This window comes from Pseudomonas sp. 18-147 (assembly GCF_051048045.1).
Taxonomy (GTDB): domain Bacteria; phylum Pseudomonadota; class Gammaproteobacteria; order Pseudomonadales; family Pseudomonadaceae; genus Pseudomonas; species Pseudomonas aeruginosa.
The window spans coordinates 4,025,260-4,080,017 of sequence record NZ_CP182296.1; the positions used below are offsets into that span (position 1 = coordinate 4,025,260).

Below are 54,758 nucleotides of genomic sequence, written 5' to 3' on the forward strand. Positions count from 1 at the left end.
GGCAGACTCCGCCGACCGGGTGCCCGGTCAGCTCGACCACGTCCTCGGCGCCGAGCATCTTCGCCTTGCCGCCGAAGGCGGCCTTGATCTTGCGGTTGTCCAGCCGCGCGTCGCCGCGCGCCACTACCAGTACGGTGCGCTCGCCGACCCGCAGCGACAGGGTCTTGGCGATGCGCCCCGGCTCCACGCCATGGGCCTCGGCGGCCAGGGCGACGGTGGCGGTGCTGGTTTCCAGCTCGATGATGCGCAGGTCCGGGGCTTTCTCGGCGAAGAACCGCCGGACGGATTCGAGGCTCATGGGGTGGGCTCCTTGGCGAAAACCCACGAACTTATGCAAGCGCGCCGAGGCTGTCCAGCACCGCGCGCTCAGGCGAAGCGCACGCAGTAGATAGGCGGCAGGTTGGCGGAGAGCTGCTGCCAGTCCTCCCCGCCGTTCTCGCTGAGCCACAGGCCGCCGGTGGTCGAGCCCATGGCCAGGCGCTCGCCGCTGGGGGCGATGTCCAGGCCGTGGCGGTAGACCAGGTCGTAGGCCGGGCCATCGGGCAGGCCGCGCTCGAGGGTCTCGAAGCTGTGGCCACCGTCGCGGGTGCGGGTGACCACGAAACGGGCGTCCCTGGGAATGCGGCATTCGTCCTTGGTCGCCGGGACGAACCAGGCCGTGTCCGGCTGCCGCGGATGCACGGCGACGGCGAAGCCGAAGCTGGACGGCTCGGCGACCACGCCCTGCCAATGCAGGCCGCCGTCGCGGGAACGGAAGATGCCGTTGTGGTGCTGCACCCAGAGGAACTCCGGGCGCGCCTGGCACTGCACCAGGCGGTGCGGGTCCTGGATCGCCGCTTCCTCGCTCTGCTCCGGCGGCATGTAGTCGGCGCGCATGCCTCTGGTGGTGCAGGTCCAGCTGCGGCCGTCGTCGTGGCTCTGCCAGACGCCGCCGCAAGACACCGCGACGGTGAGGTGGCGACTGTCGCGTGGGTCGACGCAGATGGAATGGATGCCGGGATGGTCGTAGCCGCCGCCGAACCACTGGGCGCGTTCGGGTCGTTCCCAGAGTTCGCGGTTGAGGCGCCAGCTGGCGCCACGGTCGTCGGAGCGGAACAGGCCGCCGGGGATGGTCCCGGCCCACAGCGTGCCGGGCCGGTCGGCGCCGCCTGGCTCGAGGATCCACAACTGCTGTAGCGACCAGGGTGGCTCCGCCGCCTGGCCTTCCAGCGGTTCGGCCGCTGGCGGCTGCGGCGGATAGACCGGCACCGCGCATTCCATCCAGTCCGTCGCGCCGGCGTCGCGACGCCACAGCTTGACGCCGAAATGGCCGAGGTTCAGCGCCGCGTAGAGCGCGCCATCGCGCGGGTCGGCGAGGAGCATGCTCAGCGGCTCGCCGAGGAAGTGGCTGGCCATCGGCAGCCACTGGCCCGCCGCGTTGCGCCGCAGCTCGAACAGGCCCTTGCGGGTGCCGACATAGAGTCGCTCGCTCACCGGATGTCCTCCTCTGTTGGTCAACCGCCGCTCAGCGCCTGCACCACGTAGATCTCGCTATCGTCTTGGAGCGGATCGCCCAATCCCCGGCGATCGCGGACCTGCACGCCATCGACGAACAGCGCCACATGCCGGCGCAGACTGCCCTGGTCGTCGAGCAGGTAGCCGCGCAAGCGCGGCTCGCGGGCGAAGGCCGCCTGCAAGGCGGCGGCGACCGTGGCGGCGCCGACGTCCAGCGCGGGCATGGCGACGTGCCGCTGGATGGCCGGGGCGAAGACGATACGGGGCATGCCGAGGCTCGCGGAAATGGCTCTGCCGGAACAGTGTAGAAGCCCTGCAGGCCACGGCTGGCGCGGCCCGCCCAGCGGTCAGCACACTCCGCAGCGACGCTCGTCGGCCATCCCGGCCGCTCGGCGCGGGCCTCCTATACTGCCCCGGCCAGCGAAAAAACCGCCGTCGCCTGTCGATCCGCCGGCCTGCCGTTCGACCAGTTCGGGAGGCGGGCCAGAACGGGCCGTCATTGCGCAGAACAACAAGGAGAACGCAGATGAGATTCATGGTGATCGTCAAGGCCACCCAGGCTTCCGAAGCCGGCGAGATGCCCAGCGAGGAACTGCTCGCGGCGATGGGCCGCTACAACGAGGAACTGGTCAAGGCCGGGGTGATGCTCGCCGGCGAAGGGCTACAGCCCAGCGCCAAGGGCGCCCGGGTGCGTTTCTCCGGCAACGCGCGGACGGTGATCGACGGCCCCTTCGCCGAGACCCGCGAGCTGATCGCCGGTTTCTGGATGTTCCAGGTGGCCTCCCTGGAAGAGGCCATCGAGTGGGTCAAGCGATGCCCGAACCCATTCGACGGCGAATCCGAGATCGAGATCCGCCAGGTCTTCGAGGCCGAGGACTTCGGCGAGGAGTTCACCCCGGAACTGCGCGAGCGCGAGGAGCGCCTGCGCGCCGAGCTGGAAAAACGCAACTGAACCGCCCCGCACTCCGCCAAGAACGAGGAAAGCGCCATGCAAATCGTCCCCTACCTGATCTTCAACGGTAATTGCCGGGAGGCCTTCAGCTGCTACCACCAGCACCTGGGCGGCACCCTGGAGGCCATGCTGCCGTTCGGCGACAGCCCCGAGTGCGGCGACATCCCGGCCGACTGGAAAGACAAGATCATGCACGCACGGCTGGTGGTCGGCAGCTTCGCCCTGATGGCCTCGGACAATCACCCGGCCTATCCCTACGAAGGCATCAAGGGCTGTTCCATCAGCCTCAACGTCGACAGCAAGGCCGAGGCCGAGCGCCTGTTCAACGCCCTCGCCGAGGGCGGCTCGGTCCAGATGCCGCTGGGCCCGACCTTCTGGGCGGCGAGCTTCGGCATGTTCACCGACCGCTTCGGCGTGGCCTGGATGGTCAACTGCGAGCAGGACCGGTAGCGTCCGCTACGCGGGCCCGCCGCGCGCGAGTCGCGATCGATAGACGCACTGCTGCGATAATTTAGGTTGCATTTTAAAACCAAAATTCCTAGCCTCCGCTTTAGTTTCATATTGAAACCTTACGGAGCGCTTCGCATGCCATCCTCGCCATCCTCCCTCCCCTCCGCGCTGGTGCTGCTGTTCGCCGTCGCCTGCGGTCTCAGCGTGGCCAACGTCTATTACGCCCAGCCGCTGCTGGACGTCCTCGGTGCCGAGTTCGCCATCGGCCAGGCCGGGGTCGGCCTGCTGTTCGGCGCGACCCAGGCCGGTTGCGCCCTGGCGCTGCTGCTGGTGGTGCCGCTGGGCGACCTGCTGGAGCGGCGCCGGCTGATGTTCGTCCAGCTCCTGCTGCTGGTGCTGTCGCTGCTGCTGGTGGGCTTCGCCGGCGATACCCTCGGCCTGGCGCTGGGGCTGCTCGGACTGGGCCTGCTCGGCACCGCCATGACCCAGGGACTGCTGGCCTACGCCGCGGCGCTGGCGGCGCCTGGCGAGCGCGGGCGGGTGGTCGGCGCGGCGCAGGGCGGCGTGGTGATCGGCCTGCTGCTGGCGCGCAGCCTGGCCGGGCTGCTCGCCGACCTCGGCGGCTGGCGCAGCGTCTACCTGGTCTCGGCAGCGAGCATGGGCGGGCTCGGCCTGCTGCTCTGGCGGGTACTGCCGGCGGCGCCGAGCAACGAACTGGGGCTGACCTACCGGCAACTGCTCGGCTCGATGTTCGACCTGCTGGCGAGCCAGCGCGTGCTGCAGGTGCGCGGCCTGCTCGGGCTGTTGATGTTCGCCGCCTTCGGGGTGTTCTGGAGCAGCCTGGTATTGCTGCTCGGCGCGCCGCCGCATTCGCTGTCGCACAGCGCCATCGGCGCCTTCGGCCTGGTCGGCGCGCTCGGCGCGCTGGGCGCGGCGCGGGCCGGCAGCCTGGCCGATCGCGGCCACGCCCAGGCGCTCAGCGGCGGCGCCCTGCTGCTGTTGCTGCTGTCCTGGCTGCCGCTCGCCCTCGGCGCGCATTCGCTGGCGGCGCTGATTCTCGGCGTGCTGCTGCTCGATCTCGCCGGCCAGGCGATCCATGTGCTCAACCAGAGCCTGGTCTTCGCCATCGACCCGCGCGCCCACAGCCGCCTGGTGGGTTGCTACATGCTGTTCTACGCCGCCGGCAGCGGCCTCGGCGCCAGCGCCGGCACCGCCATGTACGCCTGGGCCGGCTGGGACGCGGTGAGCCTGCTCGGCGCGGCGATCAGCCTGGCGGCCCTGGCGTTCTGGTGGTTCACCCGTGGCGTTGGCGGCGAAGCGCGTACGGCCTGCGCCAACGGCGCCTGAGCCGGCTTCAATCGAGTTCGCGCAGGCGCTGCTCGATGAAGCGCCGCTCCGGCTCCTGGCGCGCCAGGGCCAGCGCCGCGCGGTAGGCCTCGCGGGCCTCGCGGCGGCGACCGAGACGGCGGCAGAAGTCGGCACGCGCCGAGTGCGCCAGGTGGTAATCGGCCAGTTCACCTCGCGCCAGCAACGCATCGACCACGGCCAGCCCGACCTCGACGCCATCGCGCATGGCCAAGGCCACGGCGCGGTTGAGTTCGACCACCGGCGACGGCGCCAGGTACAGCAGCGCGTCGTAGAGGGCGACGATCCGTGCCCAGTCGGTGTCCTCGGCGCGCGGCGCCTGGGCATGCACCGCAACGATCGCCGCCTGCAGGGTGTAGGGCCCGACGCGGCGGCTGGCCAGGGCCCGCTCGACCAGGCCGAGCCCCTCGACGATCAATCCACGATCCCACAGAGCGCGGTCCTGCTCGTCGAGCCGCACCAGTTCGCCGCTGGCCGAGATCCGCGCCTGGCGCCGCGAGTCGTGCAGCAACATCAGGGCGAGCAGGCCGAGGGCCTCGGGGTCGGGCAGCAGCTCGACCAGCAGGCGGCCGACGCGGATCGCCTCGCCGCTGAGATCGGCGCGGGTCAGGCTGGCGCCGGTGGAGGCCGAGTAGCCCTCGTTGAACACCAGGTAGATCACTTGCAGGACGTTGCCCAGCCGCTCGGGGAGTTCCTCTAGGGTCGGTACCTGGTAGGGAATCCGGGCCTCGCGGATCTTGTTCTTGGCCCGCACGATGCGTTGGGCGATGGCGCTGGGCGCGGCGAGGAAGGCGCGGGCGATCTCCTCGGTGCGCAGGTCGCAGACCTCGCGCAGGGTCAGCGCCACCTGTGCCTCGGGGGTCAGCGCCGGGTGGCAGCAGGTGAAGATCAGGCGTAGCCGGTCGTCTTCCACCGCATCGCCCTCCTCCGCCGGCGCCTCGGCCTGCTCTTCCAGTTGCTCGGCGAGCAGTCGCTGCGAGGCGTCGAAGCGCGCTCGCCGGCGCAGGTTGTCGATGGCCTTGAAGCGCCCAGCGGAAACCAGCCAGGCGCGCGGGTTGCGCGGGATACCGTCGCGCGGCCACTGCTCGACGGCGGCGATGAAGGCGTCGTGCAAGGCCTCCTCGGCCAGCTCGAAATCGCCGAGCAGGCGGATCAGGGTCGCCAGCACGCGCCGCGACTCCTCGCGGTACAGCGCCTCGATGCGGCTGCGCAACGGCTCGCCGTGCTCCCTCAATGGCTGGCCTGCGCGTGGCAGCAGGCGCTTTTCGGCGCCTCGTCGTAGCGGTCGTGGTGACGCAGCCAGTCCATGATCGCGTCCTCGTTGCGCCCCTTGGGCGTCAGGTCGAGGAAGGTGTAGGTGGTGAGCAGGATGTCGAGGCCGCGCGCATAGGCCGAATAGGTGTGGAACACCTCGCCCGCCGGATTGCGCAGGAACACGCTGGCACCCGGCATTTCCTCGCCGGCGTCGGGGGTCGGCTGGTAGTTGTAGTCGACGCTGCCGGCGGCCAGTTGCGCCTTGTCGAAGGACACCCCGAAGTCACGGTTGAAATCGCTGCCGTACGAGGAGTACCAGTCGAAACGCCAGCCCATGCGCCGGCGGAACGCCTGGAACTCTTCCAGGGGCGCGCGCGATACCGCCACCAGGCTGACGTCGTGGTGCGCCAGGTGCCGGTTGGCGCCGTCGATGTGGTCGGCGAGGAACGAACAGCCGACGCAGCCTTCGCTCCAGCCCGGCGCGAACATGAAGTGGTAGACGATTAGCTGGCTATTGCCGCCGAACAACTCGGCCAGCGAACGCTCACCGCGCTCGCCCTGGAAGCGGTAGTCCTTGTCCACCCTGACCCAGGGCAGTTCGCGTCGTTCGGCGGCGACCTGGTCGCGCAGGCGGGTGAGTTGCTTTTCCCGCGCCAGCAGGCGGCGACGGGCGTCCAGCCATTGTTCCCGGCTGCTCACCGGGTGGTCCTGCAAAGAAGGATTCATTGCCGATTCTCCACGGAAATTCTCGGTTTTCCAGCCTGCCCGGGGTCGTTCCGCCAGCGGCGCCGGCGCCCGGTCGCCAGGGCGAAGCCGGCCAGCGAAGCGCCGCCGGCGCACAGCAGGGACAGGGATGCGATGCACAGGGGGCACATGCTTCACCTCCGGCGCCGGGCGCCCTCACTCCCATTCCTTGACCGGTCGCACCTCGACGCAGCCGAGCCGTCCCGGCGGAATCTTCGCGGCGATCTGCAGGGCCTGGTTGAGGTCACGCGCCTCGATCAGGTAGAAGCCGCCGAGTTGCTCCTTGGTCTCGGCGAACGGCCCGTCGGTCATCGCCAGCCGCCCGCCCTGGTGGCGCAGGGTGGTGGCGGTCTGCACCGACTGCAGGGCGTGCGAGGCGATGTAGTGGCCGGCCTTGCCCAACTGGTCGGAGTAGGTCATGCACTCGTCGACGATGGCGGCAAGCTCCTCGGCCGGCACGGCGGCCAGCTTCGCTTCGTCGAAATAGATCAGGCAGAGGTATTTCATGGCGGTGGGCTCCTGGTGCGGATCGACGATCCGTTCGTTCGGTAGTCGCCCGGCGAGGGCGCCTTTCGACAGTGGCGGGGAAAAAAGCCCGCGGCGCGGACGAACGGTCGGCGCTCGCCGTGGAACGCCGCCGACCGCAGCACAAGCCTAGACCCGCCCGACCACCGGGCGCGGGCCGTCGGTCAGGGCTGACGCGGTGCGTAGGGATTCAGGCGGGGATCGCGCAGCGGGCTTTCCCGGGTCGGCCCGGGATCGTCCTGGCGCAGGCGGAGACTGCCGTTGCCGATCTTCAAGCCGTCCTTGGTCGTCGCCTCCCCGTCGGCGCTGGCCGCGTCGCTACCCGGCAGGTCCGGCTCGGCGGCCTCCGGTTGCGGCTGTGGCGCGCTGCCCATGGGCAACGGCGCGACCGGCGGCGCGGCGGGCAACGCTGCCGGCAGCTCGTCCGGCAGGGGCGCGGCGAGGGTCGGTTGGCCCAGGCCGGCGAGCACCATGGCCAGGAGCAGGAAAAGCACACGCGACATGACAAAGCCTCGATAGGCCTCGGGACTTCCACCATAGCCGCGCAACGGCCCCGGCGAGCGAAGTACGGACCGGTGGCATCGCGCATTGGAAAAAGGGAATTCCTGGAATTGTTCGATAGGACCCTGGCCACCTCCGTCAGTTGTCAATCGACTTTTCGAACAACGCGCCCGCCCCTATTAGAACAGCGCAAAAAAACTCGATCAAAAGTACAGCCTGGGCATGAGGTCGCGGATATAACCTGAAATCGAATTGCGCCCCGGCGTAGTTGCTCCGGTAACACTTCGCAGACGCAGGAGTCGAACGCCACCGAAAAGAAGATAGCACTTGCCAGAGAAACTTCCGCAGGTCCCAACGAACATCCCGGCACGCACTCGCCTCGCCATCTTTCTTCCATTCAAAGACCCGCCCACATGTAAATGAGTGGAGTAGCCAATGACGCTATTGGATATCGAAAAGCTGCTGGACATGACTCACCACATGTCGGTGCACATTCCCATCGAACTGATCATTTCCTGGGAGCAGAGCGAAGAGGCCTGGAGTGTGAAAGACAACTGTCTCAACTTCGTCTATGTCAATCGTCGCTATACCGAACTGATCACCCCGCGGTTCGGCCAGAAGAACTCCCTGCTGTCCCCCTTCAGTGCCAGCATCGAAGAGCACGACAAGCTGGTCATCCAGACCGGCAAGCGCATCGAGGCCCTGGCGCTGCTCAGGCCGGACGACCATCCGGCGCCCTGCTGCCTGTACTTCGAGCGCATGCCGCTGTATGACCGGCGCGGCAACCGCACCGGGGTGATCGCCCATGCCAAGACCCTGACCTCGGTCGCCCCGCGCGGCTTCATCGCCACCGACGGCATCGGTACCTTCACCTTCACGCCCCCCTCGGAGTTGTTCACCTCGCGCGAATGGGACGTGATCTACCTGCTGCTTTCCGGCCTCTCGGAAAAAGAAATAGCCGAACAGATCAGCCGCTCCCTGAGTACCGTCAAGTTCCACAAGAGCAACATCTTCCAGAAGGTCGGTTGCAGTTGCATCGGCGCCTTCAAGGCACTCGCCCGGCAAAAGAAGTGGAACTTCTATATCCCGCCGACCTTCGCCAGCGCCAAGTACATCATCAATCACTAGTCGCGCCTCGCGAGAGCCTTCGGCGTGCCGGGCGACGCTTTTGCCGGCGAAACCGAGCGGTTCGAATGGACAAGGACAACAGCATGTCTCGAAACAATCCTTCGCGTCATTCAATACTCGTCACTTCCAACATAAACGCGGCCAATGATGCGAATCGTCTTTCCGAGCTTTGTCGACAACTGGAAATACGCGGCTATAGGCTCTTCCAGGCGCCAAGCCGCAAGGTCGCCCTGGATTTTCTCGGCAACGCCGCGCACCCCGCCGGCATCCTCCTGCTCGTCGCGGAGCCGACAGGCGAGAACGAAGCCGCACAATTAGCGGCCCTCGATGAACTCCGCCAGGTCGCGCCGTCCATCCCGCTGTTCCTGTTGTTTCGTCAACTGCGCATCGAGCAGTTGTCCAGCCAGCTACTGGACGAGGTCCAGGGATGCTTCAACCTGGCCGCCGGCCCCGCACGCTTCATCGCCGAGCGCATCGACAGCGACCTGCGCGAATGGCGCGCCCCGGCAGGCCCCAGGCGGCTGCGCGACTATGCCCCGCCGGTCCCGCGCACGCCGGTGAGCGCCCGCTACAACGGCCGCGCACGCCTCGACCTGGCGCCGGCCAAGCAGTGGCGGATCGGCTCGGGGAGCACCGCGGAGCGCCTGGCGACACCGCTGAACGACCTCTCCACGGCCTACCGCAAGACGTCCGCAGGAGCCCCGGCGGCGCACGCCGGCGACATCGCCGAGGCCTTTCGCCGGGCGCTCTGGGAAGCCGCTGCGCGGCTCGCCAGGGAGGATGGCGATACGTGGTTCTTCGAGATACTGCGGGGCAACCCGGGGCCTGGCATCGAGGCCGGCCGGGAGACGCCGGCGAAGCGCTGGCACGGGCTCGCCGAGACACTCGACAGCAGTCCTCGGCTGGACCCGCTGCGCGTCGCCCTGAGCGCCCCCGGCCTCGATTCGCGCGGTCGCCCGGCCAGCTTCGGAGTACCCGCCGCGGTGGTCTGCCGCTACCTGCGCCGGCACGGCATCGCCCCGTTGCGCACCGGCGACTATCGCTTCCTGCTGCTGTTTCCCCAGGGCGCCAGGGCGGAACACGCGCAGCCGCTGGTGGACAGGCTGTGCGAATTCAAACGCCGGCACGACGACGATGCGCCGCTGAAGCAGGTGTTGCCGGAGTTGCTCGACAGCTCGCCGCTGTACCGCTACATCGGCCTGCGCGAACTCTGCGCGATGATCCACGAAGCCAGCCTGCGGCTGCACCTGACCGCCCTCGCCGACGCCGCCGCCAGGGCTGCCGGCCACGCCGCGCTGGCGCCGGCCACGGTCTATGGGCACCTGGTCAGGGACGAAACCGAAGCGGTGGCGATCGACAGGCTCGGCGGCCGTGTGGTCGCCAGCCTGGTCGGCGTCCATCCGGCGGCCACGCCGCTGCTGTTGCCCGGCGAACGGGTGGCCGAGGAATCACCGGCGCTGATCGACTACCTGCTGGCCTTGCAGGCCTTCGGCGAGCACTTTCCCGGTTTCGCTCCCGAGTTGCAGGGCATCGAGATCGATGAGCGCGGCCGCTACCGGGTCCGTTGCGTCAGGCCGGCAGCCCTCGCCCGCGGCTCCGGCCTGCGCCTGGCCACGCGCCGGCCGGACTGAGGCGCGCCGTTCAGCGCAGCGCCTTGCTCAACTGGCCACGGTGCTTGAGTTCCAGGCGCTGGACGAAGGCCTGGAGGATGCGCCGGTAGAGTTCGTCGCCGAGCTGGCCGTCCTCGACGCCGGCATCGATATTCGGGTTGTCGTTGACCTCGATGACCAGCACCTTGTCGCCGGCCTGCTTCAGGTCCACCCCGTAGAGGCCGTCGCCGATCCGCCCGGCGGCCTCCAGGGCCAGCTCCAGCACCGCCGGCGGCACCTGCTCCAGCGGCACGGCGCGGCACTCGCCGTTGACGTCTTGGCCGTCGGCCTTGTGGTTGTAGATCTGCCAGTGGCCGCGCGACATGAAGTACTGGCAGGCGTACAGCGGTTGGCGGTCGAGCACGCCGATGCGCCAGTCGTACTCGGTGTAGAAGAACTCCTGGGCCAGCAACAGGACCGAGCGCTCGAACAGCTCGCTCGCCGCCGCCAGCAGTTCGCTGTCGTCGTTGACCTTGACCACGCCACGGGAGAAGCAGCCATCGGGAATCTTCAGCACCAGCGGGAAGCCCAGGCGCCGGGCCACCCGCTGCCAGTCCTGCGGGCGTTCCTTGTAGAGGATCTCGGTGAGCGGCATGCCCAGTTGCCGGCAACCAAGCAGGTCGGCCAGGTAGACCTTGTTGGTGCAGCGCAGGATCGATGCCGGGTCGTCCATCACCACCAGGCCTTCGCGCTCGGCCTTCTCGGCGAAGCGATAGGTATGGTGGTCGACCCGGGTGGTCTCGCGGATCAGCAGGGCGTCGAACTCGGCCAGGCGCGCGTAGTCCTTGCGTCCGATCAGTTCGACGTCGATGCCGAGGCTGGCGCCGACCCGTACGAAGTTGGCCAGCGCCTGCGGGTTGGACGGCGGCAGCGCTTCGTCGGGATCGTGGAGGATCGCCATGTCGTAGCGTGCCACCCGCCGCGAACGCGGCATGCGCCAGGCGCGCCGGCTGAAACCGTCGAGGGCGTCGGCGAAAACGTCCTCCTGGTCGCTGCGCAGGCGGTTCAGCACGCCAGGGCGCACGCCCTCGATATGCCAGCCCTGCTGGCGACGGAACTCCACCAGCAGGATCGGACAGGGAAAGGCTTCGAACAACTGGCGGGCGAGGTCGGCCAGCGGCTCGAACTCGGTATGGCCGAAATACAGGGTCAGGGTGAAGCCGTCGGTGGCGCCATAGGGCGTACGGCACAGCGCCTTGTCCAGGGCCTTGTCGAGGCCACCCAGGGCCAGCCCGTACACCGACTTGCGAGCCAGTTCGCTGATGCAGCGCAGCGACGGGATCACCCGGTGGCCACGGGCCTCGGCCAGCAGCGAACAGTAGTAGCCGAGGCCGAGGTACTTGTAGCCGCGGCACAGGTTGATCACCTGCACGCGGCGGCCGCCGTGGTCGCGCGCCGATTGCTCGAGGTATTCCTGGGCGGTGAGTACTTCCTCGCTGGGCAGGTAGGAGGCCCAGTCCTCGCGTCGCTCGACGACGATCATCAGGCGGCTGCCGAGGTCGGCGAGAGCCGGCGGTCGGGGTTGCTCGACGGGGGTCATGCGGAGCGACCCGTCGAGGGTGGCTAACGAGGCTGCTGACATGAGTGGCGGTATCCTCTGAATGACGGTACCTGCCGTTCTAGACCTGCCGGCGCCTCCTGTCGCGCCTCGTTACGCAAGCTTTACGAGCGCCGCCGCCAGACGCCGGCGCGGCAACCGGCCAGGGCCGCCGGGCACCGCGCCGCGAGTGCCGAGGAGCATTTTTACGCTGGCGTTGCGCGCTCGTCAGGCCAGGCTGTCGAGCACCCCGCCGTCGACCCGCAGGGCCGCGCCGGTGGTCGCCGAGGCCTGGGTCGAGCAGGTGTAGACCACCAGGTTGGCGACTTCATCGGGCGTCGCCAGGCGCTGGATGATCGAACTGGAACGGTGCTGCCGGACAAAGGCGGTGCCGGCCTCTTCTATGCTCTGCCCGGCCTTCTGCGCATCCTCGCGGAGCATCTCGGCGACGCCTTCGGTGAGGGTCGGTCCGGGCAGCACCGCATTCACCGTCACCCCGGTGCCGGCCAGGCGCTTGGCCAGGCCGCGCGACACCGAGAGGTTGGCGGTCTTGCTGAAGCCGTAGTGGATCATGTCCGCCGGGATGTTCAACGCCGATTCCGAAGACAGGAACACCACTCGCCCCCAACCGCGCTCGACCATTCCCGGGACGTAGGCGCGGGCCAGGCGCACCCCGGACATCACGTTGACCTCGAAGAAGCGGCTCCACTCGGCGTCCTCGATGTCGAAGAAGTCCTTCAGCTCGAAGATGCCCAGGTTGTTGACCAGGATGTCCGCCTTCGGCTCGGCCGCAACGAAAGCCGCGCAGCCTTCCGCCGTGCCCAGGTCGCCGGCGACGCCGCGCACCCTGGCATCCGGCTGGCCGTTCCGGATCGCCGCGATCGCACGGTCCACCGCCGCCTGGCTGCGTCCGTTGACCACCACGGTGGCGCCGGCGGCGGCGAGGCCGCTGGCGATGGCGAAGCCGATGCCGGCGGTGGAACCGCTGACGATTGCCAGTTTGTCGCTCAGATCGATCTGCATGGGAGTCTCCTGTCGAGTGACGAACCGCTCAGGAACGCGGCTCGGGGAACAGACGACAGCCTAGACCAGCCAGCGTTCCGTGCTCGTTCCTGGCCTCAGAGACGCAGGCCGAGGTTGATCATCGCCGCCGAATTGCCGAGCAGCACCAGCTCGCTGCCCAGCGGGCCGAAGCGAACGCCCACCGAGGGGATGATCGCCGGCGCGACGCCGAAGCGGTTCAGCGGGATCTTGTCGCGGTATTCGCCGCGATAGCCCTGCAACAGGCCGCCGGTGAGCTTCAGGTAGACCGGGTAGCTGTCACTGTCGAAGCGCTTGCCCAGGTAGGCGTAGTTGGAGCGCTGGCTGAACGAGTTGCGGAAGGTCGCGCCGCCGGCCAGCACGCCATCGGCGCGGTTGTATTCGAGGCCGAGCAGGTCCTGGTGATTGTTGTGTTCCGGATCCGGGTTGAAATGCCGGGTGTAGACGCTGGTCTGCAGGTACCAGAAGTCGCCGTCGTCGGCAGCCCAGGCAGGTGCGGCGAGCACGGCCAGCAGGCTGAGGATGAGATAGCGCATGGGGACTCCAGGCGGCCGTCGCCAGGTAAGGAAGGCAAGACGTGACGGCTTGCGCCTCGCAGCGTGAATTCTGCTGAACCCGGCCTGAATCGGGCCTGAACGAAGCCTGAACAATTTCTGAACGAACCGTCAGAAAAACCCGGAATGGCTCAAGAACGGACCTCGGCGAAACGTTCGGAAAACCGAACGCCATGCCCCGAAAATATTCGGAAGAGCGGACGAAAGGCCATTTCGGGGCATTTTCATCCAAATTTAATTTCTTTTACTTTCAAATATTTAGGCTAAAAAAAGCCGGATTTCATAAGCTGGCATGCATCCTGCCACTACACTGTTCGGCAAGCACGATACTCTCGTGGCTTCCCCCGCCGGGGAAAACCGCGAAACACCCTGTCCCGGAGAGGCCAGGCGCTCGCGGCTCAATAAAAATCAAAACAAGTCGAGGAAGAAATTCATGCGTATCGCTCCCAGTCTGCTGAGCACCGCCATCGTGGCCGCTCTGTTGTCCGCTCCGGTCGTCGCTGACGAGCTCACCGGCACGCTGAAGAAGATCAAGGACACCGGCACCATCACCCTCGGTCACCGTGACGCTTCGATTCCCTTCTCCTACCTCGGCACCGAGCCGGGCAAGCCGATCGGCTACTCCCACGACCTGCAACTGAAAGTGGTCGAGGCGGTGAAGAAGGAACTCAACCTCCCCGAGCTGAAGGTCCGCTATAACCTGGTCACCTCGCAGACCCGCATCCCGCTGGTGCAGAACGGCACCGTGGACATCGAGTGCGGCTCCACCACCAACAACGAAGAGCGCCAGAAGCAGGTCGACTTCTCCGTCGGCATCTTCGAGGTCGGCACCCGCCTGCTGTCGAAGAAGACCGCCAACATCAAGGACTTCGACGACCTCAAGGGCAAGAACGTGGTGACCACCGCCGGCACCACCTCCGAGCGCCTGCTCAAGGCCATGAACGCGGACAAGAAGATGGGCATGAACATCATCTCCGCCAAGGACCACGGCGAGTCCTTCATGATGCTCGAATCCGGCCGCGCGGTGGCCTTCATGATGGACGACGCGCTGCTCTACGGCGAAATGGCCAAGGCCAAGAAGCCGGACGACTGGGTCGTCGGCGGCACCCCGCAGTCCTTCGAGATCTACGGCTGCATGGTGCGCAAGGGCGACGCGGCGTTCAAGAAAGTGGTCGACAAGGCCATCACCGATACCTACGCCTCCGGCGAGGTCAACAAGATCTACGACAAGTGGTTCACCCAGCCGATCCCGCCGAAGGGCCTGAACCTCAACTTCCCCATGAGCGAAGAGCTGAAGAAGCTGATCGCCAGCCCGACCGACAAGGCCGCCGAGCAGATGTAACGAGCGCCTGGCGTTCCTCCCGGAGCGCCAGCGCTTCGCGCGTCGCCCCCGCCTCGCAGCGGGGCCTCGGGGACGCGGGAGGGGCCTGCCCCTCCCCAGCCGTCTCCCCCGGAAGAGCAGCGCCGCCGGCCCGCACGGCCGCGCCGGCGCCTGCCTTCCCCGCCAGTGTCTGCAACCGATTGAACCGAGGGGAAACCCCAACATGAATTACAACTGGGACTGGGGCGTGTTCTTCAAGTCCACCGGGATCGGCAGCGAAACCTACCTCGACTGGTACATCGCCGGTCTGGGCTGGACCATCGCCATCGCCCTGGTCGGCTGGATCATCGCCCTGGCGCTGGGCTCGCTGCTCGGCGTCATGCGCACCGTGCCGAACCGCCTGGTATCGGGGATCGCCACCGCCTACGTGGAAATCTTCCGCAACGTGCCGCTGCTGGTGCAGCTGTTCATCTGGTACTTCCTGGTACCCGACCTGCTGCCCGAGGGCCTGCAGACCTGGTTCAAGCAGGACCTCAACCCGACTACCTCGGCCTACCTCAGCGTGGTCGTCTGCCTCGGCCTGTTCACCGCCGCGCGGGTCTGCGAGCAGGTGCGCACCGGCATCCAGGCGCTGCCCTACGGGCAGACCTCGGCGGCCCGCGCGATGGGCTTCCGCCTGCCGCAGATCTACCGCCACGTGCTGCTGCCGCAGGCCTTCCGGATCATCATCCCGCCGCTGACCTCGGAGTTCCTCAACATCTTCAAGAACTCCTCGGTGGCGTCGCTGATCGGCCTGATGGAGCTGCTGGCGCAGACCAAGCAGACCGCCGAGTTCTCCGCCAACCTGTTCGAGGCCTTCACCCTGGCCACGCTGATCTACTTCACGCTGAACATGAGCCTGATGCTGATCATGCGCCTGGTGGAGAGAAAGGTCGCCGTACCGGGCCTGATCTCCGTAGGAGGTAAATGATGGACTTCAGTGGAATCGTTCCCGCCCTGCCGAGCCTCTGGGAAGGCATGCTGATGACCCTCAAGCTGATGGTCCTCGGCGTCCTCGGCGGCGTCGCGCTGGGTACCGTGCTGGCGCTGATGCGGCTGTCGCACAGCAAGTTGCTGTCGAACATCGCCGGCTTCTACGTCAACTACTTCCGCTCAATCCCGCTGCTGCTGGTGATCACCTGGTTCTACTTCGCGGTGCCCTTCATCCTGCGCTGGATCACCGGCGAGGACACCCCGGTGGGGGCGTTCACCTCCTGCCTGGTGGCCTTCATGATGTTCGAGGCGGCCTACTACTGCGAGATCGTCCGCGCCGGCATCCAGGCCATCCCGAAAGGCCAGATGGGCGCCGCCCAGGCACTGGGCATGACCTACGGGCAGACCATGCGCCTGGTGATCCTGCCGCAGGCGTTCCGCAAGATGACCCCGCTGCTGCTGCAACAGAGCATCATCCTGTTCCAGGACACCTCGCTGGTCTATACCGTCGGCCTGATGGACTTCCTCAATTCGGCCCGTTCGCGCGGCGACATCATCGGCCAGGCCAACGAGTTCCTGATTTTCGCCGGCCTGGTCTACTTCGTCGTAAGCTTCACCGCCTCGTTCGCCGTCAAACGTCTGCAGAAAAGGTTAACCGTATGATTTCCATCAAGAATGTCAGCAAGTGGTATGGCGACTTCCAGGTCCTGACCGACTGCTCCACCGAGGTTGCGAAAGGCGAAGTGGTGGTGGTCTGCGGGCCGTCGGGCTCGGGCAAGTCGACCCTGATCAAGTGCGTCAACGCACTGGAACCCTTCCAGAAGGGCGACATCGTCGTCGACGGCACCTCCATCGCCGATCCGAAGACCAACCTGCCCAAGCTGCGCTCGCGGGTCGGCATGGTGTTCCAGCATTTCGAGCTGTTTCCCCACCTGAGCATCACCGAGAACCTGACCATCGCGCAGATCAAGGTACTCGGCCGCAGCAAGGAAGAAGCCACCAAGAAGGGCCTGGCCCTGCTCGAGCGTGTCGGTCTCAAGGAGCACGCGCACAAGCACCCCGGCCAGCTCTCCGGCGGCCAGCAGCAGCGCGTGGCGATCGCCCGCGCGCTGGCGATGGACCCGGTGGTGATGCTGTTCGACGAGCCGACCTCGGCGCTCGACCCGGAAATGGTCAACGAAGTGCTCGACGTGATGGTCCAGCTGGCCCACGAAGGCATGACCATGATGTGCGTGACCCACGAGATGGGCTTCGCGCGCAAGGTCGCCAACCGGGTGATCTTCATGGACCGCGGGCAGATCGTGGAAGACTGCGAGAAGGAGGAGTTCTTCGGCGACGTCAGCGCCCGCTCCGAACGTGCCCAGCAGTTCCTCGCCAAGATCCTCCCGCACTGATGTACCCGCCCTCGCCGGCCCGCCCGGCGGGGGCCTGCTCCACCCTCGCCTGCGATAACAATAAATAGGGAAAGCCCATGCAACCTGTGCTCTTCAGAACCCTGTCCCTCGGCGTCGCCATTGCCGCCGCATCCTCCTCGGCCTTCGCCGCCACGCTCGACGGCGGCGCCGTCGCCGCGCCCGACGAGTACGGCGCCAAGGTCGCCGCGCAGATCCTCAAGGCCGGCGGCAACGCGGTGGATGCCGCGGTGGCCACCGCCTTCACCCTGGCGGTCACCTACCCCGAGGCCGGCAACATCGGCGGCGGCGGCTTCATGACCCTGTACATGGACGGCAAGCCGTACTTCCTCGACTACCGCGAGGTGGCGCCGAAGGCCGCGAGCAAGACCATGTACCTGGACGACAAGGGCGAGGTGATCGAGAACCTCAGCCTGGTCGGCGCCAAGGCCGCCGGCGTGCCGGGCACCGTGATGGGCCTCTGGGAAGCCCACAAGCGGTTCGGCAAGCTGCCCTGGAGCGAGCTGCTGACCCCGGCCATCGGCTACGCGCAGAAGGGCTTCAAGGTCGCCGACAAGCAGTTCCAGTACCGCCAGGACGCCGTCGCCCTGTTCAACGGCAAGACCAACTTCGGCGACTACTTCGGCCACATGAAGGCCGGCGAGGCGTTCCTCCAGCCGGACCTGGCGAAGACCCTGGAGCGTATCGCCGACAAGGGCCCGGACGAGTTCTACAAAGGCCATACCGCCGACCTGCTGGTGGCACAGATGCAGCAGGACAAGGGACTGATCACCCACCAGGACCTCGCCGACTACAAGGTCAGGTGGCGCGAACCGATGCGCGTCGACTGGCAGGGCAACACGCTCTATACCGCGCCGCTGCCAAGCTCCGGCGGGATCGCCCTGGCCCAGTTGCTGGGCATCAAGGAAAACCGTGCCGCCGACTTCAAGGGCGTCGAGCTGAACTCCGCGCGCTACATCCACCTGCTGGCGGAGATCGAGAAACGCGTGTTCGCCGACCGCGCCGACTACCTCGGCGACCCGGACTTCTCCAAGGTCCCGGTGGCGCGCCTGACCGATCCGGCATACCTGAAGCAGCGTGCCGCCGAGGTCAATCCGACGGCGATCTCGCCGACCGAGAAGGTCCGTCCCGGCCTGGAGCCGCACCAGACCACGCACTTCTCCATCGTCGACGCCGACGGCAACGCGGTGAGCAACACCTACACCCTCAACTGGGACTTCGGCAGCGGCGTGGTGGTCAAGGGCGCTGGCTTCCTGCTCAACGACGAGATGGACGACTTCAGCGCCAAACCGGGCGTGGCCAACGCCTTCGGCGTGGTCGGCAGCGACGCCAACGCCATCGAGCCGGGCAAGCGCATGCTCTCCTCGATGAGCCCGAGCATCGTCACCCGCGACGGCAAGGTCAGCCTGGTGGTCGGCACTCCCGGCGGCTCGCGGATCTTCACCTCGATCTTCCAGGTGCTGAACAACATCTACGACTTCCACCTGCCGCTGGAGAAGGCCGTGGCCGCGCAGCGCGTGCACCACCAGTTGCTGCCCAAGGACACGATCTACTACGACGCCTACGCGCCGCTCGCCGGCAAGGTCGCCGAGGAGCTGAAGGCGATGGGCTACACCCTGGAGGACCAGGGCTGGAACATGGGCGATATCCAGGCCATCCGCGTCGACGGCAAGGCCCTGGAGACCGCCTCCGATCCCCGTGGCCGCGGCGTCGGCCTGGTGGTGAAACCCTGACAGGACGGCGGGCGGCCGACGCCGCCCGCGCCTGATTGCGTGCAACGACGATAACCCTACCAACCTACCGACACGAGATATCGCCATGAAGCCATTGCTCCACGCGTTCGCCCCCGGTGTTATGGCCCTGATGCTCCTGCTGCCGCAGGCCGCCCAGGCCAAGGAAGTCGCACCGCAACAGAAACTGTCCAACGTGGTCATCCTGGCCACCGGCGGCACCATCGCCGGCGCCGGCGCCAGCGCCGCCAACAGCGCCACCTACACCGCCGCCAAGGTGCCGGTCGACCAGTTGCTGGCCAGCGTGCCGCAGCTCAAGGACATCGCCAACGTCCGCGGCGAACAGGTGTTCCAGATCGCCTCGGAAAGCTTCACCAACGAGAACCTGCTGGAACTGGGCAAGACCGTCGCCAAGCTGGCCGATAGCGACGACGTCGACGGCATCGTGATCACCCACGGTACCGACACCCTGGAAGAGACCGCCTACTTCCTGACCCTGGTCGAGCACACCGAGAAGCCTATCGTGGTGGTCGGCTCGATGCGCCCGGGCACCGCGATGTCCGCCGACGGCATGCTCAACCTGTACAACGCCGTGGCGGTGGCCGGCGACAAGTCGGCACGCGGCAAGGGCGTGCTGATCACCATGAACGACGAGATCCTCTCCGGCCGCGACGCGAGCAAGATGGTCAACATCAAGACCGAAGCGTTCAAGAGCCCGTGGGGCCCGCTGGGCATGGTGGTCGAGGGCAAGAGCTACTGGTTCCGCGCACCGGTGAAGCGGCACACGGTGAACTCCGAGTTCGACATCAAGCAGATCTCCGCGCTGGCTCCGGTGGAAATCGCCTACAGCTACGGCAACGTCAGCGACACCGCCTACAAGGCCCTGGCCCAGGCCGGCGCCAAGGCGATCATCCATGCCGGCACCGGCAACGGCTCGGTGCCCGCGCGCGTGGTGCCGACCCTGCAGGAACTGCGCAAGCAGGGCGTGCAGATCATCCGCTCCTCGCACGTCAATGCCGGCGGCTTCGTCCTGCGCAACGCCGAGCAGCCGGACGACAAGAACGACTGGATCGTCGCCCACGACCTGAACCCGCAGAAGGCGCGCATCCTGGCCGCGGTCGCGATGACCAAGACCCAGGACAGCAAGGAGCTGCAACGGATCTTCTGGGAATACTGAGTGAACCCTTCCGGCGCCGCCTGCCGGCCGTGCCGGAAAACCGCCCGCTCCGCCGCCCATCGTGGCGGCGGGCTGGCCTAGCCGCGACGACTGTGATGGAATCCCCCGACCCGCCCTGCAGCGTACCTCCGTCACTGACCGTGAAGCCCCGCCTCGTCCGCCAGTTGCTGCTCCCCATTCCCCTGCTCCTGCTGATGCTCGGCTTCGGCTACGGCGGCTACCGGATCAGCGAGAGCGCCGGCATCCGTGCCCTCGCCGAGAATGGCGAACGCCAGCTGGAGCTGCATGCGCGGACGGTCGAGAGCGAGATCAGCAAGTACACCTACCTGCCCAGCCTGCTGGAGCTGGAGCGCAGCGTCAGTCACCTGCTCACCGACCCGACGCCATACCGGCGCAACCAGGTCAACGCCTACCTCGAAGGCCTCAACCGCCGCGCCGGCAGCCGCGCGGTGTACCTGCTGGACACCAACGGCCGGGTCCTGGCCACCAGCAACTGGAGCGACCCGGACAGCTACCTCGGCGAGGACCTGTCGTTCCGCGCCTACTGGCAGGACGCGATGAAGGGCAAGCCGGGCCGCTTCTACGGCATCGGCAGCACCCGCGGCGAGCCGGGCTACTACCTGGCCCACGGCCTGGTCCACGGCGGCCGGATCATCGGCGTGGCGGTGGTCAAGGTGAAGATGGACGCCCTCGAGGAACGCTGGGAGAAGGCGCGCCTGGAAGCCTTCGTCAGCGACGAGAACGGCATCATCATCCTCTCCAGCAACCCCGCCCTGCGCCTGAAGGCGGTGCGCTCCCTGAGCGCCGACGACAAGGAGCGCCTGGCGCGCAGCATGCAGTACTACTGGTGGGCGCTGAACGAGTGGCAACCGCTGCAGCGCGAGCCGCTGGCCGCCGGTGTGGAGAAGCTCAGCTTCCCCGCCGATGAGCAGCATCCGCGCGGCGAAGCGGTCACCTACCTGGCGCAGACCCGCGCGCTGAACGACACACCGTGGAACCTGACCCTGCTCAGCCCGCTGGAAGACCTGCGCCGCGACGCGGTACGCAACGGCATGCTGGCCGCCATCGGTTTCGCCCTCCTGGCATTCCTGCTGATCGCCTGGAACGAGCGGCGCAAGGTACTCGCCACCCGCCTCGCCGCGCGCGAGGCGCTGCAACGGGCCAACGGCGAGCTGGAAGTGAAGATCGCCGAACGTACCGCCGACCTGCAGGCCAGCAACGCACGCCTGACCGCCGAGATCCACGAGCGCCAGCAGGCCGAGGACACCCTGCGCAAGGCCCAGGACGAACTGGTCCAGGCCGGCAAGCTGGCGGTGATCGGGCAGATGTCCACCAGCATCGCCCACGAACTCAACCAACCGCTGGCGGCGCTGCGTACGCTGTCCGGCAACACCGTGCGCTTCCTCCAGCGCGGCAAGCTGGAGACCGCCAGCACCAACCTCGCCACCATCAACGAACTGGTCGACCGCATGGGCCGCATCACCGCCAGCCTGCGTGCCTTCGCCCGGCGCAGCGACGACGCCGGCCAGGCCAGCCTGGCCAAGGCGGTGGACGCGGCGCTGCTGATCCTGCACGGGCGCCTGGAGCAGGACCCGCCGACCCTGCACCGGCATTTCGACGACGTGCGCCTGGGCATCGACCAGACCCGCCTGGAACAGATCCTGGTCAACCTGCTGGCCAACGCCCTCGACGCCATGAGCGGGCAGGCCGACCGCCAGCTCTGGCTGGAAGGCCGGCGCGAGGAGGAGCGCTACGTCCTGCGCGTGCGCGACAACGGCCCCGGTATCCCGCCGGCGGCGCGCGTCCACCTGTTCGAACCCTTCTTCACCACCAAGCCCGGCGAACATGGCCTGGGCCTCGGCCTGACCCTCTCGGCCAGCCTGGCCACCGCCGCCGGCGGCAGCCTCAGCGTGCAGCACCCCGAAAGCGGCGGAACCGCCTTCGAGCTGAGCCTGTCCCTGGTTCCCGATTCCCCGACTGCGAGTCCCGCCCGATGAACGAGCCGCTTTCCGTCCTGATCGTCGAAGACGATCCGCATGTCTTGCTCGGCTGCCAGCAGGCGCTGGAGCTGGAGGACATCCCCTGCATCGGCGTCGGCAGCGCCGAGGAGGCGCTGCAACGGGTCGACCGCGACTTCGCCGGCATCGTCGTCAGCGACATCCGCCTGCCCGGCATCGACGGCCTGACCCTGCTGGAGCGTCTCAAGTCCCTCGACCCGAGCCTGCCGGTGGTGCTGATCACCGGTCACGGCGACATCTCCATGGCGGTACAGGCGATGCACGCCGGCGCCTACGACTTCATGGAGAAGCCCTTCTCTCCGGAACGCCTGGTCGAGGTCGCCCGCCGCGCCCTGGAGCAGCGCGGGCTGGCCCGCGAGGTCAGCGCGCTGCGTCGCCAGTTGGCCGGCCGCCAGGACCTGGCGCAACGGATCATCGGCCGCTCGCCGGCGATCCAGGCGTTGCGCGAGCTGATCGCCAACGTCGGCGACACCTCGGCCAACGTGCTGATCCTCGGCGAGACCGGCACCGGCAAGGAGCTGGTGGCGCGTTGCCTCCACGACTATAGCCGGCGCCACCAGCATGCCTTCGTCGCGCTGAACTGCGGCGGCCTGCCGGAGAACCTGTTCGACAGCGAGATATTCGGCCACGAGGCGCACGCCTTCACCGGTGCCAACAAGCGGCGGATCGGCAAGATCGAGCATGCCAACGGCGGCACGCTGTTCCTCGACGAGATCGAGAGCATGCCGGTCAACCTGCAGATCAAGCTGCTGCGGGTGTTGCAGGAACACACCCTGGAACGCCTCGGCTCGAACCAGTCGATCCCGGTGGACTGCCGGGTGATCGCGGCGACCAAGGCAGACCTCGCCGCCATGGGCAAGAGCGGCCAGTTCCGCAGCGACCTCTACTACCGGCTCAACGTGGTGAGCCTGGAACTGCCGGCGCTGCGCGACCGCCGCGAGGACATCCTGCTGCTCTTCGAACACTTCCTCCAGCAGTCCTCGCTGCGCTTCGACCGCCCCGCGCCGGAACTCGACCGTGCCACCGTGGCCAGCCTGATGGCCCACGACTGGCCGGGCAACGTACGCGAACTGCGCAACGTCGCCGAACGCTTCGCCCTCGGCCTGCCGGTGTTCAACAAGGGCGGCCAGGCCGTACAGACCGGCGGCCCGCGCTTCGCCGAAGCGGTGGAGGCATTCGAGAAGGCCCTGCTCGGCGACGCCCTGGCCCGCCACCACGGCAACCTGACCCAGGCCAGCCAGGACCTGGGCATGGCCAAGACCACGCTGTTCGACAAGGTGAAGAAGTACGGCCTGCAATAGGCCGGAGCGCCCTCTTCGCCCTGCCCGCCTGGCGCAGGGCGCGATGCTTCATCCGACATTTCTCACCCGCCTGCGATTCCGCTCGGCGGATAGCGCCGGGGGCGTTATCCGCCCTGCCCGCCTGACGCAGCGCGTCATAGGCCATTCCTCCTCCCTCGGTGCGCCCGCGCTATCCGGGCATTCATGAATTGAACTCAAGTGTCATTTTCCCCGGCAGCTGTTTTTCGCACGAATCGTTCCGCCAATAATGCGCCCACCTTCTTCCAGTACGCCGCGCCGCGGCCGGCCTCACGAGCGAGATCGCCATCATGCTGTTCAGCCCCTATACCCTTGGCCACCTGACCCTCCCCAATCGCATCGTCATGCCGCCGATGACCCGTTCCCGCGCCGCCAGTGGCGAAGTCGCCACCGCGCTGATGGCCGAGTACTACAGCCAGCGCGCCGGCGCCGGCCTGATTGTTTCCGAAGGCACCCAGATCAGCCGGCAGGGCCAGGGCTACGCCTGGACGCCGGGCATCCACAGCGCCGAGCAGGTCGCCGGCTGGCGCCAGGTCACCGACGCGGTGCACGCCGCCGGCGGGCGCATCTTCGCCCAGCTCTGGCACGTCGGCAGGGTCTCGCACACCTCGCTGCAACCGGGCAACGCCGCCCCGGTGTCCTCCTCGGCGCTGGTGGCCGAAGGCGTGAAGGTCTTCGTCGATCCCCAGGGCCGCGGAGCGCAGGCCGGCGGCGGCGAGATGGTCCAGCACTCGGCGCCGCGCGCACTGGCAGTGGAGGAAATCCGGGAGATCGTCGCCGACTATGCCCAGGCCGCACGCAACGCCCTCGACGCCGGCTTCGACGGGGTCGAACTGCACGGCGCCAACGGCTACCTGATCAACCAGTTCATCGACTCCCAGGCCAATGCGCGCAACGACCAATACGGCGGCTCGCTGGAGAACCGCCTGCGCTTCCTCCGCGAAGTCGCCGAGGCGGTCACCGCGGTGGTCGGCAGGGAGCGCATCGGCGTGCGCCTGGCGCCGCTGACCACCCTGCAGGGCGCGGTCGACGACACCCCGCAAGCCACCTACCTGGCCGCGGCGCGGCTACTGGACGAGATCGGCGTGGCCTACATCCACATCGCCGAGGCCGACTGGGAAGACGCCCCGGCCATGCCGGCGGCGTTCAAGGAAGCGTTGCGCATCGTCTACCGTGGCAGCCTGATCTACTCCGGCATGTACACCAAGGCGCGCGCCGAGGAAGCCCTGGCCAGGGGCTGGGCCGACCTGATCGGCTTCGGCCGGCCGTTCATCGCCAACCCTGACCTGCCCTACCGCCTGGAGCACGACCTGGCGCTGGCCGACGGCGACCGCTCGACCTACTTCGGTGGCGGCGCCGCCGGCTACACCGACTACCCGAGCCTGCCGCAGGCGGCCGGTTGAAACCCCTAGCCGACCGGACCGCGAGCGCGCGGCCGGTTGGCGAAACATGCCGCCACAACCTCGCCTTTGGTCGACTAGAACCCACGGCTGGCGGGACCTAGACTCAATTCGCCAGATATTCATTATTAATAGGCCTGATTTCCTGGACAGGGGGGACCACCGATAGCATCGAGGAACATTTCGAGGAATCCGCCATGAGCAAGTCCCTGATCGTCTCCCTGGCCGCCAGCCTGGTCGTCCTGGCCGGTTGCGCCAACCCGCCGCGCAGCGTCGAACGCCCCTACAGCGACGCCGAAATCAAGTCCTACGCCCTCGACAGCCTGGAACGCAGCGACCTCTCGCCGAAGCGCCTCGACCAGTACCGCAGCGTGCTCGGCACGCCGCACCGGCAGACCCTGTAGCGCCTTCAGACGGGGCGCCGCCAGACGCTCGCCAGCCAGGGCTGCTGCTCGCGCGGCAGGCCCGGCGGCCGGTAGTAGTGCTCCAGCTCGACGAAACCGGCTTCCTCCAGCAGGCGTTTCCAGGCCGGGTAATCGTGGTAGGCACCGTAGCGTTGGCCATTCCAGCCCTCGCGGTTGTCGCCGCGCGGGTTGGAGCTGAACAGCACGCCGCCCGGTCGCAGCGCTTCGAAGAGTTCGCCGAGCACCCGCGGCAAGGCGCTGCCGGGCACATGGAACAGGCTGGCGTTGGCGAAGATGCCGTCGAAGTGCCCAGCCGGCAGTCGCAGCGCCAGGAAATTCTGTTGCCATACCTCGCAACCGCTGTCGGCCCTGGCCATCTCGACGAAGCGCGGCGTGCCTTCGAGTCCCACCGGCTGGTGGCCGAGGCGGCGGAAGGTGGCCAGGTCGCGCCCGGGACCGCAGCCGAAATCGAGGATCCGGTACGGCGGCGGCCCGTCGATTTGGCGCAGCAGCGCCTCGACGTTCTGGCTCACGTCGTGGCCGCGGGTGCCCTCGCGGAAGCCTTCGGCGTTGCGCTGGTAGTCGGCCAGGGTGGTGGCGGTGATCGCGTCGAAATCCTCGGTGCTCATGTCTGCTCGCAGTGGCGGGGTTCCGCCCAGTCTAGCGCCGGCACGGGTTTCGCCTAAGGTTTTGTAATAGTTTCCCGCTGTGGCGAGGGCCCGCGACACAGTAGGATCGACTTCCCTTTGACTCTCAATGGCCATCATGACCACCCTTTCGGAGCCCCCCAGTCGTCCTTCCGGACAACCCTCCCCGCTTCGCCTTCGCCACCTGCGTCCGCCCCTCGACGCCGAATCCCTCGCCTCGTCCCCCTCCGTCACCGCCGGCTGCCGCAGCCGCGCCGTGCAGCGTCGCGCCAGCGCGACGGCCAGCCGGACCGGGAGGTAAGCGCACATGGAATGGATAGCTGACCCGACTGCCTGGCTCGGCCTGGCGACCCTGATCGTGCTGGAGATCGTCCTCGGCATCGACAACCTGGTGTTCATCGCGATCCTCGCCGACAAGCTGCCGCCGCACCTGCGCGACCGCGCCCGGGTCCTCGGCCTGTCGCTGGCGCTGCTGATGCGCCTGGGCCTGCTAGCGAGCATCTCGTGGATGGTGACCCTCACCGAGCCGCTGTTCGAAGTATTCGGCAAGAGCTTCTCCGGCCGCGACCTGATCATGCTGTTCGGTGGCGTGTTCCTGCTGTTCAAGGCCACCATGGAGCTGCACGAACGCCTCGAAGGCCATGTCGCCCAGCACGCCGGCAACAAGACCTACGCGCTGTTCTGGCCGATCGTCGCGCAGATCGTGGTGCTCGACGCGGTGTTCTCGCTCGACGCGGTGATCACCGCGGTGGGCATGGTCGAGCACCTGGAAGTGATGATGATCGCGGTGATCGTCTCCATCGGCCTGATGATCGTCGCCAGCAAGCCGCTGACCCGCTTCGTCAATCGTCACCCGACGGTGATCATGCTGTGCCTGGGCTTCCTGATGATGATCGGCTTCAGCCTGACCGCCGAGGGCCTGGGCTTCCATATCCCGAAAGGCTACCTGTACGCGGCCATCGGCTTCTCGATCCTCATCGAGGTGTTCAACCAGGTCGCCCGCAAGCGCCGCAAGAAGAGCCTGCAGGGCCACCGCCCGCTGCGCGCGCGTACCGCCCATGCGGTGCTGCGCCTGCTCGGCGGCCAGCGCCTGGAGGCCGACGAGGTCGGCGAGGAAGTCGCCGACCTGTTCGAGGAGGGCGACGACCAGGTGGTCTTCGACCGCCGCGAGCGGGTGATGATCAGCGGCGTGCTGCAATTGGCCGAGAAGCCCATCCGCAGCCTGATGACGGTACGCGCCGAGGTCGACTGCATCGACCTCGACAGCGGCCGCGAGGCGATCCGCGCGGCGCTGCTCGAATCGTCCTACTCGCGCCTGCCGCTGGTGCGCGACGGGCGCGTCGAGGAGCCGCTGGGCTACGTGCACAAGAAGGAACTGCTCAAGGAGCTGCTCGCCGGCGCCCAGCCGGACCTGGAAAGCCTGGCCCGCCAGCCGCTCAACCTGTTGCAGGACTGCTCGATCCTCAACGCCCTGGAGCAGATGCGCGAGGCCTCGACCCACGTGGCCTTCGTGGTCAACGAGTTCGGCGAGTTCATCGGCCTGCTGACCCTGACCGACATTCTCGAATCCATCGCCGGCGAGCTGCCCGACGCCAGTGAGATCGACGGTCCGGACGTGGTCGAGGAGAACGACGGCTACCTGGTCAGCGGTGCCATGAACCTCAGCCAGGTGCGTCGACGCGTGGGGTTCGACGCGCGCGCCACGGAGGACTACCAGACCCTCGCCGGGCTAGTGATGAGCCTGCTCGACCGCCTGCCGGTGATCGGCGACCGCCTGCAGTGGCAGGACTGGGAACTGCGGGTGGTGGAAGTGGAAGAACGCCGGGTGACCCGGGTCCTGCTGCGCAGGGGCTGAGCGAAGCGGCGGCCGCCGATCCGGCCGCCGTCCTCCCCGGCGCAGCGGCAGACCGCTACAGGCGGCGCTGCCAGGCCTGCGCCTGCTCGTCCTTCACCACCTCGACGAAAGCTTGCGGCAACAGGGTGCGGAACGGGCCTTCGTCAGCCTCGGCCAGCTCGACCATCCGCGCGATCATTTCCTCCGGATCGTACTGCTCGAAGGGAAAGCGCACGCCGCTGTGGTCGGTGAAGTGGCGCTGCGGGTCGTACCAGCGTTTCCAGGTTTCCATCATGCGATCGTTGAAGCCGGTCTGGTACGGGCCGGGATTGATGGTGCCGACCTGGATGCCGAACGGCTTCAGTTCGGCATGCAGGGCCTCGGCGAAGGCCTCCAGGGCATGCTTGGAGGCGCAGTAGGGGCCGGTATAGGGTCCGGTGATCAGGCCGGCGATGGACGACACGAAGAGCACCTTGCCGCCACGCTTCTGCTCGACCATGCGCCGGACGAAACCCTGGGTCAGTTCCAGGTTGGCGAACACGTTGGTCTCGAACAGCGCGCGCACCAGTTCCAGCGGGATCTCCGCGCTGGCCCCGGCCTCGGCGCTGCCGGCGTTGTTCAGCAGCACGTCGATATCCCATTCCCAGGCGCGTTCGCGATCGGCGGCGACGGTGATGTCGAGGGTTTCCACCCGCAGCGGGACGCCACGTCGCCCGGCCTCTTCGCGCAGGTCGGTGGCCTGCCCGGCGCCGCGCACGCCGGCGATCGTCCGATGGCCGCGGGCGGCCAGGCGCAACGCCACTTCCCGACCGAAGCCGCTGCCGGCCCCGGTCACCAGGATTCGCTTCTGTTTCATCTCGATTACCTCTGGATTGTTGCCATGGCCACGGCGGCCTCGGCGATGGATTGGTCCTGGGCCGCGCTGGCGCCGGAGACGCCGACGCCACCCAGGCAGGAACCGCCGGCATCGCCCAGCGGCATGCCGCCGGCGAAGCAGGCCAGCCCGCCGTTGCTCTGCTCGATGCTCCACAACGGCTGGCCCGGCCCGGCGAGTCGGCCCAGCTCGCCGCTGGGCAGGCGGAACAGCGCGGCGCTGCGCGCCTTGCGCTGGGCCAGGTCGATGGCACCGGGAACGCTATCGTCCATCCGTACGAACGCCAGCAGGTTGGCATGGGCGTCGACCACCGCGACGCAGACCGCCAGGCGCTGCCGCTGCGCTTCGGCAATGGCCGCCGCGATGCAGCGTTGGGCATGTTGCAGAGACAGGTGGGTAGACATGGCCGGCGTCCTCATCGAGTGCTTGCGGGCCAGTCTAGAAAGGTCGAAGCTTTAACAGAACCGGCCTTCTCCTACGTAGACTTTCAAGTTTTTCTAACAATGAATCGACGCGATCCCCTCGCCGGCCTGCATGTCTTCAGGCAGGTCGCCGACACCGGCAGCTTCACCCGCGCCGCCGCCCTGCTCGGGGTGACGCCGGCAGCGGTGAGCCAGGCGATCAACCAACTGGAAGCCGAGCTGCGTCTCAAGCTGTTCCACCGCACCACCCGCGGGGTCAGCCTGAGCGAGGCCGGGCAGCGCTACCACGAACAGACCGAACAGCCCTACCGCGACCTGGTGCGCGCCCGCGAAGCGCTCGGCGAAAGCCTCGCGGAACCCTCCGGGCAGCTGCGCATCAGCGCCCTGCACCTGGCGAAGAACCTGGTGATCGCACCGATGCTCAACGAGTTCGTGCGACGCTACCCGAAGGTACAACTGGAGATCCGCTACGAGGACCAGTTGGTGGATATCGTCAGGGAACGACTGGATGCCGGCATCCGCCTGGCCGACGCCCTGCAGCCGGGCATGGTCGGGGTGCAACTGACAGCGCCGCTGGCGTGCCTGCTGGTGGCCACTCCGGCCTACCTCGCCGAGTACGGTACGCCGGCCAGCGTCGCCGACCTCGATGGGCATGCCGCCGTGCGCTTCCGTTTCCCGCGCAGCGGCCGCCTGCACAAGTGGCGCTTGCGGGAAGACGGGCGGGAACTGGAAGTGGACCTGCCGGCACGCTTCGTCAGCACCGACACCGAGGCGATCATCGAGGCGGCCCGCGCCGGCGCAGGGATCGCCCAGGCATTCATCCGCGAGCGGGTCGCCGCGGACCTCGCCGCCGGGCGCCTGGTGGAAGTGCTGCCTGGCAGTTGCCTGCCGCTGCCGCCGATGTGGCTGTATTACCTGAACCGCCGCCACGTACCGGCCAAGCTGCGCGCCTTCATCGAACTGCTACGCGAGTGGCGGCAGCCGGCCTGAACCTCAGCGGCCCTTGCCGGCCGGCCCCGGCCGGCTCAGCAGGAGGTCGTCCGGTCCGTCGATCTCGATGAAGCGACCGCTTTCCAGCGCCTCCTCCAGCGGCGTGCCGGCGAGCACGTCGGCCTTGCGCAGGGCGCTGGAGAAACGCAGGTCGGCGCTGGCCTCGACCTTCGCCAACGGCACCTGGTAGGTCTTGAACGCACCGTAGCGGAAGCCTTCGCTGGGCATCATCCCTTCCTGCCCCAGCAGGTAGGCGGACACTCCCAGTTCGCCGCTGTCGGCGTCGATCATCGCCACCACCTTCCAGAACTCCAGCGGCACCTGCACGCCCTGGTAGAGCGGATCGTCGTCGCGGAACACCGGGCCGGTGAACACCGAGATGCGGAAGCCCTCGCTCCTGGCGTTCTGCAGCACGTAGTCCTCCAGCGACAGCCAGCTGCGCTGGTTGAGCTGCGCCACCTGGGGCACCGCGTTGGTGTAGACGAAGGTGTCGTCCTCAGCCTGCCGGGCGACGGCATCGCTGTCGCCCCAGCCGGGATCCTCGCGACGCACCATGTGGCCCTTGTCGAACGAAGCCGGGCCGTAGAAGTCCTTGTGTCCGACCTGCGCGGCCGCCTCGATGCGCGGGTCGAAGCCCCAGGAATCCTTGCGCTTGAGCGAACGCTTGAGCGCGCCGTCGATATTCACCGCGGTGAGGATCGGCAAGCGCCGGCTGGCGCTCATCACCACCGAGAAATGCAGATAGTCCAGGCGCGTGCCCTTGCCCACCGGCAGCACCTGGTGGCTCTTGCCCGGCTTGGGCAAGGCCGCCTTCGGCCCGAGGAAGGCCTCGTCGAAACCCTTGCGCTCGGCCAGGTCGGCGACGCTGCGCTGCTTTTCCTGGAAGCGCGGCACGCCGCGCTTCAGCTCCGCCCCGGCCACCGGCACCCAGGCGCGACGCGCCAGCAGGCTGCGGATCACGCTGGCCTTCACCGCATAGTTGGTCTTGCGGAACTGGCCGCCGAAGTGCAGGCCGACCACCTCGCCGCCGTCGATCGAAAGCACCGCCGAGCCGGAATTGCCGCCCAGGGTCGAGCAGTCGTGGGTCAGGTACCAGGCGTCATGGGGCAATCCCACGACTTCGCCGGGAGCGAAGCGCTTGACGTCGTAGATGTTGCCGAAGATATCTTCCATCGCCCCGGCGTCGTTGCGGCTGTCGCGCGCCGGATAGCCGACCACCGCCACCGCCTGGCGCGGCTCGGCATCCTGGCGCGCGAGGACCAGCGGCGGCGGCAGCAGGTCGCCCTTCACTACCTGGAGGATCGCCATGTCCGGCGCCTCGGAGACGTCCGGGGCGATCCACAGGACCCGCGCGATCACATGCTCGTCGCTTTCCGGCTGGCGGTATTCCTCGCGGAAGTCCACGCGGGTGCGCACCTGCTTGCCGGCCTGGTTGAGACGGAAGCGGAACAGGCTGCCCTGGCGCTCGGCGAACAGGCTGGCGACATGCCGGTTGGTGACGATCAGGTCGTCCTCGATGCGCCAGCCGGTACCGCACCAGTCCATGCTGTCGTGGTCGATCAGTTCCAGCCGACCGACCGAGCGGATCGGCGTGGCCAGCGCGGCGCGATGCTTCTTCAGGCGCTGCTCCAGGCCGGCCAGCGGCGCTTCGTCGAAGATACCGTTCTTCACCAGCAGCACCGGCCGGCTCTTGAGCAGGACGATCGCCTCGCTGAAGCGCCGCGAGTCGAAGAACGAGGCGTCGGATTCCGGCGACACGCTCTTGCCCAGGTGGTCGGCGATCTGCTCGCGGCTGGCGTTGTACGCCGGCACGTTGCTCCACTCACCGCGGGCGGCGAGGTGGGCGAGTTCCTCGCGGGTGCCCTTTTCCTTCAGTACCGAGCAGACCCGCAGTTCTTCCGGCGTGGCCCGCCGGGGGTTGCGCTTGCGCATGGCCATGTCCCTCGCTGGGCGGATATCCCTGGCAGGAGTCTAGCCGAGGGACATGACAGGGCCATGTCCCGCTGGCGCACCGCCGCGCAGCTCAACCGGCGAACAGCCGGTAGGCCGGGTTGTGGGTTTCCTCCCAGTACGGATAGCCGATGGCTTGCAACGCCGCCTCCAGCTCGCCGCGCTCCTCGTCCGGCACCTGCAATCCGGCCAGCACCCGACCGTCGGCGGCGCCGTGGTTGCGGTAGTGGAACAGGCTGATGTTCCAGCGCGAGCCGAGCTTGTCGAGGAAGTTCAGCAAGGCCCCGGGGCGTTCGGGAAACTCGAAGCGGAACAGCCGCTCGCGGCGCACCTCGGTACCGTGGCCGCCGACCATGTGGCGGATGTGCAGCTTGGCCATCTCGTTGTCGGTCAGGTCGAGTACCGGGAAGCCCTGCTCGCGCAGGCCGGCGAGCAGGTCGGCGCGGCTGTCGGTGAGCGGATGGGTCTGCACGCCGACGAACAGGTGGGCCTGGCGGTCGCTGTGGTAGCGGTAGTTGAACTCGGTGATCTGGCGCCGGCCCAGCGCCGCGCAGAAGGCCTTGAAGCTGCCCGGCCGCTCGGCCACGGTGACGGCGATGATCGCTTCGCGCTGTTCGCCCAGTTCGGCGCGCTCGGCAACGTGGCGCAGGCGGTCGAAGTTGATGTTGGCACCGGAGTCGATGGCCACCAGGGTCTGCCCCTCGGTGCGTTCGCGGGCCACGTACTTCTTGATCCCCGCTACGGCCAGGGCGCCGGCCGGCTCGGTGATCGAACGGGTGTCGTCGTAGATGTCCTTGATCGCCGCGCAGATTTCGTCGCTGCCGACGGTGATCACCTCGTCGACATGGTCCTTGCAGACCTCGAAGTTGCAAGCGCCGATCTGCGCCACCGCCACCCCGTCGGCGAACAGCCCGACCTGGCCCAGCACCACCCGTTCGCCGGCGGCCAGCGCCGCCTGCAGGCAGTTGGAATCCTCCGGCTCGACGCCGATCACGCGAATATCCGGACGCAGGTGCTTGACGTAGGCGGCGATCCCGGCGATCAGGCTGCCGCCGCCGACCGGCACGAAGATCGCGTCGAGGCGGCCGCTGTGCTGGCGGAGGATCTCCATCGCCACCGTGCCCTGTCCGGCGATCACGTCCGGATCGTCGTAGGGTGGGACGAAGGTCATGCCTTCGCGCTCGGCCAGTTGCAGGGCATGGGCCAGCGCATCGGGGAAGGCGTCGCCGTGCAGCAACGCCTCGCCGCCGCGTGCCAGCACGCCCTTGACCTTGAGTTCGGGAGTGGTGCGCGGCATCACGATCACCGCCCGCACGCCCAGGCGCTGCGCCGCCAGGGCCAGGCCCTGGGCATGGTTGCCGGCGGAGGCGGTGATCACCCCGCGGGCCTTCTGCTCGTCGCTCAGGCGCGCGACACGGGTGTAGGCGCCGCGGATCTTGAAGGAGAACACCGGCTGCAGGTCCTCGCGCTTGAGCAGCACCCGGTTGCCCAGGCGCTGGGACAACTGCGGCGCGACCTGCAAGGGGGTTTCCACGGCGACGTCGTACACCGGCGCGGCCAGGATGCTTTCCACGTAGCCGGCCAGCAGGGGTTTGCTTGCGCTGAGGGTCGAGGCGCTCATCGGCTGGCCTCCGCGCTCGCCGCCACCGAGGCCAGCAGGTCGGTGCCGTAGGAGTTGTCCACCGCGCAGCGCCACTGGCCATCGGCCTCCTGGCGGAACACGTAGGTGGCCCGACGTTGCAGGCGTCCGGCCTTCGACTCGATCAGCGCCTCGGCCATGACCAGCGCCGTATCTCCCACCTCGATCACCCGCAGGTCGTGCTGGCGCACTCGCAGGCTGTGCTCGAAGTGCCGGGCGATGGCGTCGAACGCCTGGCGGATCTGCGCCTTGCCGCAGGCGTTGAGGCCCGGCTTGACCACCAGGGTGGCGTCGTCGCAATAGAAATCCATCAGGGCATCGAACTGCCCGGCATTGATCAGGGCGTCGGCCCGGCCAACGAGGTTCTGGAGGGTCTGGTGCTGCATGCTGTTCTCCCGGTTCGGTGGTTTTGGCCCAGGAGACAGAACGAAGAACCCGCCTCGAGGGCGGGTTCGGAGTGGACGCTGGCTAACCCGCCATAGCTGGAATGGCGGTAATAATGCTGCGGCGGGTAAGCAGGGTCGCGAAGGTCATGGGTATCGAAACTACGGCGCAGGCCCGTTGGCTGTCAAGCGGTCCGGCCGCGCCGGCAGGAAAAAGCCCCTGCCGCGATGGCAGGGGCTTGCCGTTTTGGCCGAACACCGCCGGAGGTCAGCGGGTCAGCAGCACCTTCTGCGGCTGCGAGCCGCTCACGGTGACCAGCTTGGTGACGGTGCCGCCCTCGGTGATGGTCTTGCCATCGCTCTGGGCGCTCCAGGTCAGCTCGCTGGAAATGTAGTAGGTGCCGTTGGGGATGTGGTCGAAGTCGAAGCGACCGTTCTGGTCGGTGGTCGCCTCGCGCACGTAGGTGGCGCGTCGCGGGTCGAGCACCGGCGGTTGCACGTCGGGGTCGCGCTTGGCGGCATCGAGGTTGCCGAACTTCGCGTAGTAGGCCTTCATGTAGCTGGTCGCAGGCTCCAGGGTGACCTTGGTGTTGGTCCCCTTCTGGATCGCACCCGACGCGCTGGTCAGGTACAGGTCGCCGTTGATCACGCCCTCGCCCACCTGCTGGGTCGCCGCGTATTCATGCTCCGGGAAATCCGGCAGGTCGTTGGGATTGGAGGCGCAGGCCGCCAGGGCCACGGTCATGGCCAGGAGGCCGAGGTTCTTCTTGATCGAAAGCATGGGCAATTCCTTTTTTCAAGCGAAGGTAACGAGTCCGTTGTGCGGCACCGACCGCGTGCTCAGGAGCGACGCCCGAGCAGGAAGCCGGCGAGCAGGCCCACCGCGGTGGTGATGGCCACGGTCTGCCAGGGATTGGCGCCGATATAGCTTTCCGTCGCATCCACCGCGTGGCGGCTGCGTTCGGCCACGGCGCTACCGCCCTTGCCGAGGGCATCGTTGGCCTTCTCCAGCAGCGCGCCGATCCGCGCACGGGCGCTATCGGCCTTGTCGCCGGCGAAGGCGGCGCTGTCGGCGAGCATGCTGTTGGCTTCGGAGAGCAGTTCCTGCAGCTCGCTGTAGCTCTGGTGCTGGATCTGCTCGAGGTTGTCTTTCACTGCGTTCTTGCGTGCCATCGAAGAGGCTCCCTGAAAAATGACTTGCAAAGGAGTTGATAGGCGCCGCAGTGAAAAAGTTCAGAGGAAATCGCCGGGAAGAACCGGCGCCCAGGCAGTGGGCGCCGGCTTCCATGGCCTGCCTGCCGTCAGAACGCGTAGATCGCCGAAAGAATCGCCGTGCGACCGTCGCCATACTCGATGGCCGAGGAGCGCGACTGGTTGCCGTACACCTGGCGCACCCGCTCGACGTAGGCCTTGTCGAACAGGTTGTCGAGGTTGAGTTGCAGTTTCAGGTCGCGCGTCGCCTGGTAGCCGAGCATCATGTTGTGCACCCAGTAGGCATCCAGCTTGCCGTTGTCCACCGAGGTGACGTTGCGCTGGCTGACGTAGCGTGCGCCATAGCCCAGGGTCACGCCCTCGGGCAGTTCGTAGGTGCTCCAGAGGCTCAACGAGCGCGGCGGGGTATTGCCCAGGGCCTGTCCCTCACGCTGCGGGTTGCTGGATTTCAGGGTTTCGCTGTCGAGGTAGGTGTAGGTGGCGAAGAGATCCCAGTGCTCGTTCAGCTTGCCGCTGGCGCTCAGCTCCAGGCCACGCACGCGCTGTTCGCCGGCAAGCACGTAGCTGCCGTCGGCCAGGCGTTCGCGAGCGTCCTCCTTCTTCACCTGGAACAGCGCCGCGTCCAGCTCCAGGCGCCGTCCGAGGAACTCCCACTTGGTGCCCAGCTCGTAGGTACTGTTCTTCTCCGGCGCCAGGCCTCCGGTCGCCTCGGTCACGCCCGAGCCGGTGGTGACCAGGTGTTCCGCCGAGGGGTTGAAGGAGGTCCCGTAGGAGAAGTACACCCGCCCGTTCTCCAGCGGCTTGAATACCAGCCCCGCCCGAGTGCTCAGCTTGCCGTCGGAACTGTCGGCGCGCACCGTCGGCTTGCCTGAGGGCGTGCTCCGCGAGGTGCCGTCGATCCAGTCGTAGCGCAGGCCCAGGCTGAGGTCCCAGCGCTCGTCCAGGGCGATGGTGTCGAAGGCGTACAGCGCCTTGACCTCCAGTTCGGTCCGGTTGCGCGCGCTGTCGCGCTTGTCGGTGGGGCCGTTCCAGTAGCCCGGCGGGTTGTGCAGGTCGAAGCCGTTGGCCGGGTAGAACTTGCCCAGGTTGTAGGAGTAGGTGGTGCGGTCGTAGGTCTCGCGGGACAGCTCGAAGCCGCCGATCAGCGTATGCGCCAGGCCGAAGGTATCGAAGCAGCCGGTGAGGTTGGTCTGGTTGATCCACATCCGCGTCTTCGAATCGCGCCCGTAGGCTTGCGGTCCCGCCGGCAGGTAGCGACCCGGCGGCAGGCCCTTCTGGTTGACGTGGGAGGCGGAGATCACCGTGTCCCGATGCAGGTGGGAATAGCGGATGAGGTTCTGCAACTGGAAGTCGTCGCTGAAATCGTGTTCGAGCTTGAGGGTGGCGACGTCGTTGTCGATCCGTTCCTCGTCCAGGTTGCGCCAGCCGAAATAATCGTGGCGGCTGACGCCGTCCAGCTTGCGCCCGTTCAGCGCCGGCACGCCATAGTCGGGAAGGTTGTCGTCGCGCTGGTGGAAGTAGCTCAGGGTCAGGCGGGTCGGGGTGTCCAGGCCGAAGGTCAGGGATGGCGCGATGCCCCAGCGCTGCTTGTCGATCTGTTCGCGCCCGGCGACGTCGTTGTGGTGGGCCATGAGGTTGAGGCGGAAGGCGGTCGATTCGCCAAGCCCTTCCAGCGGCTGGTTGGTGTCCAGGGTCAGGCGCCGGTAGCGGTCCGTGCCCAGCCCGGCGCCCAGGTGGGTGAAGGCTTCGGCCTTGGGCTGCTTGCTGACCATGTTGATGCTGCCGCCGCTGGTGCCGGCGCCGCCGAACACCGAGTTCGGTCCCTTGATCACTTCCACCGCCTCCAGGTTGAACAGGTCGCTGCGGCTGGTCTGGGCGCTGTCGCGCAGCCCGTCCACCTGCATGTTGGCGTTGGCGCTGAAGCCGCGGATGTTGATGCTGTCGCCGGAACCGCCGCCGCCCTCGCCGGCGTTGAAGGTGATGCCGGAGACGTTGGACAGCACCTGGCGCAGGCTCAGGGCGTTCTGCTCCTGGATCACCTTTTGCGGCACCACCGTGACGGTCTGCGGGGTATCCAGCAGCGGCACGGCGTACTTGGCCGAGGCCGAGCGTTCGACCCTGGACGAGGCCTGCTCGCCGGTGACCGTGTCGGCTCCCAGTTCCAGGGGATCGTCCTTGCGCGCCGCGTCCTCGGCCAGGGCCGGCGAGGAGCAGGCGGCCATCAACAGCATCAGCGGCGCCAGCGGGCGTTTGGTGGGCAAGGGGGACGGCTCGTTGCGACGATCCATGAAGTACTCCATCTTGGTTATTGAGAATCATTGGCATTTGATTGATGGAGGTTTTTTTCCACAAGCCGGACAGCTCCGAAAAAGCTCCCGGAAAAATCTGATAACCAACGGCAGAGTCCCGGAACAGAGGGCTCGCCGCGCGGCCCTTCTGCCAGGCGGCGACCGCATCCCTGCCATCGCGCAGACAAAAAAAAGCCCCGCCAATCGACCGGCGGGGCTTTCCCTAAAGCGTGTCGCCTCAGAACAGCGAGGCGACCAGATGGGTGGCGGGCGCCACCTGGAAGTCGATGGACATCATCACGCTCAGCGCGGTGATGGCGACGATGGAGAAGGCGAACAGCTTGCGCGCCCAGACCCGGTCGTCGGCGGTCCAGTAGCCGGTCAGGGCGATGGCCAGCCACCACAGGCTCACCGCCACCGCCACCAGCAGGTAGCCGTAGCCGGCGTAGCCGCCCAGGCACAAGGCGAGGGTCGCCGCCATGAAGGCGAGGATGTAGAGCACGATGTGGATCTTGGTCACCGCGATGCCGCGCGCCACCGGCAGCACCGGGATGCCAGCCGCCTCGTAGTCCTTCAGGCGGAAGATGGCGATGGCATAGGAGTGCGGCATCTGCCACAGGCAGAAGATCGCCAGCAGCGAGGCGGCGCCGGCGTCGAACTGGCCGCTCACCGCGCAGTAGCCGACCACCGGCGGCATCGCCCCGGAGAGGCTGCCGACCAGCGTGCCGTACTGCGAACGACGCTTGAACCACAGGCTGTACAGGCCGACGTAGACGAAGTAGCCGAAGCCGGCCAGCGCGGTGGTCAGCGGGTTGGTCCGCCACCACAGCAGGCCGAAGCCGGCGACCCCGAGGACCAGGCCGTGGGCCAGGGCAGCCTTCAGCGAGATCTGCCCGGTCACGGTGACTCGCCCGCGGGTCCGCTCCATGTGCCGGTCGATGTCGCGGTCGATGCAGTTGTTCAGTACGCACCCACTGGCGACCACCAGCGACAGGCCGATGACCGTGGCCAGCAACAGCATCGGCTCGACGCTGCCGCGGGCGGCGAGGAAGTATCCCCCCGCCACCGCGATCAGGTTGCCGAAGATGATTCCCGGCTTGGCCACCAGGAGATAGCGTTTCAGCTTCACGTCATGGCCCTCAGGGCATCGGCATCATCAGCATGTCGGCGCTGAAGATGATCCACAGCGAGAGACCGACCACCAGCAGGATGACGATCACCGTGAAGATGAACGCCATCACGTTCCAGCGCCCTTCCGACGACATGTTCATGTGCAGGAAGCAGATCAGGTGCACCACCACCTGCACCAGGCCGAGGACGACCATGGTGAGGATGGTCGCGTGGCGCGAGAAGCCGCCGTCCATGACCATGTAGAACGGGATCGCGGTGAGGATCACCGAGAGCACGAAGCCGATCGCGTAGGAACCCAGGCTGCCGTGGCCGGCGCCGTGGTTGTCGTGTGCAGCGCTGCTCATTACAGGGCCCCCATCAGGTAGACGACGGTGAAGACGCAGATCCAGACGATGTCGAGGAAGTGCCAGAACAGGCTCAGGCACATCATCCGGGTGTTGTTCTGCGCGGTGAGGCCGCGGGTCCAGATCTGCGCCATCAGCACCAGCATCCACAGCAGACCGGCGCTGACGTGCAGGCCGTGCATGCCGACCAGGGTGAAGAAGGACGACAGGAAGGCGCTTCGGCTCGGGCCGAAACCTTCGGCGATCAGGTGGTGGAACTCGTTGATCTCCATCCCGATGAACGCGGCGCCGAGCAGGAAGGTGACCCCGAGCCAGGCGATCGCCTGGCCCTTGGCGCCCTTGTGCGCAGAGAGCATGGCCAGGCCGTAGGTGCAGCTGGAAACCAGCAGGATGGCGGTTTCCACCAGCACGTAGGGCAGCTCGAAGATGTCCTTGCCGCTGGGGCCGCCGGCGGTGTGGTGAACCAGCACCGCGTAGGTGGCGAAGACGCTGGCGAACAGCACGCAGTCGGTCATCAGGTAGAGCCAGAAACCGAATACGGTGTTGCCGCCGCTATCGTGTGCATGATCGTGGTCGTGGCCCACTTCGTGGGCGTCGGCCAGATGCTTGTTCAATACTGCCGTCGACATGGTTCAGACCTGCTTGGCGAGTTGCTGGAAACGGGCGCTTTCGATCTTCTCGATCTCTTCGGGCTGGACGTAGTAGTCGACGTCCTGGTTGTAGCTGCGCACGATGAAGGAGCCGATCATGCCGACGAAGCCGACCGCCATGAGCCACCAGATATGCCAGATGGCGGCGAAGCCGAAGACGAAGGCGAACACGGCGATGGAGAAGCCCGCGGCGGTGTTCTTCGGCATGTGGATCGGCTGGTAGGCCGGCAGCTTGCGGTAGGCGGTACCGGCCTTCTTCATGTCGTGGAAGGCATCCACGTCCTGTACCTTCGGCAGCTCGGCGAAGTTGTAGAACGGCGGCGGCGAGGAAGTGGCCCATTCCAGGGTGCGGCCTTCCCACGGGTCGCCATTGACGTCGGCCAGTTGCTTGCGGTTGCGGACCGAGACGAACAGCTGGATCAGTTGGCAGGCGATGCCGCAGAAGATCAGCACGGCGCCGAAGAACGCGACCACCAGGTAGGGCTTCCACAGCGGGTTGTCGTAGTGGTTCAGGCGACGGGTCATGCCCATGAAGCCGAGGATGTAGAGCGGCATGAAGGCCATGTAGAAGCCCACCAGCCAGCACCAGAAGGAACGCTTGCCCCACTTCTCGTCGAGGGTGAAGCCGAACGCTTTCGGGAACCAGAAGGCGAAGCCGGCCAGGTAGCCGAATACCGCGCCGCCGATGATGGTGTTGTGGAAGTGGGCGATCAGGAACAGGCTGTTGTGCAGCAGGAAGTCCGCGCCCGGGATGGCCAGCAGGACGCCGGTCATGCCGCCGATGGTGAAGGTCACCATGAAGCCCAGGGTCCACAGGATCGGCGTGCTGAAGCGCAGGCGGCCCTTGTAGATGGTGAACAGCCAGTTGAACAGCTTCACCCCGGTGGGGATCGAGATCAGCATGGTGGCCACGCCGAAGAAGCCGTTGACGTCACCGCCCGAACCCATGGTGAAGAAGTGGTGCAGCCACACGGTGAAGCCGAGGAAGGTGATCGCGGCGCTGGCCCAGACCATCGACTTGTAGCCGAACATGCGCTTGCCGGCGAAGGTCGCGGTGACCTCGGAGAAGATACCGAAGGCCGGCAGGATCAGGATGTACACCTCGGGATGGCCCCAGGCCCAGAAGAGGTTGATGTACATCATGGCGTTGCCGCCGAGCTCGTTGGTGAAGAAGTGCATGTCCAGGTAGCGGTCGAGCGACAGCAGGCCCAGCGCAGCAGTGAGGATCGGGAACGAGGCGACGATCAGGATGTTGGCGAAGGTGCAGGTCCAGGTGAAGATCGGCATCTGCATCAGCTTCATGCCCGGGGCACGCATCTTGAACACGGTGACCAGGAAGTTGATTCCCGTGAGCAACGTGCCCATCCCGGATATCTGTAGCGCCCAGATGTAGTAGTCCACCCCTACCCCGGGGCTATAGGCCAGCTCCGACAGCGGCGGATAGGCCACCCAGCCGGTACGGGCGAATTCGCCCAGGCCCAGCGACACGTTGACCAGCATGGCGCTGACCACGAGCAGCCAGAAGCTCAGCGAGTTGAGGAAGGGGAACGCCACGTCGCGCGCGCCGATCTGCAGCGGCACGGCCAGGTTCATCAGGCCGGTCATGAACGGCATGGCCATGAAGATGATCATGATCACGCCATGCGCGGTGAAGATCTGGTCGTAGTGCTCCGGCGGCAGGTAGCCGTGGTTGGCGCCTTCGGCCAGGGCCAACTGGCCGCGCATCATGATCGCGTCGGCGAAGCCGCGGACCAGCATGACCAGGGCGACGACGATGTACATCACGCCGATCTTCTTGTGGTCGACCGAGGTCAGCCACTCGGTCCACAGGTAGGTCCACTTGCGGTAGTAGGTGATCGCACCGACCACGCCGAGGCCCAGCAGGGCGACGACGGCCAGTGTGACCATGACGATGGGCTCGTGGTAAGGCACGGCCGAGAGTGTCAGTTTCCCGAACATCTGCGCTTACTCCTGGGTACTCGGTTGCATGTGCATGTCCTTCATGTCTTTCATGCCCTGCATGGCTTGCATGTCCATGTCCTGCATGTCGTGACCGGTCATGGCGGCTTCGTGCTCAGCCCCGGCGTGCTCGCCGTGCGCGGCACCCTTGGCGTCGCCGTGGTGCTCGTACTTGGTGAGGATGTGGCCAAACAGTTCCGGGCTGACCGAAGAGAAGTAGGTCGGCGGAACGTTCTCGCTCGGCTTGACCAGTTCCGGATAGGTGCCGATCGACAGGCTGGCCGGTGCCGCCTTGACCTTGGCGACCCAGTCCTGGAAGCCCTGCTCGGAGGTGGCGATGGCCTTGAAGCGCATGCCGGAGAAACCGCCGCCGCTGTAGTTCGCGGAGATACCGTCGAATACGCCTTCTTCGTTGGCGATCAGGTGCAGCTTGGTCATCATCCCGGCCATCGAGTAGATCTGGCTGCCCAGCTGCGGGATGAAGAACGAGTTCATCACCGAATCCGAGGTGATCTGGAAATTCACCGGGGTGTCTTTCGGGAAGGCGATCTCGTTGACCGTGGCGATACCCTGCTCCGGGTAGATGAACAACCACTTCCAGTCCAGCGAAACGGCCTGGATGGTGACCGGCTTGACCTCGGAGTCCAGCGGACGGTACGGGTCGAGCTTGTGGGTGCTTTCCCAGGTGATCCAGCCGAGGATCGCGATGATCACGCAGGGCACCAGCCAGACCACCGCCTCGATGCGGTTGGAGTGGTGCCAGTCCGGCTTGTACTCGGCCTGGGTATTCGAGGCGCGGTACTTCCAGGCGAACGCCAGGGTCATCACGATCACCGGGATGACCACGATCAGCATCAGCAGGGTCGCGGTAATGATCAGGGTGCGCTCGTCCATGCCCACCTGCCCTTTCGGGTTGAACAGGGTCATGTCGCAGCCGCCGAGCAGCAGCGCGGGCGCCAGGGAAAGCCATTTCAATGCGGCAAACGGGTTTGCTTTGGTCATCTTCCGGCCTTAATCGATGGAAGGAGCGAGTGGTCGCTCATGGATGTCTCCTTGCAAGGCTTGTGGCGGAGACCGCTGGCTTCAGCCAGTTCCAGACATGCAGTCGCCGCCGGGGTACGGAACGGCCATTGCCCGGCCACGGGAGAAGGCAAGCGGATACCTTTCCCGATTCCGGTGGCGGACTCGTTCCACGCGCTGAGTCGTTCCTTGATGAACAGCGTTTTCGAAGCTGTGCCGGAAGAGGCCAAGGGCGGCCAAGGCACGTGCATGCCTGGGCGAGAAGGATTGCCCTTCCCGCCGGGTGATCAGGTCGCAGTTATCGGTCGGCTATTTGTTGTGCAACAGGCAAGGCAGGAACCCATTTATCGCGATGCGGAGCAGAGACTCGCGCGACGCTCGTTGGACCGAAACTGAGCGTCAGTTATTACAATTCATTTCAGCTGAGGAGCCTATGACACATCTTGCAATAGACTTTCTCAAACATAGATAAAGTAGGGCTTTTACCTGCCTGCGACAGGTTGTCGCAGGCCATACCCTAGCACAACAGTTGGAATACGCGAATATTCTTCGCTTCGAGCAGCATAACGCAAGGAAATCGCCCCCGCGCCAGCATCGTGACCCGAGAGTCAGCGTCTATCGGCCTGCAACTGTACCCCTGCCGTTCGTCCAGATGCGCCAACTGTATCCGCCGCCGGGCCGGCGCTAACGCGCAGGCGCCAGAGCAGCGCGGCGGCCAGCAGGGCGCTGGCTCCGGCCACCAGCATAGCCAGACGGAAGCCCTCGGCCAGCGCGGCCGGCAGCTCGGCGTCGAGCCCCGCCAGGGAACCAGGCAAGCGATGGGCCGTGATCGCCTGGGTGGCGAGCCGTTGCGCATCGGCAATCCCCAGCTCCTCCAGCCGATCGCCCAGGACGACGATCGCCCGCCCGCTCAGCAGCGCTCCCAGCAACGCGATGCCGACGGCCATGCCGGCCTGGCGCAGGGTATTCATGGTCGCCGAGGCCATCCCGGAACGCTCGCGGGCCACGCTCGCCATGACCGCCAGACCGGTGCCGGGAACGGCCAGGCCCATGCCCAGGCCGAGCGCCACCAGCAACAGGCCGACCCAGGGATACGCGGTTCCCGTACCGCAAGCGGCCAGCGCCAGCATGGCCAGGCCGATCACCAGGTAGCCCAGCACCAGCAGGCGTCGCAGCGGTACGTGCCGCTGCAACCGGCCGAACAGCATGGACAGTGCGCCCATGGCGAGGAACTGCGGCGCCAGGTAGAAGCCGGCCTGCTGCGCCGAGGCACCCTGCACCTGCTGGAAGAACAGGGAGAGGAAGAACAGGCTGGCGTAGCCGGAAAAACCGAGGACGAACGAGGCCAGGTTGCAGACGGCGAACCCGGCCTGGCGGAACAACCCCAGGGGCAGCAGCGGTCGGGCGGTCCGCCGCTCGACGAAGAGGAAGCCAAGCAGGCCGACCCCGGCCAGGAGCAGCGCCGGCCAGGCCGTGGGAGACAACCAGCCGCCCTCTCCCGCGGCGATCAGGGCGTAGGTCAACGCTCCCAGCCAGACCACGCTGAGCAACTGCCCCAGGGGATCGAAGGCGGCGTGCTCGGGGTGCGCGGTTTCCTCGATGCCCCACAGGCCCAGGGCGAGCGCCAGCAGGCCGAGCGGCAGGTTGATCAGGAAGATGCTCTGCCAGCCGGCGTGCTCCACCAGCAGGCCGCCGAGCAGCGGGCCGAGGATCAGCGACAGCGCGCTGAAGGAGGTCCAGCCGCCGATCACCTGGGCGCGCTGGCCGGGATCGTGGAAAGCCTGGGTAAGGATCGACAGCGCGCCGGGTATCAACAGCGCCCCGGCGATGCCCTGGACCGCGCGTCCGAACAGCAGCAGCGGCAGCGAGGTGGCCAGCGCGCAGAGCAGCGAACCGAAGCTGAACAGGCCGACCCCGAGCAGCCAGGTCAGCTTGCGACCGTAGCGGTCGCTCAGCGGTCCGGAAGACAGCATGAAGGCGCTCAGGCACAGCGCATAGGCGTCGACCACCCACTGCAGGCCGGCCAGGTCGGTATCCAGGGCGTACTGCAGCGTCGGCAGGGCGAGGTTGACGATGCTGATGTCGAGCGAGGCGATGAAGGTTCCCAGGTAAATGGCGGCGACCAGGGCGACACGACGCGAAGGGTTCATGGAGTACTCCGATGAGAGGGCGCTGGCCCAGGAATAATCCATTGACCGACGGTCAGTCAATAAATATCGCGAAACATTCTCATCTTCCTGTCATGCCTCGTCTTCCCCTCCACGCTCTTTTACACTGCGGCCAACCCAACCACCGGATCCGCGCTCCATGCCCGATCGCCACGCCGAACAGCCTGCCCGCCAACCGCGCACCAAGCCTGCGGAGGTTCGTCTCGAGGAACTGATGGCGGCGGCGCAGCAACTGTTCCTAGACAAGGGTGTGGACGCCACCACCATCAGCGACATCGTCGCTGCCGCGGGGGTCGCCAAGGGTACCTTCTATCACTACTTCCAAGCCAAGACCGACATCCTCCTGGCCCTGCGCGAGCGCTTCACCCAGGCTTTCCAGCAGCGCATCGCGAATGCCGTCGAGGCCTGTCCGGCGAACGACCATCCCGGCCGTCTGCGCGCCTGGACCGAGAGCGGCCTGGCGGGCTACCTGGAGGGCTACCGGCTGCACGATGTGGTCTACAGCGAGCACCATCACCACCAGCGCGGCAACCAGGAGCGCGACCGCGTGCTGGAGCAATTGGCGGAGCTACTGGAGAACGGCGCGGCGGCCGGCGCCTGGCCGCTGCGCAACCCACGGCTGAACGCCCTGCTGCTCTACTCCGGGCTGCATGGCGCCGCCGACGACGCCATCGCCGGCGGCCGCCTGGATACCCAGCCGCTGGCCGGCGAACTCGCCGATGCCTTCCTGCGCCTGCTCGGTGCCAGCGACTGAGGCAGGCTCAGCCGCAGAAGGTTTCCTGCAGGTGGCGCCAGTACAGCCGCCCTTCGTCGTCACGGTGCAGGACTACGGTGGACAGGCGCTCGCTGCGACCCGCCGCGTCGGACTGGATTTCCCGATAGGCCAGGGTCGCGCCATCCACGCCTGAAGCCAGCAGACTCTCGCCGTCGATCTCGATGCGCAGCCCAGGACGGGTGCCGCCCTTGCTGCGGAACAGCTCGCCCAGAGCAGTCTTGTCCAGGACCACGCCATGCGGCGTGACCATCGAGAAGTCCTCGGCGAAACGCGCCATCAACGCATCCAGCGCGTCAGCCCGTGAGTCGCCGGCCAGCCAGTCGCGGATCGCCACGTGGGCATGGTGGATTTCCCGGCGGTAGGCACAAGTCATGGTGTAGCTCCTTTCAGGTCTGGACCAGGGCGCGAACCCCGGCGGAATCGATACGCCTCACCCACGGCAGAGGCAATAGCGTGAAAGCGGCGGCGAACAGGAAGCAGTGGACGAAGGCCGCGGGGTCGGCCCGCGCCTGCAACAGGTTGAGCAACCCACCGAGCACGGCCATGCCCAGGCAGAACGCCAGTTGCCGATTGATGTTCCACAAGGCGCTGGCATGGCCCATGCGCGCCGCCGGGACGTCGAGCAAGGCCATGCCCTGTGCCGCGCTGCTACACAGGCTGCCGCCGAATCCCATGGTCGCGTAGGCCCCCGCCAGTTGCCAGAAGCCGCTCCCCTCCCCGCTTCGAGCCAGCCACAGCAGGCCGCCGGCCTGTATCGCCATGCCCGCCAGCAGCAAGGATTTCGGCCCCCAGCGATTGAAGCGTCGCCGGGTCAGGCCGATGGCCAGGCCGGCCGCCAGCGCCCAGGGCAGCATCAGCGCACCGGCACGGCTCGCGCTGAGGCCGAGGGGGCCTTGCAGATAGAGCATGGCGACCAGGTTGGCGCCCATGAAGGCTCCCGGCACGCAGAGATAGACCAGCATCGCCGTACGCAGCAATGGCGCCTCCAGCAAGCCAAGGTCGAGCAGCGCGTCGGTACGAGCGCGCCCGTCACGCCAGTAGCAGCAGCCCAGCACGCAGGCCAGCAGCGCCAGGAGCAGGCCACGCCCGCCGCCGCCGGGCGATCCCAGCCAGGCGAGCGCCACCAGCAGCGTGGCCAGCGCCGCCGAGCCGAGCAGCAGGCCGCGCAGGTCCAGGCGCTGCGCCGCATGCTTGTGCCTGGGCAGCCAGCGCATCGCCAGGGCCAGCACCAGCAGCGCCGGCGCCACGCTGGCGAAGAAGATCCCACGCCAGGACAGGCTGTCCACCAGCCAGCCGCCGAGGGCAGGCGCCACGGCGGGAACGATCAGCGCCACCAGCATCACCCGTGCGGTCAGGCCGGCCCGTGCCGACGCCGGGACATTCCGATAGGCCATGGCCTGGCCGAGGGGGATCAGCAACCCGCCGGCCAACCCCTGGCACAGGCGCCAGACGATCAACGTCGCCGCCGATCCAGCCAGGCCGCAACCCAGCGAAGCGCTGGCGAAACCGGCCAGTGCCAGCAGCATCAGTCGCCGTTCTCCCAGGCGCGAAGCGAGCCAGACGCTCAACGGAATCACCAGGGTCAAGCCGAGCAGGTAGGTGTTGCCGATCCACGCCAGGGTCGCCACCGAAGCGCCAAGGGAACGCCCGATGTCCGGGTAGGCGACGCTGGCGATGAAGATGTTCACCAGGTCTAGGGCGAACCCCAGCAGGTACAAAGTGGCCAGGCGGGACGGTTGATTCATGGGCGCTCCGGAGGTTTGCCGGGGAGCATAGCGAGGCGCTCGCGCTATCTGGAGAGGCTAATCGCGCATAGACTGTCAAATCGAATTTGACAATAGGGTCGCCTTCCATGGTCAGCCTCGACCGCTTCGAAACCTTTCGCGCCGTGGTCGACTGCGGTTCCCTCAGCGCCGCCGCCGACACCCTCGGCCAGACGCGTGCGGTAGTCAGCTTCAACCTCAAGCGGCTGGAGGCCGAGCTGGGCGTTTCTCTGCTCAGCCGCAGCACCCGGCGGATGGCCCTGACCGATGCTGGCGAACGCTTCTACCAGCGCTGCGTGAAGGTGCTCGACGAGGCGCGCCTGGCCATCGACGACGCCCGCGCCGAGCATGGCGAACTGCGTGGCAGCCTGCGCGTCACCACCACCCAGGAATACGGCCTGCGCCAACTGGTGCCGGCCCTGCAGGCATTCGCCCGGCTGCACCCGGCGTTGCAGGTACAATTGTCGACCTCATCGCTGCATGCCGACCTGATTGGCGAACGCTTCGACGTCGCCATCCGCCTGGGGCGCCTGGAGGACTCCACCCACCATGCGGTGCAACTGGCCAGCTTCGAGGTCCTGGCGGTGGCCAGCCCGGCCTGCCTGGCGGCGCTCGGCGAACCGCCGCCGACCGACCTGGAGAGTCTGGAGCGCCTGCAGAATCTCGGTCACAGCCGGCTGGCGGACTCCCTGCCCTGGCAAGTACGCGCCCCCGACGGCGCCCTGCGCAGCTACCGCGGACCGCGCCATCCCATGCTGCTGGCCGACAACGCCGCGGCCCTGCGCGCCTTTGCCCTCGACGGCCTGGGTATCGCCGTGCTGCCGGACTGGCTGGTGCAGGCCGACTTGCGCTGCGGCGCACTGCAACGCCTGCTGGCGGACCACGGGTTTCCGCTCCAGGGCGTGCATGCCGTTTATCCGCCGACCCGCCACCTGCCGTCGAAGGTCCGCGCGTTCATCGACTTCCTCAAGACTCGCCTGGGGCACCCGGACGCCGGTTAGAAAACCGAGGCCGCCGCGGTTGCCCGCGGCGGCCTCGGCACAGACGTGGCTCAGTTACCCTGCGGCATCTCGCCGCGCGCCAGGCGCGCATTGATGTCGCGGACCACCGCCGGCAGCTCGGCGATGGTCTCGATCAGGTAGTGCGGACGCGAACCTTCGAACATCTGTTCGATACGCGTCCGCTCGCGCTCCAGTTCGGCCGCCGGCAGCGCCTTGTACTGCTCGTAGGTGAGGCCCAGGGCATTGCCCGAGCAGGTCAGCGCCACCGTCCACATCCCGGCGCGGCGCCCTTCGAGGATACCCGGCCAGGTGTCGTCGACCTTCACGCAGGCCGCCACATCGTCGATCCCCAGGGCGATCACGTTGGCCAGCGCCTGGGCCGGCCATGGCCGGCCGTTGGGCACTTCGTCGGTGGCCACCACGTGGTCGGCGACGTAACCGTTGGTCTCGGCCAGGGCTACCACCTTCTCCATCACCACCGCCGGATAACCGGAACAGGAACCGATCTTCAGGCCCATCCCGCGGAGTTCGGCGATCGCCTGCAGGGCGCCGGGGATCAGCGCCGAATGTTCGGCGATCTTTTCGATCTGCAGCGGCATGAAGCGCTCGTAGATGGCGGTGACATCGTCGTCGCTGGGCAGGCGGCCGAAGACGGCGCGGTAGCGCTCGGCGATCGCCGGGATGTCGCAGAGGGTGCGGATGTGGTCCCACTTGCCCATTCCCATCGGACCGCGCGCTTCCTCCAGGCTGACCTGGACGCCGAATTCGGCGAAAGCCTCGACGAAGATCTGGGTCGGCGCGAAGGAGCCGAAATCGACCACGGTTCCCGCCCAGTCGAGGATGGCGGCCTGGAGGGTGGCTGGCTGGTTGTAATTCATTGTCGTGAACCCTTTTCTGCTCGTTGTCGTTCAGTTCAGATCTCGAGGACTTCCAGTTCGCGCAGCGCCTCGCCGATGGCGGCGACCGCCTGCCGCATCTCCGCGGCGTCGACGTGGCCGATGCAGCCGACGCGGAAGGTTTCCACCTGGGTCAACTTGCCCGGATAGAGGATGAAGCCCTTCTCCCGCACGCGTTGGTAGAAGTCGGCGAAGCGGTAGCGCGGATCGCGCGGCGCGTGGAAGGTAACGATGATCGGCGCCTGGATTTCCGCCGGCAGGAAGCTGCGGAAACCGAGCCGGGCCATCTCGCCGAGCAGCGTTTCGCAATTGCTCGCGTAGCGCCGCTGGCGCGCCGGCAGGCCGCCCTCCTCTTCGTACTGGCTGAGCGCTTCGTGCAGGGCGGCGACCACATGGGTCGGCGGGGTGAAGCGCCACTGCCCGGTCTTGCGCATATAGGCGTGCTGGTCCTGCAGGTCCATGGCCAGGGAGTGGCAGTTGCCGGCGCTGGCTTCCAGAGCGGCGCTGCGGGCGAAGACGAAGCCCATCCCGGGGACGCCCTCCAGGCACTTGCCGGAGGCGGCGATCAAGGCATCGAACGGAACTTTCCGGGCATCGATCCCGATCGCCCCGAAGGAGCTCATGGCATCGACGATCAGGCGCTTGCCGTGACGCTCGACGACCTTGGCGATGGCCTCGAGCGGATTGAGGATGCCGGTGCTGGTCTCGCAGTGGATCAGCGCCACATGGCTGATCGCCGGATCGGCGGCCAGCAGACGCTCGACGTCAGCGGCGGTGGTCGGCACGTTCTCTTCGGTCTCGAAGGTGCTGAAGGGCCGTTGCAGAACCTCGCAGATCTTCGCCAGGCGCTTGCCGTAGGCACCGTTGATCAACACCAGGACCTTGCCGTCGCGCGGCACCAGGGTGCCGATCGCCGCTTCCACGGCGAAGGTGCCGCTGCCCTGCAACGGTACGCAGGTGTGGCTGCCTTCGCCGCCTACGATCTTCAGCAGGCGCTGGCAGACGCTGGCGGTGAGTTCGTTGAAATCGCTGTCCCAGGAGCCCCAGTCGACCATCATCGCCCCACGGGTACGGTAGGAGGTGGTCAGCGGACCGGGGGTCAGCAGGATGGGTGCGCGTTCGGCAGTGCTCATGCTCATTTCCTCTGCGGGAATCGGCCAAAGAAACCGGATCGGGCTTCGCGGTCCGGGCGGTCGTTCCGCGCCGGCGTTCCAGGGAAGCCTGGAGACATAAGGTGAGCGCCGCGCTACTATCGTTCAAATTGTTTGTTCCGATGCCAGCCATAAGCCAGGCCGATACCATGAATCTCTTCCAGCTCCGCGCCTTCGACGCCGTCGCCCGCGAAGGCAGTTTCACCCGCGCCGCCGAGCGCCTGTGCATCAGCCAGCCGGCGGTGACCGGACACGTCAAGGCACTCGAGGAGCACTACCAGGTCACCCTGTTCCGGCGCACCGCCCGGCGCATCGAACTGACCGAGGAGGGCTCGCGCCTGGTGGCGATCACGCGCACCCTGTTCGCCCTGGAGGAAGAAGCCGAGGCCCTGCTCGACGCCAATCGACAATTGGTCTCCGGCCGCCTCGAAGTCGCCGCCGACGGCCCGCACCTGGTGATGCCGATGCTCGCCCGGCTGCGCGCGAGCTATCCGGGAATCACCGTCAACCTGCGTCTGGGCAACGCCCAGGAGACCCTCGCGGCGCTGCTCAGCGAACACGTCGACGTCGCCGTGCTGACCGAGGTCGAGGCGCGTCCCGGGCTGTTCCTGGAGGAGTTGGTGAATTCGCGCATCTGCGCCCTGTTGCCTCGCCAGCATCCCTGGTGCGAACGCAACGAAGGCGTACCGCTGGAAGAGCTCGACCAGCAGATCATGGTGCTGCGCGAACCCGGTTCGATCACCCGCCGCACCTTCGACCGCGCCTGTGCCGAGCAGGGCGTGCAGCCGCGGGTGCTGCTGGAGCTGGACAGCCGGGAAGCGGTGACCGAAGCGGTGGCCGCCGAACTGGGCGTCGGCGTGGTGTCTTCCCTGGAGGTCGGCAACGATCCGCGGGTTCGCGCGGTGCCGCTGGTCGGTCCCGAGCTGACCAACCGCCACCTGATCGGCTGCCTGGAGAAGCGCCGCGGCCTGCGGGTGATCAGGGCATTCCTGGAACTGGCGGCGGCCTGAGTCGCGCCTCAGCTCCAGTGACGCTCGCGGGTGCGGCGGTCTTCGCCGAAGCCGAACAGCGAGGCCAGCGAATACACGATCAGCTCGGCGATCCAGGCGACCAGCAAGGCGCAGCCCAGGCCCCAGGCGATCACCTCGGGCTTGAGCAGGACTTGGTAGCTGTAGCTGGCATAGGTTTCCATCAGCAACTCATGGTTCGGTGCGCGCAGCATGTGCCAGGCGCGGGCGTACCAGGGACCCTGCATGGCCTGCCACTCAGCGTCGAGCATGCGCGCGCGACGCATCAGGCGGTCGAGGTTCTCGCCGTCGCGCTGGAACACCGGATCGCTGTTGCTGCGGTAATGCCTGACCAGTTCCTCCAGGCTACCGTTGAAGAACTGCCCGGCGGTCTGCTGGAAGCCCTGGATGTTCTGCGCGGCCTCCAGGCGATGGGCGTCGACGCGCTTGGCGTAGTCGTCGATGAAACCGGGCACCTGCACCCCGAGCAGCAGGCCCAGGGTGAACAGCAGCAGTCTCAGGTAACTGCGGAACATGCGCTCTCCTCGTTCACGGCGGCGATTCAGACCCGCCCCTTGGCCAACACCTCGCCGCCCCACCAGAGGACCCACTCGCCGCTCTGCTGCAAGGTCCAGTTCTCGTTGTCGGTGAGCGGCTCGGTGGCGATCACCGTGACCACATCGTCCGGCGTGGTTTCCGCATGGAAGTCCACGGTCAGGTCGGCATCCTTCAACCGCGCCGGGCCGAATGGCGCACGGCGGGTAATGTAGGCGAGTTTGCTGGAGCAGAAGGTGAACAGCCAGTCGCCGTCGCTGATCAGGGCATTGAACACACCTTTCTTGCGATATTCGTCACAGGCCGAGATCAGCACCGGCAACAGCACCTCCACCGGCACCGGCTCGGGGAAAGCCCGGCGCACGCGGTTCAGCAGGTCGCAGAAGGCCGCCTCGCTGTCGGTCTCGCCGACCGGGCGGTAGAAACCGGGCTTGGGCTGGAAGTCGGCCAGTTGGCCATTGTGCGCGAAGGTCCAGTAGCGCCCACCGAGTTCGCGGATGAAGGGGTGGGTGTTGCTCAGCCCGACCTTGCCGACGTTGGCCTGGCGGATGTGCCCGATGACCGTCTCGCTCTTGATCGGGAAGCGCTGCACCAGCCGCGCCACCTCCGAATCGACGCTCGCCAGCGGGTCCTGGAACAGCCGCACGCCGCGTCCTTCGTAGAAGGCGATGCCCCAACCGTCGCGGTGCGGGCCGGTACCGCCGCCGCGCTGCATCAGTCCGGTGAAGCTGAAGACGATGTCCGTCGGGACGTTGGCGCTCATGCCCAATAGTTCACACATGGCTCAAACCTCCCTGAGCAAGGCTGTACGTAGTAGTTCTCGTTCCCGCTGCAGACGCGCCTGCAGGCTCGCGCGACCGACCGGCAGGAAACGGGTCAGGGCGCGCCAGAGCAGTCGCGGCAGGTCGCCGCGACGCCGGGGAATCAGGTGCAGATGCAGGTGCGCCACGTGCTGGTTGGCCGCCACGCCATCGTTGAGCAACAGGTTGATGCCTTCCACGCCGAAACCGGCCCGGCGCAATGCGCGACCGATACGCTCGGCGAGCGCCAGGAGGGCGTCGCGGGCGGCGGCGGAAAGATCGCTCAGGTGCGGGGCGTGCTCGCGGGCTACGATCAGCACGTGCGCCGGTCGCAGCGGAAAGATGTCCAGCAGGACGATGAAATGCTCGTCCTCGAAGAGTCTGTGCGCCGGCTCGCGGCCACCCGCTATGGCGCAGAACACGCAATCCATGGGAAATCCCGACATAGGCCTCGCCTCATGCTGAACGCCTGCCGGGCGTAGCGCAAGAATGGATTTCGTCGCGAAAGGCTACAGGCGCGGCTCGATGCGCATGCGCCGGTCGCCGTGCTCGTCGGTGCGGGTGTCGACGTCCGGCATCAACTCGGGCTGCAACATCTGCCGCAGGGTCGGCTCGTCCTCGGCGTCCTGCGACGGATGCCGACGATTCTTCCAGGCCCGCTCCAGCGGCCAGCGGATGGCGGCGATCAGCAGGTACAGGCCGAAACCGAGCAGCGCCACCAGGGCCAGGTCAGAGACCGCGCGCCAGGCGTTGTTGCCGACCTTGAACACGACATCCAGCGCGGTGATGGCGATGGCCGGGGCGTAGAGGTCGTTCTGCGGGTCCACCGGAGTCGGCGTGAACAGCAGGATGAAGACGATCAGCCGCAGGGGTTCGCGCAGCCAGCGCCACATCCAGCCGGTCATCAGCCAGAACACCAGCATCAGACCAAGTCCGGCGATGGCGTAGGCGCCCCAGGCGATCAGATAGTCTTGTTCATTCATGCGGCGTGCGTGGCGATAGCGGTGATGGGGGGCTTATGATAGCCGCTTTTGCATGCCGACGCGCCTACCCACCGATGGCGGGCGCCGCGCCGCCAGTTTTATTCAGATTTCCCGGCCTCGCGCATGGCCGGATCGACGAGGATTCCCGATGCCCCATCCGCAGCCCCCCATCGCCCGCCGCGACGCCGGAAGCGACCCCTACGCCTGGCTGGAGGAGCGCGACGCCCCGGAGGTGCTCGACTACCTGAAGGCCGAGAACGCCTACCTGGATAGCGAACTGGCCGACCAGGCCGGGTTGCGCGAGACCCTGTTCGAGGAGATCAGGGGACGCATCCGCGAGACCGACCTGTCGTTGCCCAGTCCGTGGGGTCCGTGGCTGTACTACCAGCGCACCACCGCCGGCGACGAATACCCGCGCCACTACCGCTGCCCACGTCCGGAGGACGGCAGCCTGGCGGTCGACGAAGGCGCCGAGCAACTGTTGCTCGATCCCAACCAGTTGGCCGACGGCGGCTTCCTCTCCCTCGGCGCCTTCAGCATCAGCCCCGACCAGAGCCTGCTGGCCTACAGCCTGGACACCAGCGGCGACGAGATCTACCGCCTGTTCGTCAAGGATCTCGCCAGCGGCGCGGTGCAGGCCCTGCCCTTCGAGGACTGCGACGGCAGCCTGACCTGGGCCAACGACAACCGCACGCTGTTCTTCGGTGAACTGGATGACACCCACCGCCCGCACAAGCTCTATCGCCACCGCCTGGGCGAGGCCGGCGCCGAGCTGGTGTTCGAGGAAGGCGACGGGCGCTTCTTCCTGCACTGCTACCGCTCCAGCTCGGAACGCCAGCTGATCCTCCTGCTCAACAGCAAGACCACCAGCGAGGCCTGGGTGCTCGACGCCGACCAGCCGCAGGGAACGTTCCGTTGCCTGGCGCCGCGCGAGGAAGGCCACGAGTACTACCCCGACCACGGTCGCCTCGACGGCCGGGGCCTGTGGCTGATCCGCAGCAACCAGGCGGGGATCAACTTCGCCCTCTACCAGGCCGAGGAGCCGCGGTCGACTCGCGAGCACTGGCAACTGCGCGTGGCCCACGACCCGCAGCGGACCCTGGAAGATGTCAGCCTGAACGCCGAGGCGGTGATCCTCGGCCTGCGCGATGGCGGCCTGCCGGTTATCGAGGTGCAACCGCAGGGCCTGCCGGCCTACCGCGTGCAGTTGCCGGACGCCGCCTACAGCCTCTACGTGCAGGACAGCCTGGAATTCGACAGCCCCTGCGTGCGACTGCGCTACGAGGCCCTGAACCGTCCGGCGCAGGTACGCCAGCTGAACCTCGCCGATGGCACGCAGACCGTCCTCAAGCAGACCCCGGTGGAAGGC

At 67.1% G+C, this 54,758-nt stretch carries 54 protein-coding genes (2 of these 54 only partly in view); 21 read left to right on the forward strand and 33 right to left on the reverse strand.

The window, feature by feature from the left end; genetic code table 11:
• From ACM0M4_RS19030 to ACM0M4_RS19040, 3 genes are all read right to left on the reverse strand, one after another.
• Positions 1-298: the 5' portion of a YbaK/EbsC family protein gene (locus tag ACM0M4_RS19030; RefSeq protein WP_003086914.1), read on the reverse strand. 179 nt of this gene lie to the left of the window's left edge; only the first 298 of its 477 coding nucleotides appear in the window; its start codon is at positions 296-298; its stop codon lies beyond the left edge, outside the window.
• A 68-nt stretch (positions 299-366) separates the two neighbouring features.
• The gene (locus ACM0M4_RS19035) at positions 367-1,473 is read right to left on the reverse strand and encodes a WD40/YVTN/BNR-like repeat-containing protein (protein WP_033992471.1); all 1,107 of its coding nucleotides are present in this window, start codon (positions 1,471-1,473) and stop codon (positions 367-369) included.
• Positions 1,474-1,493: 20 nt separating this feature from the next.
• On the reverse strand, positions 1,494-1,763 hold the full coding sequence (locus ACM0M4_RS19040; RefSeq protein WP_003086912.1) for a MoaD/ThiS family protein: 270 nt from the start codon (positions 1,761-1,763) through the stop codon (positions 1,494-1,496).
• Between the two features lie 257 nt (positions 1,764-2,020).
• Here ACM0M4_RS19040 and ACM0M4_RS19045 point away from each other — a divergent pair, with 257 nt between their 5' ends.
• The 3 genes from ACM0M4_RS19045 (at position 2,021) to ACM0M4_RS19055 (ending at position 4,243) form a co-directional block, all read left to right on the forward strand.
• Complete coding sequence (locus ACM0M4_RS19045; RefSeq protein WP_003086910.1) at positions 2,021-2,446, forward strand: YciI family protein; 426 nt, start codon at positions 2,021-2,023, stop codon at positions 2,444-2,446.
• Positions 2,447-2,482: 36 nt separating this feature from the next.
• A complete protein-coding gene (locus ACM0M4_RS19050; RefSeq protein ID WP_003082839.1) occupies positions 2,483-2,896 on the forward strand; it encodes a VOC family protein in 414 nt (137 codons plus the stop codon).
• A 135-nt stretch (positions 2,897-3,031) separates the two neighbouring features.
• A complete protein-coding gene (locus tag ACM0M4_RS19055) occupies positions 3,032-4,243 on the forward strand; it encodes an MFS transporter (RefSeq protein WP_003082806.1) in 1,212 nt (403 codons plus the stop codon).
• A gap of 7 nt (positions 4,244-4,250) precedes the next feature.
• Here ACM0M4_RS19055 and ACM0M4_RS19060 read toward each other — a convergent pair whose 3' ends face one another.
• The 4 genes from ACM0M4_RS19060 to ACM0M4_RS19075 form a co-directional block, all read right to left on the reverse strand.
• The gene (locus ACM0M4_RS19060; RefSeq protein WP_003082803.1) at positions 4,251-5,474 is read right to left on the reverse strand and encodes an RNA polymerase sigma factor; all 1,224 of its coding nucleotides are present in this window, start codon (positions 5,472-5,474) and stop codon (positions 4,251-4,253) included.
• Between the two features lie 17 nt (positions 5,475-5,491).
• Entirely contained in the window at positions 5,492-6,241 is a 750-nt protein-coding gene (locus ACM0M4_RS19065; RefSeq protein WP_003112385.1) for a DUF899 domain-containing protein, read from the reverse strand.
• Positions 6,242-6,415: 174 nt separating this feature from the next.
• On the reverse strand, positions 6,416-6,766 hold the full coding sequence (locus ACM0M4_RS19070) for a YciI family protein (protein WP_003082795.1): 351 nt from the start codon (positions 6,764-6,766) through the stop codon (positions 6,416-6,418).
• Positions 6,767-6,948: 182 nt separating this feature from the next.
• Entirely contained in the window at positions 6,949-7,287 is a 339-nt protein-coding gene (locus ACM0M4_RS19075; RefSeq protein ID WP_003112384.1) for a hypothetical protein, read from the reverse strand.
• 433 nt (positions 7,288-7,720) lie between these two features.
• Between ACM0M4_RS19075 and ACM0M4_RS19080 the strand changes: the two genes are divergently transcribed.
• Together ACM0M4_RS19080 and ACM0M4_RS19085 are read left to right on the forward strand one after the other, a co-directional pair.
• Complete coding sequence (locus tag ACM0M4_RS19080; RefSeq protein ID WP_003082787.1) at positions 7,721-8,413, forward strand: helix-turn-helix transcriptional regulator; 693 nt, start codon at positions 7,721-7,723, stop codon at positions 8,411-8,413.
• Between the two features lie 65 nt (positions 8,414-8,478).
• Positions 8,479-10,044, forward strand: coding sequence for an aminotransferase class I/II-fold pyridoxal phosphate-dependent enzyme (locus ACM0M4_RS19085; RefSeq protein ID WP_023086414.1), 1,566 nt, complete (start codon positions 8,479-8,481; stop codon positions 10,042-10,044).
• A 10-nt stretch (positions 10,045-10,054) separates the two neighbouring features.
• On the opposite strand, the gene ACM0M4_RS19090 is transcribed toward ACM0M4_RS19085, so the two are convergent.
• From ACM0M4_RS19090 to pagP, 3 genes are all read right to left on the reverse strand, one after another.
• Positions 10,055-11,644 carry a RimK family alpha-L-glutamate ligase gene (locus tag ACM0M4_RS19090; RefSeq protein WP_016253675.1) on the reverse strand — a complete coding sequence of 530 codons (1,590 nt, stop codon included), beginning with the start codon at positions 11,642-11,644 and terminating at the stop codon, positions 10,055-10,057.
• 183 nt (positions 11,645-11,827) lie between these two features.
• Positions 11,828-12,622, reverse strand: a complete 795-nt coding sequence (locus tag ACM0M4_RS19095) for an SDR family NAD(P)-dependent oxidoreductase (protein WP_012614328.1) — start codon at positions 12,620-12,622, stop codon at positions 11,828-11,830.
• 95 nt (positions 12,623-12,717) lie between these two features.
• Positions 12,718-13,176, reverse strand: a complete 459-nt coding sequence (gene pagP / locus ACM0M4_RS19100; RefSeq protein ID WP_003082771.1) for a palmitoyltransferase PagP — start codon at positions 13,174-13,176, stop codon at positions 12,718-12,720.
• A 451-nt stretch (positions 13,177-13,627) separates the two neighbouring features.
• Between pagP and ACM0M4_RS19105 the strand changes: the two genes are divergently transcribed.
• From ACM0M4_RS19105 to ACM0M4_RS19150, 10 genes are all read left to right on the forward strand, one after another.
• Positions 13,628-14,536, forward strand: a complete 909-nt coding sequence (locus ACM0M4_RS19105; RefSeq protein WP_003124984.1) for a glutamate/aspartate ABC transporter substrate-binding protein — start codon at positions 13,628-13,630, stop codon at positions 14,534-14,536.
• A gap of 202 nt (positions 14,537-14,738) precedes the next feature.
• The gene (locus ACM0M4_RS19110) at positions 14,739-15,485 is read left to right on the forward strand and encodes an amino acid ABC transporter permease (RefSeq protein WP_003082767.1); all 747 of its coding nucleotides are present in this window, start codon (positions 14,739-14,741) and stop codon (positions 15,483-15,485) included.
• Complete coding sequence (locus ACM0M4_RS19115) at positions 15,482-16,150, forward strand: amino acid ABC transporter permease (protein ID WP_003082765.1); 669 nt, start codon at positions 15,482-15,484, stop codon at positions 16,148-16,150. Before ACM0M4_RS19110 ends, ACM0M4_RS19115 begins: the two co-directional genes overlap by 4 nt.
• The gene (locus tag ACM0M4_RS19120) at positions 16,147-16,881 is read left to right on the forward strand and encodes an amino acid ABC transporter ATP-binding protein (RefSeq protein WP_003082761.1); all 735 of its coding nucleotides are present in this window, start codon (positions 16,147-16,149) and stop codon (positions 16,879-16,881) included. Before ACM0M4_RS19115 ends, ACM0M4_RS19120 begins: the two co-directional genes overlap by 4 nt.
• A gap of 77 nt (positions 16,882-16,958) precedes the next feature.
• Positions 16,959-18,632: a gamma-glutamyltransferase gene (gene ggt / locus ACM0M4_RS19125; RefSeq protein WP_003086881.1), complete on the forward strand. Its 1,674-nt coding sequence runs from the start codon at positions 16,959-16,961 to the stop codon at positions 18,630-18,632.
• An 85-nt stretch (positions 18,633-18,717) separates the two neighbouring features.
• Entirely contained in the window at positions 18,718-19,806 is a 1,089-nt protein-coding gene (locus tag ACM0M4_RS19130) for an asparaginase (protein ID WP_003104093.1), read from the forward strand.
• Between the two features lie 95 nt (positions 19,807-19,901).
• Positions 19,902-21,803, forward strand: a complete 1,902-nt coding sequence (locus tag ACM0M4_RS19135; protein WP_003115580.1) for a sensor histidine kinase — start codon at positions 19,902-19,904, stop codon at positions 21,801-21,803.
• Between the two features lie 44 nt (positions 21,804-21,847).
• Complete coding sequence (locus tag ACM0M4_RS19140) at positions 21,848-23,125, forward strand: sigma-54-dependent transcriptional regulator (protein WP_003123072.1); 1,278 nt, start codon at positions 21,848-21,850, stop codon at positions 23,123-23,125.
• A gap of 308 nt (positions 23,126-23,433) precedes the next feature.
• Positions 23,434-24,546 (forward strand): alkene reductase, encoded by a 1,113-nt coding sequence (locus tag ACM0M4_RS19145; RefSeq protein ID WP_014603102.1) that lies wholly within the window; start codon positions 23,434-23,436, stop codon positions 24,544-24,546.
• A 194-nt stretch (positions 24,547-24,740) separates the two neighbouring features.
• The gene (locus tag ACM0M4_RS19150; RefSeq protein ID WP_003086874.1) at positions 24,741-24,947 is read left to right on the forward strand and encodes a hypothetical protein; all 207 of its coding nucleotides are present in this window, start codon (positions 24,741-24,743) and stop codon (positions 24,945-24,947) included.
• Positions 24,948-24,952: 5 nt separating this feature from the next.
• On the opposite strand, the gene ACM0M4_RS19155 is transcribed toward ACM0M4_RS19150, so the two are convergent.
• On the reverse strand, positions 24,953-25,576 hold the full coding sequence (locus tag ACM0M4_RS19155; RefSeq protein ID WP_015648442.1) for a class I SAM-dependent DNA methyltransferase: 624 nt from the start codon (positions 25,574-25,576) through the stop codon (positions 24,953-24,955).
• A gap of 325 nt (positions 25,577-25,901) precedes the next feature.
• Here ACM0M4_RS19155 and ACM0M4_RS19160 point away from each other — a divergent pair, with 325 nt between their 5' ends.
• Entirely contained in the window at positions 25,902-27,449 is a 1,548-nt protein-coding gene (locus ACM0M4_RS19160) for a TerC family protein (protein ID WP_003082751.1), read from the forward strand.
• Between the two features lie 55 nt (positions 27,450-27,504).
• On the opposite strand, the gene ACM0M4_RS19165 is transcribed toward ACM0M4_RS19160, so the two are convergent.
• Together ACM0M4_RS19165 and ACM0M4_RS19170 are read right to left on the reverse strand one after the other, a co-directional pair.
• Positions 27,505-28,284 carry an SDR family oxidoreductase gene (locus ACM0M4_RS19165; protein ID WP_003082745.1) on the reverse strand — a complete coding sequence of 260 codons (780 nt, stop codon included), beginning with the start codon at positions 28,282-28,284 and terminating at the stop codon, positions 27,505-27,507.
• A gap of 5 nt (positions 28,285-28,289) precedes the next feature.
• On the reverse strand, positions 28,290-28,721 hold the full coding sequence (locus ACM0M4_RS19170) for a GlcG/HbpS family heme-binding protein (RefSeq protein WP_003082743.1): 432 nt from the start codon (positions 28,719-28,721) through the stop codon (positions 28,290-28,292).
• A gap of 84 nt (positions 28,722-28,805) precedes the next feature.
• Between ACM0M4_RS19170 and ACM0M4_RS19175 the strand changes: the two genes are divergently transcribed.
• Positions 28,806-29,714: a LysR family transcriptional regulator gene (locus tag ACM0M4_RS19175; RefSeq protein WP_003112374.1), complete on the forward strand. Its 909-nt coding sequence runs from the start codon at positions 28,806-28,808 to the stop codon at positions 29,712-29,714.
• Positions 29,715-29,717: 3 nt separating this feature from the next.
• On the opposite strand, the gene ACM0M4_RS19180 is transcribed toward ACM0M4_RS19175, so the two are convergent.
• The 12 genes from ACM0M4_RS19180 to ACM0M4_RS19235 all read right to left on the reverse strand — a co-directional run bounded on the left by ACM0M4_RS19180 (position 29,718) and on the right by ACM0M4_RS19235 (position 44,440).
• Complete coding sequence (locus tag ACM0M4_RS19180) at positions 29,718-31,646, reverse strand: DNA/RNA non-specific endonuclease (RefSeq protein WP_003116047.1); 1,929 nt, start codon at positions 31,644-31,646, stop codon at positions 29,718-29,720.
• A gap of 91 nt (positions 31,647-31,737) precedes the next feature.
• A complete protein-coding gene (gene ilvA / locus ACM0M4_RS19185; protein WP_003082739.1) occupies positions 31,738-33,285 on the reverse strand; it encodes a threonine ammonia-lyase, biosynthetic in 1,548 nt (515 codons plus the stop codon).
• Positions 33,282-33,689 (reverse strand): YybH family protein, encoded by a 408-nt coding sequence (locus ACM0M4_RS19190; RefSeq protein ID WP_221345412.1) that lies wholly within the window; start codon positions 33,687-33,689, stop codon positions 33,282-33,284. The genes ilvA and ACM0M4_RS19190 overlap by 4 nt, the downstream gene beginning before the upstream one ends.
• 265 nt (positions 33,690-33,954) lie before the next feature.
• On the reverse strand, positions 33,955-34,467 hold the full coding sequence (locus ACM0M4_RS19195) for a prealbumin-like fold domain-containing protein (RefSeq protein ID WP_003082734.1): 513 nt from the start codon (positions 34,465-34,467) through the stop codon (positions 33,955-33,957).
• Between the two features lie 59 nt (positions 34,468-34,526).
• Complete coding sequence (locus ACM0M4_RS19200) at positions 34,527-34,859, reverse strand: DUF883 family protein (protein WP_003082731.1); 333 nt, start codon at positions 34,857-34,859, stop codon at positions 34,527-34,529.
• Between the two features lie 128 nt (positions 34,860-34,987).
• A complete protein-coding gene (locus ACM0M4_RS19205; protein ID WP_093945051.1) occupies positions 34,988-37,186 on the reverse strand; it encodes a TonB-dependent receptor in 2,199 nt (732 codons plus the stop codon).
• A gap of 238 nt (positions 37,187-37,424) precedes the next feature.
• On the reverse strand, positions 37,425-38,315 hold the full coding sequence (gene cyoE, locus ACM0M4_RS19210; RefSeq protein WP_003082726.1) for a heme o synthase: 891 nt from the start codon (positions 38,313-38,315) through the stop codon (positions 37,425-37,427).
• 10 nt (positions 38,316-38,325) lie between these two features.
• Positions 38,326-38,661 (reverse strand): cytochrome o ubiquinol oxidase subunit IV, encoded by a 336-nt coding sequence (gene cyoD, locus ACM0M4_RS19215; protein ID WP_003109258.1) that lies wholly within the window; start codon positions 38,659-38,661, stop codon positions 38,326-38,328.
• On the reverse strand, positions 38,661-39,290 hold the full coding sequence (cyoC, locus tag ACM0M4_RS19220) for a cytochrome o ubiquinol oxidase subunit III (protein ID WP_003086858.1): 630 nt from the start codon (positions 39,288-39,290) through the stop codon (positions 38,661-38,663). Before cyoC ends, cyoD begins: the two co-directional genes overlap by 1 nt.
• Positions 39,291-39,293: 3 nt before the next feature.
• The gene (gene cyoB / locus ACM0M4_RS19225) at positions 39,294-41,270 is read right to left on the reverse strand and encodes a cytochrome o ubiquinol oxidase subunit I (protein ID WP_003082705.1); all 1,977 of its coding nucleotides are present in this window, start codon (positions 41,268-41,270) and stop codon (positions 39,294-39,296) included.
• 6 nt (positions 41,271-41,276) lie between these two features.
• Complete coding sequence (gene cyoA / locus ACM0M4_RS19230; protein ID WP_003082702.1) at positions 41,277-42,272, reverse strand: ubiquinol oxidase subunit II; 996 nt, start codon at positions 42,270-42,272, stop codon at positions 41,277-41,279.
• Between the two features lie 626 nt (positions 42,273-42,898).
• A complete protein-coding gene (locus tag ACM0M4_RS19235) occupies positions 42,899-44,440 on the reverse strand; it encodes an MFS transporter (protein ID WP_003082699.1) in 1,542 nt (513 codons plus the stop codon).
• 157 nt (positions 44,441-44,597) lie between these two features.
• Here ACM0M4_RS19235 and ACM0M4_RS19240 point away from each other — a divergent pair, with 157 nt between their 5' ends.
• Positions 44,598-45,212, forward strand: coding sequence for a TetR/AcrR family transcriptional regulator (locus ACM0M4_RS19240; protein WP_003082696.1), 615 nt, complete (start codon positions 44,598-44,600; stop codon positions 45,210-45,212).
• A gap of 7 nt (positions 45,213-45,219) precedes the next feature.
• Here ACM0M4_RS19240 and ACM0M4_RS19245 read toward each other — a convergent pair whose 3' ends face one another.
• A complete protein-coding gene (locus ACM0M4_RS19245; protein ID WP_003082694.1) occupies positions 45,220-45,606 on the reverse strand; it encodes a DUF4440 domain-containing protein in 387 nt (128 codons plus the stop codon).
• A 13-nt stretch (positions 45,607-45,619) separates the two neighbouring features.
• Positions 45,620-46,978: an MDR family MFS transporter gene (locus ACM0M4_RS19250; protein ID WP_003082692.1), complete on the reverse strand. Its 1,359-nt coding sequence runs from the start codon at positions 46,976-46,978 to the stop codon at positions 45,620-45,622.
• 107 nt (positions 46,979-47,085) lie between these two features.
• Here ACM0M4_RS19250 and ACM0M4_RS19255 point away from each other — a divergent pair, with 107 nt between their 5' ends.
• On the forward strand, positions 47,086-47,997 hold the full coding sequence (locus ACM0M4_RS19255; protein WP_003082689.1) for a LysR family transcriptional regulator: 912 nt from the start codon (positions 47,086-47,088) through the stop codon (positions 47,995-47,997).
• A 50-nt stretch (positions 47,998-48,047) separates the two neighbouring features.
• On the opposite strand, the gene phnX is transcribed toward ACM0M4_RS19255, so the two are convergent.
• Together phnX and phnW are read right to left on the reverse strand one after the other, a co-directional pair.
• Positions 48,048-48,875 carry a phosphonoacetaldehyde hydrolase gene (gene phnX / locus ACM0M4_RS19260; protein ID WP_003100114.1) on the reverse strand — a complete coding sequence of 276 codons (828 nt, stop codon included), beginning with the start codon at positions 48,873-48,875 and terminating at the stop codon, positions 48,048-48,050.
• A gap of 35 nt (positions 48,876-48,910) precedes the next feature.
• Positions 48,911-50,026 (reverse strand): 2-aminoethylphosphonate--pyruvate transaminase, encoded by a 1,116-nt coding sequence (gene phnW / locus ACM0M4_RS19265; RefSeq protein WP_031756149.1) that lies wholly within the window; start codon positions 50,024-50,026, stop codon positions 48,911-48,913.
• A gap of 167 nt (positions 50,027-50,193) precedes the next feature.
• Between phnW and ACM0M4_RS19270 the strand changes: the two genes are divergently transcribed.
• Entirely contained in the window at positions 50,194-51,054 is an 861-nt protein-coding gene (locus ACM0M4_RS19270) for a LysR substrate-binding domain-containing protein (RefSeq protein WP_003082684.1), read from the forward strand.
• 8 nt (positions 51,055-51,062) lie between these two features.
• Here ACM0M4_RS19270 and ACM0M4_RS19275 read toward each other — a convergent pair whose 3' ends face one another.
• From ACM0M4_RS19275 to ACM0M4_RS19290, 4 genes are all read right to left on the reverse strand, one after another.
• Positions 51,063-51,587: a DUF2937 family protein gene (locus tag ACM0M4_RS19275; protein ID WP_003082681.1), complete on the reverse strand. Its 525-nt coding sequence runs from the start codon at positions 51,585-51,587 to the stop codon at positions 51,063-51,065.
• A 26-nt stretch (positions 51,588-51,613) separates the two neighbouring features.
• Positions 51,614-52,387, reverse strand: a complete 774-nt coding sequence (locus ACM0M4_RS19280) for a class II glutamine amidotransferase (RefSeq protein WP_003082680.1) — start codon at positions 52,385-52,387, stop codon at positions 51,614-51,616.
• Positions 52,388-52,390: 3 nt separating this feature from the next.
• Entirely contained in the window at positions 52,391-52,852 is a 462-nt protein-coding gene (locus ACM0M4_RS19285; RefSeq protein WP_003082677.1) for an HIT family protein, read from the reverse strand.
• Positions 52,853-52,915: 63 nt separating this feature from the next.
• Positions 52,916-53,389: a hypothetical protein gene (locus ACM0M4_RS19290; protein ID WP_003082675.1), complete on the reverse strand. Its 474-nt coding sequence runs from the start codon at positions 53,387-53,389 to the stop codon at positions 52,916-52,918.
• A 148-nt stretch (positions 53,390-53,537) separates the two neighbouring features.
• Between ACM0M4_RS19290 and ACM0M4_RS19295 the strand changes: the two genes are divergently transcribed.
• Positions 53,538-54,758: the 5' portion of a S9 family peptidase gene (locus tag ACM0M4_RS19295; RefSeq protein ID WP_003082674.1), read on the forward strand. The gene runs 831 nt beyond the window's last position; only the first 1,221 of its 2,052 coding nucleotides appear in the window; the start codon lies at positions 53,538-53,540; the stop codon falls past the right edge of the window.

What these genes read in the sequence shown, in the direction of transcription:
- ggt (WP_003086881.1), top strand. Translation starts at nt 16,959, where the DNA reads ATGCAACCTGTGCTCTTCAGAACCCTGTCCCTCGGCGTCGCCATTGCC.
- ilvA (WP_003082739.1), bottom strand. Translation starts at nt 33,285, where the DNA reads ATGAGCGCCTCGACCCTCAGCGCAAGCAAACCCCTGCTGGCCGGCTAC.
- ACM0M4_RS19165 (WP_003082745.1), bottom strand. Translation starts at nt 28,284, where the DNA reads ATGAAACAGAAGCGAATCCTGGTGACCGGGGCCGGCAGCGGCTTCGGT.
- ACM0M4_RS19270 (WP_003082684.1), top strand. Translation starts at nt 50,194, where the DNA reads ATGAATCTCTTCCAGCTCCGCGCCTTCGACGCCGTCGCCCGCGAAGGC.
- ACM0M4_RS19080 (WP_003082787.1), top strand. Translation starts at nt 7,721, where the DNA reads ATGACGCTATTGGATATCGAAAAGCTGCTGGACATGACTCACCACATG.
- ACM0M4_RS19250 (WP_003082692.1), bottom strand. Translation starts at nt 46,978, where the DNA reads ATGAATCAACCGTCCCGCCTGGCCACTTTGTACCTGCTGGGGTTCGCC.
- ACM0M4_RS19075 (WP_003112384.1), bottom strand. Translation starts at nt 7,287, where the DNA reads ATGTCGCGTGTGCTTTTCCTGCTCCTGGCCATGGTGCTCGCCGGCCTG.
- ACM0M4_RS19190 (WP_221345412.1), bottom strand. Translation starts at nt 33,689, where the DNA reads ATGCAGCACCAGACCCTCCAGAACCTCGTTGGCCGGGCCGACGCCCTG.
- ACM0M4_RS19155 (WP_015648442.1), bottom strand. Translation starts at nt 25,576, where the DNA reads ATGAGCACCGAGGATTTCGACGCGATCACCGCCACCACCCTGGCCGAC.
- ACM0M4_RS19205 (WP_093945051.1), bottom strand. Translation starts at nt 37,186, where the DNA reads ATGGATCGTCGCAACGAGCCGTCCCCCTTGCCCACCAAACGCCCGCTG.
- phnX (WP_003100114.1), bottom strand. Translation starts at nt 48,875, where the DNA reads ATGAATTACAACCAGCCAGCCACCCTCCAGGCCGCCATCCTCGACTGG.
- ACM0M4_RS19275 (WP_003082681.1), bottom strand. Translation starts at nt 51,587, where the DNA reads ATGTTCCGCAGTTACCTGAGACTGCTGCTGTTCACCCTGGGCCTGCTG.
- ACM0M4_RS19170 (WP_003082743.1), bottom strand. Translation starts at nt 28,721, where the DNA reads ATGAGGACGCCGGCCATGTCTACCCACCTGTCTCTGCAACATGCCCAA.
- cyoC (WP_003086858.1), bottom strand. Translation starts at nt 39,290, where the DNA reads ATGTCGACGGCAGTATTGAACAAGCATCTGGCCGACGCCCACGAAGTG.
- ACM0M4_RS19120 (WP_003082761.1), top strand. Translation starts at nt 16,147, where the DNA reads ATGATTTCCATCAAGAATGTCAGCAAGTGGTATGGCGACTTCCAGGTC.
- ACM0M4_RS19240 (WP_003082696.1), top strand. Translation starts at nt 44,598, where the DNA reads ATGCCCGATCGCCACGCCGAACAGCCTGCCCGCCAACCGCGCACCAAG.
- ACM0M4_RS19050 (WP_003082839.1), top strand. Translation starts at nt 2,483, where the DNA reads ATGCAAATCGTCCCCTACCTGATCTTCAACGGTAATTGCCGGGAGGCC.
- ACM0M4_RS19195 (WP_003082734.1), bottom strand. Translation starts at nt 34,467, where the DNA reads ATGCTTTCGATCAAGAAGAACCTCGGCCTCCTGGCCATGACCGTGGCC.
- ACM0M4_RS19135 (WP_003115580.1), top strand. Translation starts at nt 19,902, where the DNA reads ATGGAATCCCCCGACCCGCCCTGCAGCGTACCTCCGTCACTGACCGTG.
- ACM0M4_RS19055 (WP_003082806.1), top strand. Translation starts at nt 3,032, where the DNA reads ATGCCATCCTCGCCATCCTCCCTCCCCTCCGCGCTGGTGCTGCTGTTC.
- ACM0M4_RS19095 (WP_012614328.1), bottom strand. Translation starts at nt 12,622, where the DNA reads ATGCAGATCGATCTGAGCGACAAACTGGCAATCGTCAGCGGTTCCACC.
- ACM0M4_RS19200 (WP_003082731.1), bottom strand. Translation starts at nt 34,859, where the DNA reads ATGGCACGCAAGAACGCAGTGAAAGACAACCTCGAGCAGATCCAGCAC.
- cyoB (WP_003082705.1), bottom strand. Translation starts at nt 41,270, where the DNA reads ATGTTCGGGAAACTGACACTCTCGGCCGTGCCTTACCACGAGCCCATC.
- ACM0M4_RS19065 (WP_003112385.1), bottom strand. Translation starts at nt 6,241, where the DNA reads ATGAATCCTTCTTTGCAGGACCACCCGGTGAGCAGCCGGGAACAATGG.
- cyoA (WP_003082702.1), bottom strand. Translation starts at nt 42,272, where the DNA reads ATGACCAAAGCAAACCCGTTTGCCGCATTGAAATGGCTTTCCCTGGCG.
- ACM0M4_RS19245 (WP_003082694.1), bottom strand. Translation starts at nt 45,606, where the DNA reads ATGACTTGTGCCTACCGCCGGGAAATCCACCATGCCCACGTGGCGATC.
- ACM0M4_RS19285 (WP_003082677.1), bottom strand. Translation starts at nt 52,852, where the DNA reads ATGTCGGGATTTCCCATGGATTGCGTGTTCTGCGCCATAGCGGGTGGC.
- ACM0M4_RS19160 (WP_003082751.1), top strand. Translation starts at nt 25,902, where the DNA reads ATGGAATGGATAGCTGACCCGACTGCCTGGCTCGGCCTGGCGACCCTG.
- ACM0M4_RS19085 (WP_023086414.1), top strand. Translation starts at nt 8,479, where the DNA reads ATGGACAAGGACAACAGCATGTCTCGAAACAATCCTTCGCGTCATTCA.
- ACM0M4_RS19090 (WP_016253675.1), bottom strand. Translation starts at nt 11,644, where the DNA reads ATGTCAGCAGCCTCGTTAGCCACCCTCGACGGGTCGCTCCGCATGACC.
- ACM0M4_RS19255 (WP_003082689.1), top strand. Translation starts at nt 47,086, where the DNA reads ATGGTCAGCCTCGACCGCTTCGAAACCTTTCGCGCCGTGGTCGACTGC.
- ACM0M4_RS19175 (WP_003112374.1), top strand. Translation starts at nt 28,806, where the DNA reads ATGAATCGACGCGATCCCCTCGCCGGCCTGCATGTCTTCAGGCAGGTC.
- ACM0M4_RS19150 (WP_003086874.1), top strand. Translation starts at nt 24,741, where the DNA reads ATGAGCAAGTCCCTGATCGTCTCCCTGGCCGCCAGCCTGGTCGTCCTG.
- ACM0M4_RS19115 (WP_003082765.1), top strand. Translation starts at nt 15,482, where the DNA reads ATGATGGACTTCAGTGGAATCGTTCCCGCCCTGCCGAGCCTCTGGGAA.
- phnW (WP_031756149.1), bottom strand. Translation starts at nt 50,026, where the DNA reads ATGAGCACTGCCGAACGCGCACCCATCCTGCTGACCCCCGGTCCGCTG.
- ACM0M4_RS19235 (WP_003082699.1), bottom strand. Translation starts at nt 44,440, where the DNA reads ATGAACCCTTCGCGTCGTGTCGCCCTGGTCGCCGCCATTTACCTGGGA.
- pagP (WP_003082771.1), bottom strand. Translation starts at nt 13,176, where the DNA reads ATGCGCTATCTCATCCTCAGCCTGCTGGCCGTGCTCGCCGCACCTGCC.
- ACM0M4_RS19110 (WP_003082767.1), top strand. Translation starts at nt 14,739, where the DNA reads ATGAATTACAACTGGGACTGGGGCGTGTTCTTCAAGTCCACCGGGATC.
- ACM0M4_RS19180 (WP_003116047.1), bottom strand. Translation starts at nt 31,646, where the DNA reads ATGCGCAAGCGCAACCCCCGGCGGGCCACGCCGGAAGAACTGCGGGTC.
- ACM0M4_RS19040 (WP_003086912.1), bottom strand. Translation starts at nt 1,763, where the DNA reads ATGCCCCGTATCGTCTTCGCCCCGGCCATCCAGCGGCACGTCGCCATG.
- ACM0M4_RS19070 (WP_003082795.1), bottom strand. Translation starts at nt 6,766, where the DNA reads ATGAAATACCTCTGCCTGATCTATTTCGACGAAGCGAAGCTGGCCGCC.
- ACM0M4_RS19045 (WP_003086910.1), top strand. Translation starts at nt 2,021, where the DNA reads ATGAGATTCATGGTGATCGTCAAGGCCACCCAGGCTTCCGAAGCCGGC.
- ACM0M4_RS19280 (WP_003082680.1), bottom strand. Translation starts at nt 52,387, where the DNA reads ATGTGTGAACTATTGGGCATGAGCGCCAACGTCCCGACGGACATCGTC.
- ACM0M4_RS19130 (WP_003104093.1), top strand. Translation starts at nt 18,718, where the DNA reads ATGAAGCCATTGCTCCACGCGTTCGCCCCCGGTGTTATGGCCCTGATG.
- cyoD (WP_003109258.1), bottom strand. Translation starts at nt 38,661, where the DNA reads ATGAGCAGCGCTGCACACGACAACCACGGCGCCGGCCACGGCAGCCTG.
- ACM0M4_RS19145 (WP_014603102.1), top strand. Translation starts at nt 23,434, where the DNA reads ATGCTGTTCAGCCCCTATACCCTTGGCCACCTGACCCTCCCCAATCGC.
- ACM0M4_RS19290 (WP_003082675.1), bottom strand. Translation starts at nt 53,389, where the DNA reads ATGAATGAACAAGACTATCTGATCGCCTGGGGCGCCTACGCCATCGCC.
- ACM0M4_RS19105 (WP_003124984.1), top strand. Translation starts at nt 13,628, where the DNA reads ATGCGTATCGCTCCCAGTCTGCTGAGCACCGCCATCGTGGCCGCTCTG.